A 55,988-nucleotide genomic window follows, 5' to 3' on the forward strand; every position below is an offset into this window, starting at 1 on the left:
CCCGGGGCGAGGGCCACGAACAGCAGCGCGGCGCAGGCGGCGGCCGTACCGCGCCGCAGCGGTGCGGAGTGGATCGGTCTGCTCACAGCGCGCTCCGTTCGTCGCGGCTGTTTCTCCCGAGGCCCAGGAGAACAGCGTGGCACGGCGGGGCCGGGCGGGCGCGCCGGGCGGGTTCACTCCTCGGTCGGCAGCCAGCAGCCGTGCAGGCCGAGCGGGACGCGTACGGGGATCCGGGCGCGGGCCACCGGCCCCGAGGCGGGATCCTCGGCGGGGATGACCAGGAACCAGCTCGACCCGTCGGTGCGGTCCGTGGCGAAGGTCAGCCAGTGACCGCGCTCCTCGGAGCCGGTCCCGGAGCCGGTCCCGGAATCGGTCCCGGAGCCCGGCTCGGGGGCGAAGACCGGCTCGCCGACGGACAGGTCCCCGGCCGCCCAGACCCGGGAGGTGCCTCGCTCGGCGTCGTACCAGCGCACGGCGTCGAACTCGCCGGGCAGCAGGTCCGTCCGCCCGGTTTCGGTGGCCAGCGCGGCGTACCGGTGCCGCCGCCCGATGCGCCGGTCGTCGACCCGCGGGAACTCCACGCGGGAGTCGTCCAGCGGGGTACGGGCCATCCGGCCGGCGGCCGGGTCGAGGCGCGCCCGTACCAGGCCGCCGCTGACGGGTTCGGCGTTCTCCTCGGGGCCGCCGACGGTGAGCCTGCTCCACTGCACGTAGTCGAGGACCACCGGGGCGTCGGCGCCCGGGCCGTCGTCGTACGCGTTCACGGTGTGCCAGGCCCAGAAGGCCTCGTCGGCCGCCCAGCGCACCGGTCCGCCGTCGCGCGGGATCAGGGCCACCCGGGTGCCGCGCTCGGGACGCCAGGCCAGGAACGAGCCGCCCGCCATGGCCGCGGCGAGGTCGAAGAAGGCCGGGGCGAGGACGAGGATCGCGTAGCGGCCGGTCAGGGCCATGTCGTGGATCATCATCGGCTCGTCCACCCCGTCGACGGGGGTCGGCCCGCGGCCGACCGTGCCGTCCCGGTCGATGACGGACCAGGTCAGGTAGGGCGGCTCCAGGCCGTAGCAGAAGACGACCATCTCGCCCGTGACCGGGTCGATCTTCGGGTGGGCGGTGATGCCGCGGGGCAGCGCCCCGCCGAAGTCCTCGCGGCCGAGCGTCGACAGTCCGGCGTCGATCCGGAAGGGACAGGCCGACTCGGCGAGGGCCAGCAGGCGGCCGGCGTGCCGGACGACATTGATGTCGGGCATGTCGCGGAAGGTGCCGGCGAGCTCCGGTCCCACCTGGTCGGCGTCCGGCACGATCATCGATTCGAGGCCGCCCCACAGGGCGCGGCCGGCCCGTTCCTCGGCCAGCAGAGCGGGGGTGCGTACGAAGCGGTTGCGGTAGCGGGCCCGCCCTCCGGAGATCCACACGCCGTGCAGCATGCCGTCGCCGTCGATGGGGTACAGGTACGAGCCGATCGGCGTGAACCGCGGATTGGGGCCGTTGCGCAGGTACAGGCCGTCCAGGGTGTCCGGCAGCTCGCCCGTGACCTCCAGGTCCGCGAAGTCGACTTCCTCGGACACGGGCGCGAAGGACCCCAGCAGGTGGGGAACTCGGGTGGGGTCGAAGCGGGGTGGCACGTACGTGTTCACGGGACCTCCCGGGTGCGCGCTCCTGCGTGGGCGCGCCGGCACGGCACCTTCCAGTGAAACGCGTGCCGGGTGAGGCCGCCAGGCGGCCCCGGTCGGCCCCGGCGGGCCCCGGCCGGCCTCAGGCGGAGGTGAAGAGCTCCCCGTCCGTGCCGTCGAGGACGAACCCGTTGTCGAGGCGGACGCGGACCGTCACGTGAGGCTTCCGCTCCTGGAAGGCGGTCCACGCCGGTTCCAGGGCGGCGACCTGCTCCTGGAGCTGCTTCCTGCTCCCTTCGGGCATCTGGTGTCCGAAGGAGTCGAGGAGCGACTTCAGGCGCTCGTACTCGCGGACGTCCTCGCCGCTCTGCGGCAGGTGTTCCTCCACCCGCTCGACGGTGCCCCCGGTGCCCGAGGCCAGGGCCAGGGAGCCGGCGACCGCGTCCCCCGCCGCCGTGAGCGAACCGGTCAGCGTGAGGTCGGCGGCCAGCTTCACCCGCAGGCCTTCGTTCAACGTCATCGATCCTTCGTCTCCCCGGTCGGTGCACGAGCCTATCGGTGACCCGCGCGCCGGGGCCGACCGGTACCGGCACCGCTCAGTACGAGAACGCCATCGGCCGGTCGTGGTCGTCGTGGTCGCCGCCGATCCGGGTGGGCGGGTCGAGTTCGTGCGGTGCCGGTTCGGCGGGGCCCGCCCGCACGGCCCGGACCATCAGGGTGATCTCGATCGCGGCGAGTACGGCGTACAGCGCGGTGTAGGCCGTGAGGGAGGCGATCACCTCGCCCTGGGAGACCTCGGGGGACACGGCGTCGGCCGTGCGCAGCAGCCCGTAGACCACCCACGGCTGACGGCCCATCTCGGTGAAGATCCAGCCCCAGGAGTTCGAGACGAGCGGGAAGGCCAGGGTCCACAGGGTCAGCCACCAGTACCAGGCGGCCGCTCTCGGGGGAAGCAGGCGGCCGCGGGTGAGGGCGAGGTGCGGCACCTCGTCCTCGGGGGTGCGCAGGGCGGGCCGGAGCAGGAAGCGGCGCCGCGTCAGCCACAGGCCGAGCAGGCCCAGGCCGAACGAGGCCATGCCGAAACCGATCATGAAGCGGAAGCCCCAGAAGGCGACGGGGATGTTCGGGAGGTAGTCGCCGGGGCCGTACCGCGCCTCCTCGGCGGCGGCGGTGTCGTTGATCCCGGGGACGTAGGCGGTGAAGTTGCCCTCCGCGAGGAAGGACAGCAGCCCGGGGATGGACCATTCGACGGTGTTGTGGCCTTCGGACACGTCACCGATGGCGAAGACGGAGAAGGGCGCGGAGGTCTGCCCCTCCCACAGGGCTTCGGCCGCGGCCATCTTCATCGGCTGCTGCCGGAACATGACCTTCGCCAGCGTGTCCCCGCTGAGGGCCACGAGCAGGCCGGAGACGGCCAGGGTGACCAGGCCCAGGCGCAGCGAGGCCCGCATCACGGGAACGTGCCCGCCGCGCCGCAGGTGGAACGCCGCCACGCCCGCCATGAGGGCCCCGCCGGTCAGGAACGCGGCGGCGAGGGTGTGGTAGACGACCACGAGCGTGGTCTCCTGCGTCAGCACGGCGAGGAAATCGGTGAGTTCGGCGCGTCCGGTCTCGGGCGAGACGGTGTAGCCGACGGGGTGCTGCATCCACGAGTTGGCGGCGAGGATGAACCAGGCGGAGAGCAGGGCCCCGACGGCCATGGCCCAGGCGCAGGCCAGGTGGATCCTCTTCGGCAGCTTGTCCCAGCCGAAGATCCACAGGCCGATGAAGGTCGATTCGAGGAAGAAGGCGATCAGCGCCTCGAAGGCCAGGGGCGCACCGAAGACGTCGCCGACGAACCGCGAGTACGTCGACCAGTTCATCCCGAACTGGAACTCCTGCACGATGCCCGTGACCACGCCCATCGCGACGTTGATCAGGAACAGTTTGCCCCAGAACGTGGTGGCCATCAGATACGGGCGCTTCCCGGTCCGCACCCACGCGGTCTGCAGGACGGCCACGAGCACGCCGAGGGAGATCGTCAGCGGCACGAAGAGGAAGTGGTAGACGGTGGTGATGCCGAACTGCCACCGGGCGATCGTGTCGGGCGCCAGAGCCAGGTCCCACGGCATCCTCGTCCTCCTCCGCGCTCGGCCGCTGCTCACTGGGGGGCCACTCTGCCCGGCGTACGGGCACACGGCCGGTCAGCGGCGGCCGACCCGCTCGGGGTTGCCCCGGACGGTCGTCAGGGGCGGTCGTCAGGGGCGGGCCGACAGATGGTCGGCGACGGCTTCGTGGGTCAGGTGGAGGCCCGCCCGCAGGACGGCGTCGTGCCGGGTGGGGTGGGCCGCGCGGTGGGCGAGGTCCAGGGCGCGGGCCCGGTCGAGGTCCACGGCCACCGCGGCGCGGTCCTCGTCGGCCCGCAGCGCCGCGTCCACGGTCCGGGCGGTGGCCCGGACCAGCGGGGCGAGGTCGCGCAGGGCGGCGTCGGGCGGGGCGGTGCCCGGCCCGGTCCCGGGAGGGCGGCCCGTGCCGTCGGTCCGGGCCCGCTCGCGGAGTTCCCGGGTGAAGTACTGGAGGGTGAGGGCGGTCCGGTCGGCGAGCCTCAGCCGCTCCTCCAGCCCGTCCGGCGGCCGTTTCGGCGTACGGAGGTACAGCCGGGGCAGCCGGGCGCGCCGAGCGGCCCGCTCGTAGGCCGCGAGGCCCTTCCGCGGCCGCAGCCACAACTCCGCGTCCTCGGGGAGCCCCTGGGCGGTGGGCGGTCCGCCCGCGCCGAGCCGGGCGGCGACCGTGCCCAGGAGGCCGCCCAGTTCGCCCCGGTAGGTGCCGAGGCCGGCCGCGGCCGACCGGTACGGGTCCGGCGGCCACAGCAGCGGCCCCAGCAGGACGACGGCGGCGATGCCGACGGCGCTCTCCACCAGGCGGGCCAGGGCGTATCCGGGGAGGGCGGTCGCGTAGATCACCAGCGCGCTGACCAGGACCTGCTGGTTGGGGGCGCCGCCCTGGTACATCAGGTACATGCCCGCGCAGCCGCAGGCCAGTACGGCGAGGAAGGACACGGACGCGGCCGCCGACACCGAGGTCGCCGAGGAGGCCGCGGGCGGCGGCAGCCAGTGCAGCACGAGCGTGGTCAGCGCCACGCCCACGACGACGCCCACGAGCCGGTCCCACCCCCGGCGCGGGGCGTCGTAGACGTCGTCGCGCAGGATCAGTACGGCCGGCAGGGCCGCCGGCAGCGGGACGGTGCTCGTGCCCCACCACAGGCACAGGAACCAGGGCACGGCGGCGCACACGGCCAGGCGGGCGGCGGACCGCAGCCGTGCGCGGGGCGGGGGGCCGTGCGCAACGGTGACCGAACCGGGCATGGCGGACATCGTAGGCCTGTACGGACGACGGCGGCGCCATCGACGGGACGGCCGGGCCCGCCTATGATTCCGACGCGCGCCACGCACTTCGAACATGCATACCCACAACGGGTGATGGCGGTCTCCGGGACCCGTACCGGGAGCACCGCTCCCGCCCGACGAGTTCGGAGGTTCCGTTGAGCACATCCACACGCACCCCGCGCAGACTGGCGGCGCTGGCCGTCGGCCTGACCGCCGTCCTGGCAGCGTCGGTCGGTCCGTCCGTCGCCGCGCCGCACAGCCCGGCCGGCCCGGCGGCGACGCGCACGGCGGCGGCCGCCGCCCCGTCCGTGGCCAACCCGGGCAACCAGGTGTCCCTCCAGTACGACTCCGCGTACCTGCCGATGACCGCCACCGGCGGCGCGGCCCCCTACACCTGGTCCGCGGTCAACCTGCCGACCGGTGCCTCGATCAATTCCTCGACCGGCCTGATCTCGGGCCTCCTGCGCGGCAGCGGCACCCGTACGGTGACCGTCACCGCCAGGGACACCACGGGTGCGACCGGCTCCACCACCTTCACCTGGCGCGTCATCCGCGACGCCTGTCCCCGCTGCTGACCCGGCGGCGCGGCGTCCGGCGCCCTGCGTCCGGCGTCCGGAGTCCGGCCCCCTCTCCCGATCGCGGGGAGGGGCGCCGGGCGCCGCACCTCGGGCAGGATGTGCGGATGGACCCGACGGAACCGGTAGCGAGGGCCCGGGCGCTGGCCGCCCCGGGCGGGCGGCGCGTGCTGGGCATCGCAGGGCCCCCGGGGGCCGGGAAGTCCACCCTGGCCGCCCGGATCGCGGACGCCCTCGGGCCGGAGCGGGCCGTCGTGGTCCCGATGGACGGCTTCCACCTCGCCCAGGCGGTGCTGGACCGCCTGGGCCGCGCCGACCGCAAGGGCGCCCCGGACACCTTCGACGCCGCGGGCTACGTCGCCCTGCTGCGCCGGCTGCGCGCACCGCACGGGCCCACGGTGTACGCGCCCGCATTCGACCGCTCCCTGGAGGAGCCGATCGCGGGCAGCATCCCCGTGCCCCCGGACGTGCCGCTGGTGATCACCGAGGGGAACTACCTGCTGCACGACGCGGGGGAGTGGACCTCGGTGCGCCCGCTGCTGGACGAGGCCTGGTACCTCGCCCCGGCCGAGGAACTGCGCCTGGAGCGGCTGATCGGCCGTCACGTACGGCACGGCAAGGACCCCGCGCACGCGCGCGAGTGGGTCGCCCGCTCGGACGAGGCCAACGCGCGCCTCGTCGCCCTCGGCCGCCACCGCGCCGACCTCGTCCTGGACGACCTCGTCCTCGGCGCGGGCTGACGGGGCCCGGCCGGGCGCGCCGTGCGCTCTCGTGCCAACACCCGTGCACGGTAAGGAAAGTCGACCGGCCGGAGCCTGCCTAGTTTCGGGGTGTGCCGGGCCGCGGGATCGCGGACGGCGATATTCCTTATTGTTCCGGGAGGACACCCCCCATGTTCGACATCAGCAAGGTCCACGCCGCCCCGAGCGCGGACCTGCTCACGCCCGACAACTCGGTCATGCTCTTCGTCGACCACCAGCCGCAGATGTTCTTCGGTACGGGCAGCGGTGACCGCGCCGCCATCATCAACAGCACGGTGGGCCTCGCGAAGGCGGCCAGGGCGTTCGACGTGCCGGTCGTGCTGACCACCGTCGCCGCCGAGTCCTTCTCCGGTCCGCTGCTGCCCCAGCTCGCCGACGTGTTCCCCGGGCACGAGGTCATCGACCGTACGTCGATGAACGCCTGGGAGGACGAGGCGCTCGTGGCGGCGGTCAAGGCCACCGGACGCAAGAAGATCATCCTGTCCGGCCTGTGGACCGAGGTCTGCCTGGTGCTGCCCGCCCTGTCCGCACTGGAGCAGGGCTACGAGGTCTACGTGGTCTCCGACGCCTCCGGAGGCGTCAGCCCGGCCGCCCACGAGCACGCCCTCCAGCGGATGCTGGCCGCCGGGGCCGTACCGGTGACCTGGGTACAGGTGCTGCTGGAGCTCCAGCGCGACTGGGCGCGCCAGGAGACGTACGGCGCGGTCATGGAGGTCGTCAAGGCCCACGCCGGCGCCTACGGCCTCGGCGTCGTCTACGCGCAGGCCGTCATCGGCGAGCACGCGGCCGGCTGACCCCTTTGGACACCGGCATCCTGATACTGCGTCTGCTCGTGGGCCTGCTCGTCGCGGCCCACGGGGTGCAGAAGATCAGCCGGCACCTGGGCGGCAACGGCCTCGACGGCGGCGCGCGCGAGTTCCGCGCCGACGGTTTCCGCGGCGGCGTCCTCACCGCCCTCGCGGCGGGCGGCGGCCAGATCGGATCGGGCCTCCTGCTGGCCGCCGGCCTGCTGACACCGCTCGCCGCGACCGGCGTCATCGGCGTCATGACCGTCGCCCTCACCGTGAAGTGGCCCGGCGGCCTCTGGGTGCAGAACGACGGCTACGAGTACCCCCTGGTGCTGATCGTCACCGCCGCCGCGCTCGCGGCCACCGGGCCCGGCGCCTTCTCCCTCGACGCGGCGCTCGGCCTCACCCCCTACCCGCTGTGGTGGATCGCCCCCGTACTCGCGGCGGGCGTCGGCAGCGGCCTGCTCACCCGGCTCGTCCTGCACCGCGCCCCGGCCGCCGACCACGGCTGAACCCCACGCCGCACGGACCGGGCCCGGCCGTCCGCGCACACCCCTGTGCGCCGGCCGGGCCCACCCGGCCCCACACCCACACCACCCGACACCTGCAGCACATCCGACAGAGGAGCACCACCCCATGCCGTACATCAAGGTCGCAGAAGGACCCACCGCCCCCGTCGAGCTCTACTACGAGGACCACGGCACCGGAGCGCCGGTCGTGCTGATCCACGGCTGGCCGCTGAGCGGGGCCTCCTGGGAGAAGCAGACCGCCGCCCTGCTCGCCGCCGGCCACCGGGTCGTCACCTATGACCGGCGCGGCTTCGGACGCTCCGACCAGCCCGCCGACGGCTACGACTACGACACCTTCGCCTCCGACCTGAACGAGGTCCTCACCGCGCTCGACCTGCGCGACGCCGTCCTCGTCGGCTTCTCCATGGGCAGCGGCGAAGTGACCCGCTACCTCGGCACCTACGGCAGCGGACGCATCGCCAAGGCCGTCATGATCGGTGTGGTGCCGCCCTTCCTGCTCAAGACGCAGGACAACCCCGGCGGGGTGGACGCCGGCGTCTTCAAGGGCATCGAGGACGCCATCACCGCCGACCGCTTCGCCTTCATGACCTCCTTCCTCGCCGACTTCTACAACGTCGACGTCCTCGGCGGCGAACGCATCAGCGAGGAGGCGGTCCGCGCCAGTTGGAACGTGGCCGTCGGCGCTTCCGCCAAGGGCACCCTCGACTGCGTCCAGGCCTGGCTCACCGACTTCCGCGCCGACCTGCCCCGCATCGACGTGCCCACGCTCATCATCCACGGCGACGCCGACCGTACCCTGCCCATCGACGCCACCGCCATCCCCCTGGCGAAGAGCATCACCGGCGCCCAGCTCACGGTCGTCCCCGGCGGTCCGCACGGCCTGACCTGGACCCACGCCGCCGAGGTCAACACCGCCCTGCTCGCCTTCCTCCGCTGAGCACGGCCACCCACCCCCGACACCCCCACCGAAGGAGAGCCCCCATGCCCGACGAGCCCGTACTCGAACCCGCCGCCCAGGCCTTCGCCCACGCCACCGCCCAGCCGCCGTACCTGTACCAGATCCCCGTCGCCGAAGGCCGGAAGGCCGTGGACGACGTCCAGAGCGGCGAGGGCGTCGCCCTGCCCGCCGTCGACGAGGAATGGACCACCGTCCAGGGCGGCCCCACCGGCGACGTCCGCACCCGGATCGTGCGCCCCCTCGGCGTCACCGGACCGCTGCCCGTCATCCTCTACCTGCACGGCGCGGGCTGGGTCTTCGGCAACGCCCACACCCACGACCGGCTGGTGCGCGAACTGGCCGTCGGCGCAAGGGCGGCCGTGGTCTTCCCCGAGTACGACCTGTCGCCCGAGGCCCGCTACCCGGTCGCCATCGAACAGAACTACACCGTCGCCCAGTGGGTGGCCCGCGAGGGACACCACAAGGACCTCGACGGCACCCGGATCGCCGTCGCCGGCGACTCGGTCGGCGGCAACATGAGCGCCGCCCTCACCCTCATGGCCAAGCAGCGCGGCGACGTGCGCTTCCTGCACCAGGTCCTCTTCTACCCGGTCACCGACGCGGCCTTCGACACCGACTCCTACGCGCAGTTCGCCGAGGGCTACTTCCTGCGCCGCGACGCCATGCGCTGGTTCTGGGACCAGTACACGACCGACGCGGCCGAGCGGGCACAGATCACCGCCTCCCCGCTGCGCGCCACCCTCGACCAGCTCACCGGACTGCCGCCCGCCCTGGTCATCACCGCCGAGGCCGACGTCCTGCGCGACGAGGGCGAGGCGTACGCCGCCCGGCTGCGCGCCGCCGGGGTCCCGGTGACGGCCCTGCGCGTCCTGGGCACCCTCCACGACTTCGTCATGCTGAACGCGCTGCGCGAGACGCGGGCCGCGTCGCTCGCCATCGGCCAGGCCGTCGAGACCCTGTGCGAGGCCCTGGTATGACGGCCCCCGCCGGTACGCCGGGCATGCCCGTGGCCGGTGTGGTCGCCGCCCGCCGCCCGGAGGATCCGGCGGCCGGGCGCCCGGCCGCCGACCTGCTCGTGCGCAACGCGAAGGTGTACACCGGGGACCCGGCCCGGCCCGAGGCCCGCGCCGTCGCGATCCGCGACGGCAGGGTCGTGGCCCTCGGCGACGACCACGACCTCGCCGGGCTCGTGGGCCCGGCGACCCGGGTGGTCGACGCCCTGGGCCGCCGGGTGGTCCCCGGACTGAACGACTCCCACCTGCACGTCATCCGGGGCGGCCTGAACTACGTGCTGGAGCTGCGCTGGGACGGCGTACGCAGCCTGCGCCACGCGCTGGCCATGCTGCGCGAGCAGGCCGGCCGCACCCCCAAGGGCCAGTGGATCCGGGTGGTCGGCGGCTGGACCGCCGAGCAGTTCGCCGAACGCCGGATGCCGACCGTGGCCGAGCTGAACGCCGCCGCGCCCGACACCCCCGTGTTCGTCCTGCACCTCTACCAGTCGGCGCTGATGAACCGGGCGGCCGTGCGGGCCGCCGGATTCACCCGCGAGACCCCCGACCCGCGCGGCGGGCAGATCGTCCGGGGCCACGACGGCGATCCCACCGGGATCCTCCTGGCGGCGCCGAGCGCCCTCGTCCTGTACTCCACCCTCGCCAAGGCCCCGACCCTGGACGCGGCCGACCGGCGGACCTCGACCCGGCACTTCCTGCGCGAGCTCAACCGCTTCGGGCTGACCTCGGCGGTCGACGCCGCCGGCGGCTTCCAGAACTTCCCCGACGACTACGCCACCGTCATCGACCTGGCCCGGTCGGGGGAGCTGTCGCTGCGCATCAGCTACCACCTGTTCCCGCAGACCGCCGGGCAGGAGCTCGCCGATCTGAAGCGCTGGACCGAGACCGTCAAGCCGGGGGACGGCGACGAATGGCTGCGCCTCGGCGGCGCCGGCGAGAACCTGACCTGGGCGGCCGCCGACTTCGAGAACTTCTCCGAGCCCCGCCCGGAGCTCGCCGAGGGGTACGAGACCGAGTTCGAGCAGGCCGTCCGGCTGCTGATGGAGAACGGCTGGGGCTTCCGGCTCCACGCCACCTACGACGAGACGATCCGCCGCGACCTGGCGGTGTTCGAGAAACTCGCCGCCGAAGGGCTCTTCCCGGGCGGGAACCGCTGGCTCTTCGACCACGCGGAGACCGTCTCCGCCGACAGCCTGGACCGCATCGCCGCCCTCGGCGGCGCCCTCTCCGTGCAGAACCGGATGTCCTTCCAGGGGACCGCCTTCCTGGAGCGCTACGGCGCCGGGGCCGCCTCTCAGGCCCCGCCCGTGCGCGCCATGCTCGACCGGGGCCTCACCGTCGCCGCCGGCACCGACGCCACGCGCGTGTCCTCGTACAACCCGTGGGTGAGCCTGCACTGGCTGGTGACCGGCCGCACCGTGGGCGGTACGCCGCTCCGCCCGGCCGGGACCTCCGTCGACCGGGAGACCGCGCTCGGCCTCTACACCCGGGGCGGCGCGCGGCTCACCGGCGAGGAGGACGTCAAGGGCGTGCTCCGGGAGGGCTGTTACGGCGACCTCGCGATCCTGTCGGAGGACTACTTCACCGTGCCCGAGGCCGCGATCCCCGGCATCGAGTCCGTGTGCACGGTCGTCGGCGGCCGCATCGTGTACGCGACCGCCGAGTACGAGGGCCTGGCCGCGCCCCTCCCGCCGGTCAGCCCGCAGTGGGCGCCGGTGGCCCGCTTCGGCGGATACCAGGCGGCGGGCGGCGGCGTGCGCCAGGCCGAGCTGATGGCCGAGGCCGTCGCCGAGTCCGAGCAGCACCGGCTGTGGCGGGCGGCGCGCGGATCCGCGCCGGGGACGCCACCGCAGCCCTTCACCGACCCGTGCTTCGCGCACTGACCCACGGAAGCAGGGGAACCCACCAGATGAGCACAGTCCCGGGCGACACCACTGCGGGCGGCCCGGACGGGGCGCCGCCCGGGCGCCGCCACGAACCGGACCTCCGGGCGATGACACGGATCAACCTGCACCCCATCGCCTCACCCATGCCCCTGGGCTTCTTCACGGTGGCGATCGCCTCCGTGATGACCGGCTGCCTGCAGCTCGGGGTCCTCGAGGCCGCCGACCGCCGGGCCGTCGCCCTGTGCGTACTGCCCGCCTTCGCCCTCCAACTCCTCGTGAGTTTCCTCGCGTTCGGCGCCCGGGACGTGATCGCGGCCACGCTCATGGGCACGTTCGCCGGAAGCTGGCTGGCATACGCCCTCGTGACGGGCACCGGCGCGGCCGGCGGTCACCGCGTGCTGGGCGTGTTCAACCTGACGCTGCTGTGCTTCGGGGCGCTGATGGCCCTCGTGACCCGGCCCAAGCGGGCGCTCTGGCTGGTCATCGTGGTCTCCCTGCCCCGCTGGGCGGCCACCGGCCTGGCCGGGCTGACCGGGGCCGAGTGGCTCGGACGGGCGGCGGGAGTCCTCGGCCTCCTGGTGGCCCTCGCCGCCACCTACGCCGCCTTCGCCCTGATGCTGGAGGACATGCGCGGCGAACAGGTGCTGCCCATCGGCCGCAGCGGCCCCGCCCACACCGCGGTCGAGGGGGACCTCGTCGTACAACTGCGGAACCTGGAACGCCAGGCGGGGGTACGGCGCACCCTGTGACCCGGTCACTCGCCCCGGGCGCCGCACTGCCACTCCCGGGGCGACATCCCGTAGGCGGCGCGGAACGCCCGGCTGAAGTGGGACGGGCTGGTGAACCCCCAGCGCTGGGCGACCGCGATCACCGACGGGGCGGCTCCCGTCCGCCGCGCCAGGTCGCGCCGGCACCGCGCCAGCCGCTCCTGCCGGATCCAGCGGCTCACCGTGGTCCCCTCCGGCTGGAAGAGCTTGTGCAGGTAGCGCACCGAGATGTGGTGCGCCGCCGCGATGCGCTCCGGCGAGAGGTCGGGGTCGGACAGGGACGTGAGGACGTACGCCTTGACGCGTGCCAGCATGCCGCGGGCCGTGTCCGAGGCGTACGGGTCCAGCCGCCCGCGCCGCTCGCGCACCAGCACGCCCAGCAGGTCCATGGCGGTCATGGCGAGCTGCTGACCCGTGTACGCGTCGAAGCCGGAAGGCCGTTCGGCCAGCCGCCTCAGGAAGCCCGCGACCAGCCCGGACGTCCCGCGGTCACCGCTGAAGACCGTGCCGGTGACCGCCCGCAGATCCGACTCCGGCACTCCCAGCCCGCTCTTGGGGACCCGGATCGCCGTGAAACGGAAGTGGTCCGGCTGCTCCCGCTCGTACGGGCGTCCGGCGTCCGAGCAGGTGAAGGTCCCGGGCTCCACCAGGGCCCGGCGGCCGTCCTGGGTCAGCCGCGCGGTACCGGTCTGCTGGAAGGTGACGGTGAGGAACTCCTCTCCGCCCCGGGAGATCAGCCGCCGGCTGCGCGACACGCTCTGCGGACCCGCCTGGACCGCGGATATCTGCAGCGGACCGAGACGTTCGCTGGCGATGCTCCCCACGGACGGCACGGGTTCGTGCAGGGTGACGTCGAGGGGGATGAACGTCTCCGACACCAGGTGGTACCAGTACTCCGCCCGTTCGTACGGGGACAGCAACGAGGTGGTGACGACGACGCTCATGGGAACTCCGAGGGGGGTGGGGCCTTTTCCTCCGCCCAGTCTCGGAACGACTGCCACCGCTGCCATCCGTCACATGACTTGCCCTGTCCTTCAGTCGCTCGACTCCGGCTCCACCACGTCCCGCAGCCGGCCGCGCGAGGTGACGCCCAGTACCGGGAAGGCCTGGTAGAGGTGGGTGCCGACGGTCCGCGGCGAGAGGAACAGGCGCTCGCCGATCTCGCGGTTGGTCAGGCCCTGGGCCGCCAGCCGGACGATCCGCTGACGCTGCGGCGTCAGCGTCCGGAACGCGCTGCGCGGGGCGGACGCGACGGCCACGCCGGCCGCGCGCAGCTCGGCGTGCGCCCGCTCGCTCCAGTGCACCGCCCCCAGCCCGTCGAAGATCTCCCGGGCCTTGATCAGGGCGGCGCGGGCCTCGGCGATCCGGCGCTGCCTGCGCAGCCACTCCCCGTACTCCAGCCAGGTCTGGGCATGTTCGAAGGGCCACCGGTGGCCGGCCGGGTCCGCCAGCGCGCTCTCGAAGAACGGACCGGCCTCGGCCGGATCGGCGAGCAGCGCCCGGGCCCGGTCCAGGATCTGCCGCAGCCGGACGGACCCCCCGTCCCCGACCACGGCGGTGACCCGCTCCAGAGCGGCCGAGGCCTCCTCGGCACGCCCGACGAGCACGGCGGCCGCCGCGTGGTCGGCCACGGCGTAGCACGACAGGTGGTAGTGGACGGGCGACCCCTCCCCGTCGAACAGGGCGCGCAAGTGCCGGAAGGCCGAGGCGTGGTCGCCGAGCGCCGTGGCGGCGAGACCCGCCGCCCGGCGGGCCCGGACGACGGCGCCGAGCACCCCGGCCGGCTCGGTGACGGCGAGGGCGGCCGTCGCGTGGCGTACCGCGAGCTCCGGCTCGCCGGTGAGCGCGCACAGGGTGGCCAGGACGGTCAGCGCCCGCGCGGAGCCGTGCGTGTGGACACCGTCCAGGAACCGGCCGGCGAGCCGTTCGACACCGAGCCGGGCGTCCGCCCAGCGGCCCCGGTCGAGATGGGCGAAGGCCAGATCGGCTGCGGTCATCCCCGCGTGGAAGGCGTCGGCGTCCTCCCACTGCGGGTTGGCCACCTCACGGAGCAGGCTCACCGCGGTCTCGGTCTCGTCGAGGATCAGGCAGAGCACGCCGAGCGTGTGGTTCTCGGTGGGCGCGCGGCCCGGCGCGGAGGTGACGGCGGGCAGGTGGGACCGGACCAGGTCCCCCTTGCCGAAGGGGTCCGTGACACCGGCGTCCCACAGGTGGAACGGATGCGGAGGCGTCGGATCCGTCAGGTCGCGGCCGGCCAGCAGTCGCAGCGCGCGCTCGCGCTGCACGGGGCTGCCCGAGTGGTAGGCGATCCCGGTGACGATCGTGGAACTGCCCTCGTCGAGCTGCGCCACGTCGGGCAGGGTGTCGGGGGCGATCAGGGCGAACGCCCGCTCCATCCGCATCATCAGCATCTCCGCCAGGGCGGTGAGCGCCGATATCCAGGGTGTCGCCGCCGGGTCCTCGTTGACCGAGGCGGCCTTCGCCGCGAGCTCCTCCGCCCGGTCGATGTCGCCGGTCAGGATGCCCGTGTACGCCGCCGTCGTCAGCAGCCGGGTCTGCTCGGCAGGAATGGAGTTCAGCTGCGCGGACCGTTCCAGACCGGCCAGGGCCTCGGCGAGGGCGCCGCGGGCGAACGCGCGCATGGCGGTGGCCTCCAGCGCGGCGGACACCGCCGCGTCCGGTTCCACCGTGGCGGCCGACAACTGCCAGGCCCGGCGGTCAGGATCGGCCCCGAGCGAGGCCGCCAGCGCCAGGTGGGTCCGCCGGCGCTCGGCGAACGGGGCGGCTCCGTAGATCGCGGAGCGGACCAGGGGATGCCGGAAGTCGATGCGGTCGCTGTGCAGCCGGACCAGCCCCGCCCGCTCCGCGGGCAGCCAGACGTCCATGTCCGTGCCCGGCGGCAGGGCGGCCAGCACCCCGGCCGGCCCGACGCCCTCGGCCGCCGCCGCGACCAGCAGCGCGGCCCGCGTCGCCGCGGGCAGCTCGTCCACCTGGGCGGCGAAGGCCCGCTCCAGCAGATCGGTGACCGGCAGATGGCCGGCCGAGTGGGGTCCCGCCGGGTGGAGCCCGGCCGTCCGGGGCCGGTCCGCCCGCAGCCCGTCCTCGCGGGCCGCCGAGCGCGAAAGCTCCACCAGGGCCAGCGGGTTGCCCGCGGCGGTGTCCAGCACCCGGCGCCGGGCTGCCCCCAGGGGCGGATCCGGCTGCGCGCCGATCAGCTCCTCGGCCTCGGCCGGCGACAGCGCGGGTACCACCAGTTCCGGGACCGACCGGTCCAGCCACTCCGGTCGGCAGGCACCGCGCGAGGCGACGAGCAGCCCGATCGGCTCGCCGGCGAGACGCCGGGCGAGGAACCCCAGGACCTGGCAGCTCCCGGGGTCGATCCACTGGGCGTCGTCGACGGCGAGCAGTACCCGTCCGGCCGAGGCGACGTGCGAGACCAGGGTCAGCACCGCCAGGCTCATCATCATGGGGTCGGGCGGAGTCGGGTCCTCGCCCAGGCCGAAAGCGGCCATCAGGGCGCCGCGCTGACGGACCGGCAGATCGTCGGCCCGGTCCAGCACGGGCAGCAGCAGCTGGTGCAGTCCGGCGAAGGCCAGCTCGGTCTCCGCCGCGTTGCCGCGGACCCGCAGCACCCGGGTCCCCGCCGCCAGGGCGTCGTCGGCGGTCATGTCCAGCAGCAGGGTCTTGCCGACCCCGGGCTCACCGAGCAGCAGCAGCGACGCGGTGGCCGCCTGCGGTGACAACGCGGCGGCGATGGTCGCCCGTTCTTCCTGACGCCCGATCAACACGATGGTTCCGAACCTTCTCAGCAGGAGGACATCCGCCGTTCGTACACAGGGGCGGACGGCACTCCGGCGAGCATAGTCGGGCCGCGCCATGGTTCTGACCGGGCGTAACGCACGTCACGGGCGCTCGCGGTCGCCCGCGGGCCTCAGGGGCCGCGCCAGATGTTGGCGAACGCCGCGTTCTCGATGGTCCGCCGCTGGCGTACGGCCTCCAGCTCCATCACCGCGTCGCTGACGACGGCCAGGACGGTCGTCACCGCCTCGTCCCCCGGGCGCGGTTCGGCCTCGGGCTCGACGTTGCCGATGCCCACGACCGAGGCGAGGGCGGCGAGGACGGGTTCGTCCTCCTCCTGGCGGCCCAGCGCCCGGCGGCGGGCGGGCGTGTCGGCCACCTCCATGCGGTCGCTCCCGAAGGGCAGCAGGCCGCGCCGTCCCCGCGTCAGCTCACCGGCCTCCTCCAGAGCGGTCTGGTACGCAGCGGACAGATCACGCCCACGGCGCCACAGCCAGTCGTCGACCCGCTCGTACGGCGTCCGGCGGGTGAGCGCCGCCGCGGCCTCGGCCAGCAGGGGGTCGTGCAGTTCCTGCTCCGCGCCGGGCACGATGCGGTCGCCGTCCAAAGCGGCGGCCTGCGCGTCGAGGAGGTCGATCAGCTCGGCTCCCGCGAGGGCGAGCGACAGGTCGCCCTGCCCGACGGTACGGTCCGGCGGCGGGTCCATGGCGATGATGAACAGGTCTTTCGCCGTGCTCATGAACGGCTCCCCTCGCAGTCGTCGGAAGGCGCGGATACCGGTGGGCCGGCCGGCCGGTGGGACCGGCTGATCACCTTCCCATGGTCGCACCAACGCCCGCGAAGGCCCGCTGGTTCCCGGATCCACCCGGGAGGCCTACTCCTCCAGCAGGGCCTGGCCGACGTAGCCGCCCGGCCGGACGCCGCCGGGGACCACGAACAGCGACGAGGCCTCGTGGACCAGGTACCGGCCGAGGGCGTCGCCGCGGGCCAGGCGCTGCTGGACGGGGACGAAGCCGGTGCGGGGGTCGGACTGCCAGGCGACGAAGAGCATCCCGGAGTCCGGTGTGCCGTCGGCGCGCAGGCCGTCGTAGTACGACCAGCCGCGGCGCAGCATCGTCGCGCCGCCGTTGGTGGCGGGTGCGGCCAGCCGGACGTGTGCGTTGTGCGCGATCACCGGGACGCCGTCCGGGCGGTTGGCCGCGAGGTCGGGGGCGGTGTGCTCGCCGCCGCCGGTGAGCGGGGAGCCATCGGCGGCGCGGCGTCCGACGGCCTGTTCCCGGTGCTCCAGGGGCAGGGTGTCCCAGTGGTCGAGGAGCATCCGGATCCGGCGGACCACCACGTACGAGCCGCCCGCCAGCCACGGCGGTGCATCCGGGGCGGTCACCAGGATCCGGTCGCGCGCGGCGGCATCGGCGGGGGAGGGGTTGGCGGTGCCGTCGAGCTGCCCCATCAGGTTGCGGTGCGTGGGCGCCGTGCGGCCGGGCACCGGCGCGGTGGTGAACCCGGACATCACCCAGCGGGTCTTCGCCTCGCCGTGCGCCAGGCGCTGGACGGTGCGCAGGGCGTGCAGGCCGACGAGCGGGTCGTCGGCGGCGATCTGGACGAACAGGTCGCCGCCGCCGCGGGCCGGGTCCAGCCGGTCGTCGGGGAAGGCGGGCAGGGGCGCGAGTGCCTCGGGGCGGGCCGCGGCCAGGTCCACCCGGTCGAAGAAGCTCGCGCCGAAACCGAAGGTGAGGGTGAGCGAGGCGGGCCCGGAGCCCAGCGCGACGCCGGTGTCGGCGGCCCGGGAACCCGGCGGACTGATCTCCTCGCCGACCGGTTCGCCGCGGGTGAGGCGCGCGGCGGCGGTGCTCCAGCGCAGCAGGAGCGCGGCGGCCCGGCCCCGGTCGGTCCGCGCCCCGAAATCGAAGGCGGCCAGGTGGGCGTGGGTCTGCCGGGGGTGGAGGATCCCGGCCTGCTGCGGGCCGTGGAAGGGGACCGTGGCGCGGGCGCCGTCGCCCGGCGCGGCCGGGGACTCGCGCACGGTGGCCGCGACGAGGGCGCCGCCGCCCGCCGCGGCCCCGAACCCGGCGGCGCCGAGCAGCGCACGCCGGGTCAGGGACCTGCGGCGGCCGGACGCTCCGGATGCCTCACTGGGCACCGTCGACCACCGGATCGACGGTGCCGACCCACAGCTGGTTCAGTTCGGAGACGTAGCGGCCGCCGCGGGTGTCCTGCGGGACGACCAGGCGCGGGCCGGCCGAATCCTCGAAGGCCGTCCCGTCCTCGGAAACGGCCAGCAGGATCTGCGACCTGGCGAATCCCGGATCGAGTTCGGCCCAGGCGAAGACCGCCCGGTAGTCGCCGCCTCCGGTGGCCGCGACCACACCGCGCAGCTGCCCGTTCTTCTTGCTCTGGTCGAAGCGCGGCTGGGCCGCCTTCAGCACCTCGTGCAGCAGCACGCCCCGATAGGTGTGCTTCTGGTCGCCCTTGGCGCTGGTGAACTCCACCGGGGCCTCGGCCTGCGGCAGCTTGCGCAGGTCGGCCAGGGTGATCGTGTAGGGCTTGTCGACCTCGCCCGCGATGCGTACCTCGCCCGGCTTGATCGGCACCAGGGAGGCCTTCGGGGATGCCGAAGCCGAAGCCGGCGCCGAAGAGGACGCGGCCGCCGCGTGCTTCGGGTCGTCGGCCGTGCCGCAGGAGCTGATCAGCAGGGCGGTGACGGCGGCGGCACACACGTGTGCCCCGTGGCGCGATGCCCGTCCCGCGTATCTGCGGCGGTCTGCTTCCTGCCTCATGCGGATCTCCTGATCAGCGACTGCCGCTCCTCCCCACGGTCGATACGTCGTGTGCGAACGCATCTGCAAGGAGAATCGGCATATGGAATGTAATTTGCCGCGTGAAAGATACCTGAGGACTGTCAAATGCCAACAGCATCGGAGAGGAATTCCGTATCGGGATCCATGCCGCCCTCGCTGCCTCATGTGGCATTGCACAAAGGAGGGTCGAGTCGGCCGTGCCGTTTGCGTCCCCACCTGATCGCACCACCGGGCCGGGGAGGGAACGCGGAGACCGATCCGCCCCTCTTGTCTGGTGCGCTACCCACTGGTAGCGCTCCGGACCCGGGTGTCCGGACGGGAACGGCACAGAGGGTTCGCTGATTCATGGGTCTGACGAGTGGCACGCTCATGGCGGGCGTCGCGGCGTGCACGGCGCTGCTGTTCGCCCTCACGGTATGGCTGTGGCCCCGGCTCGGGCGGCCGGGCGCCCGGCGGGTGCTGGGGCGCGTCGGGCTGCTCGTGCTCGTGCAGGTGTCGGTCCTCGCCACGGTCGGCGCCGCGGCCAACCGCACCTTCCTCCTCTACGACTCCTGGGCCGACCTCGCCGGTACGAAGCGGCACGCCCCGGCCGTCCCGGGCGGCGCCGCCGTGGAGGTGCTGGGCCGGCAGGCCCCGGAGGTGCCCGGCGGCCGGAACCCGCAGGTGGGCGGGGTGATCGAGAAGGTGACGATCCACGGCGAGCGGTCCCGTGCCGCCGCCGAGGCGTACGTGTACCTGCCGCCGGAGTACTTCGACAAGAGCGACGCGCAGCGCAGGTTCCCGGCGGCCGTCGTCCTCACGGGCTACCCGGGCATGGCCGAGAACCTCATCAAGAAGCTGCACTACCCGAGGCTGGCGTGGAGCCTGGCGAAGCAGAAGCGCATGCAGCCGATGATCCTGGTGATGATGCGGCCGACCATCGCCGCGCCCAACACCCAGTGCGTCGACGTACCCGGAGGACCGCAGAGCGAGGCCTTCTTCGGCGCGGACGTGGTCAGAGCGGTCTCCGGCGCCTATCGCGTGGGCACCTCGCCGCGCAGCTGGGGCATCATCGGTGACTCCACCGGGGGCTACTGCGCCCTGAAGATGACGGCGCAGCACCCGGAGGCCTACGCGGTGGGCGTGGGCCTGTCGGCGGAGTACCGGCCCGAGATCGACCAGGACTCCGGCGACCTGTTCAAGGGGAACAAGGACGAGGAGAAACGGTCCGACCTGCTCTGGCACCTGGACCACCAGCCGCAGGGGAACTCCTCGTTCCTGGTGACCTCCTCGCTACGGGGCGAGCCGAACTACGCCGAGACACAGGAGTTCATCCGCAAGGTGAAGGCACCCGCGCACGTCTCGTCGATCATCCTCGACAGCGGCGGCCACAGCTTCAACACCTGGCTGCGGGAGATCCCGCCGGCGCTCGTCTGGACGGGCGCGCGGCTCGCCGCCGAGTGAGCCGCGCGGGCGGGGGCGCGCGAGGCCGCCCTGCGGCGTCCGCCGGTGTCCGGCGGCGCCCCCGCGCCCCGGGTGAGCCGCGTCTCACCTGACCCCCGCCGCTTGTCTATGCAACGAGTTGCATAGAAAGATCGGGGCATGGCGCTCGACCACGCGATCCTCGTCTCCCTGCTGGAGAAGCCGGGCTCCGGCTATGAGCTGGCCCGCCGCTTCGACCGGTCCATCGGCTACTTCTGGACCGCCACCCACCAGCAGATCTACCGCGTCCTGGGGCGCATGGAGAGCAGCGGGCTGCTCGCCGTCCGCGAGGTCCCGCAGCAGGGCCGGCCGGACAAGAAGGAGTACTCCGTCGCCGGCCCCGGCCGCACCGCCCTCGCCGCGTGGCTGCACGAGCCGATCGAGCCCGAGAGCCTCCGCCACGACCTCGCCGTCAAGATCCGCGGCGCGGCCTTCGACGACCCGGCCGCGCTGATCCACGAGGTCGAGCGGCACCACCGGGCGCACAGCGACCGGCTGGCCCGCTATCTCGCCGGTGAACTGCGCGACTTCACCGGCCCGGACGCCCCCGCCCCGCTCGACGCCGGTCAGGAGCTCCAGTACGTCGTGCTGCGCGGCGGCATCGCGTTCGAGCGGATGACGATCGCCTGGCTCGACGACGTCCTCGCCACCCTCCACCGGCTCGGCGGGCCCCCGCCGACCGCCACCGCCTGAACCCCGTCGCGCCGCGGCGGCCGCCCGCGCCCCCGCCCCCCGCCGTGGCGGACCCCCGCCCCCACGCATTCGCCCGGCCTCCCCTCCTCCAACCCCTCGGAAGGTGAACCTCCATGGCAGACGCCCTGCTCTTCAACCCGCACACGTACGACCCGGCGCACTTCGACCCCGAGACCCGCAGGCTGCTGCGCGCCACGGTCGACTGGTTCGAGAGCCGCGGCAAGCGCCGGCTGATCGAGGACTACCGCTCCCGCGCCTGGCTCGCCGACTTCCTCGCCTTCTCCGCGAAGGAGGGCCTCTTCGCGGCCTTCCTGACCCCGGCCGCCGCGGCCGGTGAGGGGGAGTCCGACAAGCGCTGGGACACGGCACGGATCGCCGCCCTGAACGAGATCTTCGGCTTCTACGGCCTCGACTACTGGTACGCCTGGCAGGTCACCATCCTCGGCCTCGGTCCGGTCTGGCAGAGCGACAACGCCGACGCCCGCGCCCGCGCCGCGCAGCTCCTCGCCGAGGGCGAGGTGTTCGCCTTCGGCCTGTCCGAGAAGTCCCACGGCGCCGACATCTACTCCACCGACATGCTGCTGCGGCCCCACACCGACGAGGACGGTGGCGAGGGATTCCGGGCGAGCGGCTCCAAGTACTACATCGGCAACGGCAACGCCGCAGGCCTCGTCTCCGTCTTCGGCCGCCGCACCGACATAGAGGGCCCCGACGGCTACGTCTTCTTCGCCGCCGACAGCCGTCACCCGGCGTACCACCTGGTCAAGAACGTCGTCGACTCCTCCAAGTACGTCAGCGAGTTCCGCCTCGAGGACTACCCGGTCCGCGCCGAGGACGTCCTGCACACCGGCCGGGCCGCCTTCGACGCCGCCCTGAACACCGTCAACGTCGGCAAGTTCAACCTCTGCACCGCCTCCATCGGCATCTGCGAGCACGCGATGTACGAGGCCGTCACCCACGCGCACAACCGCGTCCTCTACGGCCGCCCCGTCACCGCCTTCCCGCACGTGCGCCGGGAGCTGGCCGACGCGTACGTCCGCCTGGTCGGGATGAAGCTCTTCAGCGACCGCGCCGTCGACTACTTCCGCTCCGCCGGCCCGGACGACCGCCGCTACCTCCTCTTCAACCCGATGACGAAGATGAAGGTGACCACGGAGGGCGAGAAGGTCATCGACCTGATGTGGGACGTCATCGCCGCCAAGGGCTTCGAGAAGGACAACTACTTCGCGCAGGCGGCCATCGAGATCCGCGGACTGCCCAAGCTGGAGGGCACGGTCCACGTCAACCTCGCCCTGATCCTCAAGTTCATGCGCAACCACCTGCTCAACCCGGCCGAGTACCCGGCCGTGCCGACCCGGCTCGACGCGGCCGACGACGCCTTCCTCTTCCAGCAGGGCCCGGCCCGGGGCCTGGGCTCCGTACGCTTCCACGACTGGCGGACCGCCTTCGACGCCTACGCAGACGTACCGAACGTGGCCCGTTTCCGCGAACAGGCCGACGCGCTCTGCACGTTCGTGGCCACCGTCGCCCCGGACGAGGAGCAGAGCCGCGACCTCGACTTCCTCCTCTCCGTGGGCCAGCTGTTCGCGCTGGTCGTGTACGGACAGCTGATCCTGGAGCAGGCCGGCCCGACGGACCTGGACGGGTCGGTGCTCGACGAGCTGTTCTCCGTCCTCGTACGCGACTTCTCCGGCCACGCGGTCGAGCTGTACGGCAAGGACTCCGCGACGGCGGCCCAGCAGGAATGGGCGCTGGGTGCGGTCCGCCGTCCGGTCGTCGACGAGGAGCGGGCGGCGCGCGTCTGGGCGCGCGTCGAGGCGCTGTCCGGCGCGTACGAGATGGCCCCGTAGGCAGAAACGGTCCCCGGGGGACCGGCACGGCCCGCCGCGGCCGGAGCCGGTCCCCCGCCCTCAGGCCTGCGCGGTGGGGCGCACGACGATGTCGCCCACGTCGACACCGGGCGGCTGCTCGACGGCGAAGGCGACGGCGCGGGCCACCGCGTCCGGCGACAGCGCGGTCTCCATCATCCGGTCGATCCGGGCCCGGGCCTGCGGTCCCATGCGCTCCGTGAAGTCCGTACGGACGGCCCCGGGCGACACGACGGTGACGCGCAGGCTGTCCCCGGCCTCCTGGCGCAGTCCCTCGGAGATCGTGCGGACGGCGTTCTTGGTGCCCGCGTACACCGACTGGAGCGGTACGACGCGCAGACCGGCGGTGGACACGATGTTGACGAAGTGTCCGGAGCCCCGCTCCCGGAAGTGGGGGAGCGCCGCGGCGATCCCGTAGAGGACGCCCTTGAGGTTGACGTCGATCATCTCCTCCCAGTCCTCGACGCGCAGTTCGTCGAGCGGGGAGATGAGTCCGACCCCGGCATTGCTGACGAGTACGTCGAGCCTGCCGTAACGCTCGCGCGCCAGGTCGACGAGGGAGGCCACGTCGCCGCGCCGCGTCACGTCCGTACGGATCCAGGCGGCGTCGCCGCCGGCCCGCTCGATCCGGGCGGCCAGCGCCTCCAGCCGCTGCGCGCGGCGGGCGCCGAGGACCACCTTCGCGCCCCGCTCGGCGAGCAGGAGGGCGGTCGCCTCGCCGATGCCGCTGCCGGCGCCGGTGATGGCGACGACCTTGCCTTCGATTCCCGACATACCGGGAGTCCCTTCGGAAGAGGAACGGGCAGGCCGAGGGCATGCCCTAGAGTGAAAGTGGAGGCGCCGCCACTTCGGTCAGGCTAAGTGGAGGCGCCTCCACTTAGCAAGCGAGGAGTGAGGGAGCCGCTGATGGCCACGGACGCAGGACGCCCGCTGAGGGCCGACGCGCAGCGCAACCGGGACAAGATCCTGGCCGCCGCGGTGCGCGTGTTCACCGAGCAGGGGCTGGAGGCGCACTTCGAGCGCATCGCCAAGGAGGCCGGTGTGGGCACCGGCACCCTCTACCGCAACTTCCCCACCCGGGAAGCCCTGATCGAGGCGGCCTACCGCAACGAGGTCGCCCGACTGTGCGACTCCGCCCCCACCCTCCTGGAGGCGCTGCCGCCGTACGAGGCCCTGCGCGCCTGGACGCGCCGCTTCATCGACTACGCCACCGCCAAGATGGGCATGGCCGACGCGATGCGCGCGGTCCTCGCGGCAGGGGCCAACCCCTACGCCGACAGCCGCCGGATGATCCAGGAAGCCCTCACGTCCCTCATGGACGCCTGCGCCGCCGCGGGCACGATCAGGTCCGACATCAGCTCGACCGACATGTTCGCCGCCCTCGCCGGCATCGCCCTCACCTCCGCCGGCCCCGACCAACGGGCCCAGGCCGAACGCCTCCTCGACCTCAACCTGGACGGACTGCGATTTCGTCCTGAGGTGGCCTAGAACCAGGTCGTCGGGGGCGTCCAGGAGCAGCGCCAGGTCCGGGTCCCGGGCCGCGACGGGGTGGGGGCGGTGTGCTCGTCGCGCGCGCCGGGACCGAAGGGGGAGTCCAGGAGATCGACGGTCGTCGACCCGCCCGGCGCCTCGGCGTCACAAGCGCACCCATTCCCGGAACGGGCCGGCGGCGCCGGGTGACACGTGTACCCGGGCGTGCTCGGGTACACCCTGCGTCTCGGCTACGCCGCACCCGCCGATCGCACGTGTCCACCGGTCGATGGACAGTCGGTCCATCAGTCGATTGTCCAGGTCCTCCCCTCCTGCTCCCTAGCCTTGGAGCGGAAGATCCGGGAGGGCAGCCAAGCGCCCCGTACTCATCGAAACGAGGGGTTGCTCCATGAGCCCGTTCCTGACCGCCTTGATCGCCAGCGGGGTGATCCTGATCATCATCCTGTCCACCGACCTGGGTACCCGCCAGATCACCAACATGCGGCTGCTGCGCTCGATCATCGCGATCGCGATCATAATCGCGCTCTTCGTCCATACGCTCCCCCTGGACGGAAACGACCCCTGGCTCCAACTGGCCGGTATCGGTGCCGGAATCATCTGCGGCCTGATCGCCGCGACGCTGCTGCCCGCCCACCGGGGCTCCGACGGTGACATCTACACCAGGGGCGGCATCGCCTACGCGATCGTCTGGACCCTGATATCCGCCTCCCGCGTACTGTTCGCCTACGGTTCCGAGCACTGGTTCACGCAGGATGTCATCCTGTTCAGCATCGAGAACAAGCTGAGCGGACAGGACGTCTACTCGAACGCCTTCGTGTTCATGGCCCTGGCCACCGTCCTCACGCGCACCGTTGTTCTCCTGGTCAAGCGCCGCCGGTTGCGCGGCACCCAGGCCTCGACGACCGACAGCTTCGCAGGCGCATAGAAGCGTTCTGCGGTCACGGGGGTTCCTCGGCCGCCGAGGTGGCCGTCCGCCGGCCTCGACCGCGAGGTCATCCGAAGGAAAGGCCCTGGGCCCATTGGACCTCGTCGAAGAGGGTGAGGGCCTGGGAGGGGTCCGGGCTCACGAGGCGGTCCAGGCCGGACAGCGTGATGTCCGCCCACCTGCCGGCCCGCGGCCACATCCGTTCGCGCCCGCCCCCAACGGGGGCATCAGGTGGGCGGCGTCCCCCAGTGGCGTCACCCCGGGGGCATGGGCCCAGGTGTGGGACGCCGGCAGAGCGGACAGCGGGCGGTGGGCGAAGTCCGTGCCGCGGCGGAGGAGTTCGAGGACGGGCGCGGCCCAGCCGTCGAACCGGGCCGGCAGGCTCGATCGCAGGCCCTCGTCGTCGTCCGGGGCCGGGCCCGCGCCCGGAACACGGGCGAACGCAAGGCCGCCGGGGCCGCTGCCGATCACGGCGATGCGTGGTCTCATGCCGGTACGACGCACGACCCCCGGCAGGTGCTCCCCGTCACCGAACTCGGCACACCCGCTGCGGGGTTCACCCCGCCCGGGCTGCCCGGCCCGGTCCCCCCGCCTCCCCGATCGGCCGGTCATCATCCTGCCGAGGGGCGGCGGAGGGCTCGGGCGAGTGCGTCAGGCGAGCGTGTCCGCCAGTAGCTTCGCCGTTCTGGCGATCAGCGTGTTGTCGCGCGGCGCCGTCGCCTCCGGCATGGTCGAGAGGATCGCCAGGACCAGGGGCGGGCGTCCCGGGGGCCAGGCGATGCCCACGTTGTTGTTGGTGCCGTACGAACCGGCGCCGGTCTTGTCCCCGACGGCCCAGTCCTTCGGCAGGCCGGCCCGCAGACGGTCGCCGCTGGTGGTGTTCGACAGCAGCCACCGGTTCAGCTGCTCCCGGTCCCCGGAGTCCAGGGCGTCGCCGAGCCCGAGGCGGGCGTACGTCCGTCCGATCGCGCGGGGGCTGGTCGTGTCCGTCACCCGCCACGGCTCGGCCGTGTTCAGCTCCGGTTCCCACCGGTCGAGCCGGGTCGTACGGTCGCCCAGCGAGCGGCAGAAGCGGGTGATCGCGGTGGGGCCGCCGAGCTCGCGCAGCAACAGGTTGGCGGCCGCGTTGTCGCTCTGGGCGATGGCTGCCGAGCAGAGTTCCGCCACGGTCAGGCCGCCCGCGATGTTTTCGGGCCGTTCCGTGACGGACCCACCGCCCGCGTCCTCGACGTCCTTGAGCGTGTAGTGGATCCGCTGGGCGAGGCGCGTGCCGTCGTGGTCGAGGTCCCGCAGCACGGCCGCGGCCGCGAGCGTCTTGAACACCGAGCACATGGGGAACGGTTCGTCGGCCCGGTGGACCACCGTCCGGCCGGTGGCGGTGTCCAGCGCGTACACCCCCAGCCGCGCCCCGTATTCGCGTTCCAGGGCGCGCAGCCCCGCCACGGGCGACGCGGCACGGGCCGTGCCCGCCGGCAGTGCGGCCGCCAGAGCCGCCCCCGCGCCCACGGTCAGCAGTGCGCGTCGGGACGTTGATGCGTCCGGGGTCCTCACGTCGGGTCCTCCTCTTCCTGGCCGGTCATATGCCCTGCAAGACGTCGAACGTGATCAATTCGGTTCCCGTTCATCGATCCACCGGCGAGGTGTACTGGTAGTACACCTCAGTGGTGTGTACCGTTAGTGCATGACTCCGCTCCCTCGATTCCATCGACTTCCGGCCGAGCGACAGGAGGCGATCCTCGCCGTCGCCCGCGGGCACTTCGCCCAGCACGGCCCGGCTTCCGCCTCGTACAACAAGATCATTGAGGCGGCGGGTTTCTCGAAGACCGCCGCCTACCAGTACTTCGACGGCCGGGAGGACCTCCTCGCCGCCGTCCTCGACGACGTGCTCGACCGTCTCCTCGGTGTGCTCGGGCCATGGACCCCGGCCCGCGGCGAGGCCGACTTCTGGGCCCGGCTCGAAGCCGGATCGCAGGCCCTTCTCGCCCACCTGCTCGCCCACCCGGACGACCTGGCCCTCGCCGACGCCGCCGTCGGACGGGCACGGGGCGGCGCCTGGCTCGGCTGGTTCGGGGCCCTGGTCGAGGACGGACAGCGCCTCGGATTCATCCGGACGGACGTGGACCAGGCCCTGCTGGCCGGCGCCACCGCGGCCGTGATGCGCGCGGCCGACGAATGGGCGCTGGGCGCACTGCGCGCGGCGCCGCCGACGGAGCGGGCGGCGCCGGGGGGCGAGCAGGTCTGGAGCCTGCTCCGCGGGCTCTGGAACGGCGGCGCGGCGGACGGGGGGACCGGGCGTGCGCACTGACCTGGAGATCGACTGGGAGATACCGCCCACCTCCCCGGGGCCGCTGGGCCGTCTGGAGCGGTTCATGGGGCCGGGCAAGTCCCGCTCCGAGTCGGCGGTGGAGATGCTCGGCGCGGGCGGGTGCGCGGTACTGCTCGCGGCCGGAGTGTGGTCGTCGGGCATCCACCGCGACTGGGACGGCCTCCAGTGGACCGTGGTCGTGCTGATCGGCCTCGATCTGCTCGGGGGGATCCTCACCAACGCGACGAACTCCGCCAAGCGCTGGTACCACCGCCAGGATCCCGGGGCCCGGCGCGCCCGCCTGCTCTTCGTCGGCGCGCACGTGCTCCACCTCGCCGCGATGGGCCTGCTGGTGCTCGGCGGGGACGGCGGCTGGACGCTGGGCAACGCCGCGCTGCTGCTCTGCGCCGCCGTGGTCGTGGAGTTCACGCCGGTCCACCTCAAGCGCCCGGCGGCCATGGCAGGTTACTCCGCGGCCGTGTTGGTCAACCTGTTCTGGCTGCCCGTGCCCGCCGCCCTCGCCTGGTTCGCACCGCTCTTCTTCCTGAAGCTCCTCGTGTGCCACCTCGTACCCGAGGCGCCGCTGGAACGGCGGCGCGATGTCTGACGCCGGCACGGGCCCCGGCCCGGACACGGGCGTCGGTGGCGGGCCCGGCCGGCCGGTCCGCGACGACGCCCCGCCGCCCGCGCGGTGCGCGCCCGTGCTCGCCGCGGCCTTCGTCCGGGAACCCGCCACGGCATGGATCACGGGCGGATCGGACCGCGTACGGCGGGCGTGGTTCGGCGCCACGCTGCGTACGCACGCCACGCTCCCCGGAGCCCGCCGCCACCTGCTGACCGACGGCGACGGACGGCCCGTCGCCGCCGCCGTCCTCACCCCGCCGGCCGCCGTCCCCTCGGGCGCGGCCCGGGTGGCCTGGGCCGCCCGCACCCTCGTGGGCTGCGGCCCGCGCGCCCTGGTGCGGACGCTGCGCTACCTGCACGCCGCCGAGGCCGGAACCCCGGCCGGGGCCTGGACCCTGGAGTTCATCGGCGTGGAGCCCGGGGCGGCGGGCCGGGGCACGGGAGGGCGGCTCCTCGCCCACCTGCTCGCCGCGACCCCCGCACCCGGCGGCGTCTTCCTCACCACCGCCGACGAGGCGAACGTCCGGCTCTACGAGCGCTTCGGCTTCACCACCCTGCGGCGCCTGACGGTGGGCCCGCTGGAGGTGGTGGCGATGTGGCGGCCGAACGCGCCCGCCGGACACGCGCCGGCAGAGGGGGGCGGCCTCACGGACTGACCGCGGCGCCGCTTTCCGGACGTATTCGTGAGCATGGCCGAATATCGTCAACAACCCCGGCAAACCACATGCGACACAAGATCACTGCATTGAGCTAACGCCAACGGTTTTCAGGCTCAAGACGGGTGTACCGGCGGTTACTGTTCCCCCGGATCTGGACGGATTCCCGGATATTCACCCCCTTTTTTCCTCGTTCCCAGGTGACGCGCGCGTCCGCCGATCACCACCCTTACGAAGGAGAGCTCGCCCGATGACCGTTGACACCAGCCCGGAAGCCCAGCTGGAGCCGCCGCGGCAGTCCAGCCTGAGCACGGCTGCTGCCCGCAACCTCGCCAGCACGACCAAGTCCGCCCCGCAGATGCAGGAGATCACCTCCCGCTGGCTGCTGCGGATGCTCCCCTGGGTGGAGACCAAGGGTGGCACCTACCGGGTCAACCGCCGGCTGACGTACACGGTGGGCGACGGCACCATCGAGTTCGTCCAGGACGGCGCGGACGTCCGGGTGATTCCGCGCGAGCTCGGCGAACTGGCCCTGCTGCGCGGCTTCGAGGACGACGAGGTGCTGACCGCGATCGCCGGCCGGTGCGTCCAGCGCGACTTCCGGGCCGGTGAGGTGATCGTCGAGCGCGGTACCCCCGCCGACCGGATCCACCTGATCGCCCACGGCCGGATCAGTCAGACCTCCGTCGGCAAGTACGGCGACGACGTCGCCGTCGCCGTACTCGCCGACGGCGACCGGTTCGGCGAGAACGCCCTGCTGGACGCGGACGCCACCTGGGACTACACGGCCACCGCCGAGACCCCCGGCATCCTGCTCACCCTCTCCCGCGGCGACTTCGCCTCCGTACTCGCCGCGGCGCCGCAACTCCAGGACCACATCAACCGGTTCAGCTCGCTCCCGCACCAGCGCCAGAACCGCCACGGCGAGGCCGAGATCGCGATGTCCGCCGGCCACACCGGCGAGGCGGACCTGCCCGGCGCCTTCGTCGACTACGAGCTCAAGCCCCGCGAATACGAACTCTCCATCGCGCAGACCGTGCTGCGGATCCACACCAGGGTCGCCGACCTCTACAACGGGCCGCACAACCAGACCGAGGAACAGCTCAGGCTCACCATCGAGGCGCTGCGCGAGCGCCAGGAGCACGAGCTGATCAACAACCGGGACTTCGGTCTGCTCCACAACGCCGCCTTCAAGCAGCGGATCCAGACCCATTCGGGCCCGCCGACCCCGGACGACCTCGACGAGCTGCTCTGCCGCCGCCGCGGCTCCAAGTTCTTCCTCGCCCACCCCCGGACGATCGCCGCGATCGGGCGCGAGTTCAACGCCCGCGGGCTCTACCCGGACCACGTCGACGTCGGCGGGCAGTCGGTCCCGGCCTGGCGCGGGGTCCCGATCCTGCCCTGCAACAAGATCCCGATCAGCAAGGAGAACACCAGCTCGGTCCTCGTCATGCGAACCGGCGAGGACAACCAGGGCGTCATCGGTCTGCGCCAGACCGGCCTGCCGGAGGAGTACGAGCCGGGCCTCTCGGTGCGCTTCATGGGGATCAACGAGCAGGCGATCATCTCCTACCTGGTCACCACCTACTTCTCCGCCGCCATCCTGGTGCCCGACGCGCTCGGTGTGCTGGAGAACGTGCAGATCGCCCGCAGGCGGGACTAAGAGGACCTGCCCGAGGGCCGTGACAGCCAGGAGCCCTGTCTGTCCTGGCCCGCCGAGCACGCCCGGGATCCGGGACAACCCACTTACCTCTCCAAGGAGTTACGGATGCCCGATCCTGGGCCTTCCCCTCTGCAGTCGAGCCTGCCCGCCGCCGTGGCGTCCTTCGGGGCCCACGTCCTCGCCAACGCCCTGGCCGTCGGCGTCGAACCCGCCGTCGGCGCAGGGCCCGTCGAGCCTCCGCCGCCGCCCGCGCCCGACCTGCCCCCCGTACCCGCCCTGCCGACGGGACCGCCCGTCCTGACACCCGTACCCGTACCCGACGAGGACGCCGCTGCGGCGGCCGCGGCGCAGCCGAGTGCCGCCCTCGAACGGATCCTGCGCGGGCCCAGCGGCCTGGGCACGGCGAGCCTGCACTGGGGCCGGAGCGACGCGCCCGCGGCCGCCGGGGCACCCGACGCGCCCGCGCCGACTGCGGGCAATCCGATCCCGGGCCTGTACTACCATCCGGTGCCGGAGCCCGATCCCGTGCGGGTGGAGGAGCTCAGCCGCCGGATCAAGGCCTGGGCGCTGGACGAGGTGTCGCTCTACCCGGAGGACTGGGAGGACCAGTTCGACGGTTTCTCCGTCGGGCGCTACATGGTCGCCTGCCATCCGGACGCCCCCAGCATCGAGCACCTGATGCTCGCCACCCGGCTGATGGTCGCCGAGAACGCGGTCGACGACTGCTACTGCGAGGACCACGGCGGCTCGCCGATCGGCCTCGGCGGGCGCCTGCTGCTCGCCCACACCGCCCTCGACCCGCTCCACACGACGAAGGAGTACGCGCCGCACTGGGAGGAGTCGCTCCTCTCGGACGCTCCCCGGCGTGCCTACCGCTCGGCCATGGAGTACTTCCTCCAGGCCGCCACCCCCTCGCAGGCCGACCGGTTCCGGCACGACATGGCCCGGCTGCACATGGGCTATCTCGCCGAGGGGGCCTGGGCGCAGACGGAGTACGTTCCCGAGGTGTGGGAGTACCTGGCGATGCGCCAGTTCAACAACTTCCGTCCCTGCCCCACCATCACCGACTCCGTCGGCGGCTACGAACTGCCGGCGGACCTCCACGCGCAGCCCGCCATGCAACGGGTGATCGCGCTTGCCGGGAACGCCACGACGATCGTCAACGATCTTTATTCCTACACCAAGGAACTGGCGAGCCCCGGAATGCACTTGAACCTGCCGGTGGTGATCGCCGAACGCGAGGGCCGCTCCGAACAGGACGCCTACCTGAAGGCCGTCGAGGTCCACAACGACCTGATGCGCGACTTCGAGGCCGCGGCCGCCGAGCTGGCCCTCGCCTGCCCCGTCCCGAGCGTGCAGCGCTTCCTGCGCGGGGTGGCCGTGTGGGTCGACGGCAACCACTACTGGCACCAGACCAACACCTATCGCTACAGCCTGCCCGATTTCTGGTAAAGATGGGAATTGTTCATGACTAGCATCGATCTCACCACTGCCGCTGGTACCTCCCCCGTGTTCATCCCCGGCCCCGCGACTCCCTATCAGGGGGACATCGCCCGTTACTGGGACCATGAGGCCAGGCCCGTGAACCTCCGTCTCGGCGACGTCGACGGCCTTTACCACCACCACTACGGCATCGGCGACATCGACCACGCCGCCCTCGGCGACACCGAGGACAGCGCATACGAGAAGAAGCTGATCGCCGAGCTCCACCGCCTGGAGTCGGCCCAGGCCGAACTCCTCCTTGAGCACCTCGGCCCCATCGGGCGCGACGACACCCTCCTCGACGCGGGTTGCGGCCGCGGCGGTTCGATGGTCATGGCCCACCAGCGCTTCGGATGCAAGGTCGAGGGCGTCACCCTGTCGGCTAAGCAGGCCGACTTCGCCAACCGGCGCGCCCAGGAGCTCGGCATCGAGGACCACGTCCGGGCCCGGGTCTGCAACATGCTCAGCACGCCGCTCGAGACCGGGCAGGCCTCGGGCTCGTGGAACAACGAGTCGAGCATGTACGTCGACCTGCACGACCTCTTCGCGGAGCACTCGCGCGTCCTCGAGGTCGGCGGCCGGTACGTGACCATCACCGGCTGCTGGAACCCGAAGTACGGCCAACCCTCGAAGTGGGTCTCCCAGATCAACGCGCACTTCGAGTGCAACATCCACTCCCGCCGGGAGTACCTGCGCGCGATGGCCGACAACCGCCTCGTACCGCAGGCCGTCATCGACCTGACCCCCGACACCCTGCCCTACTGGGAGCTGCGGGCCACGTCCTCCCTGGTCACCGGCATTGAGGAGGCGTTCATCGAGTCCTACAAGGACGGCTCCTTCCAGTACGTCCTGATCGCGGCCGATCGCGTCTGACCGCATCCGACCGCATCGCGCCGTGCCGCACGCGGGCCGTGGGGGCCGGGACCGTCGTCCGACGGACCCGGCCCCCACGGGGCGTACGGGCCCCGGTCAGTCCACGAGCACACCGGGGTTGAGGATGCCGCGCGGATCGAGGGCCCCCTTCGCGGCCCGCAGGGCGAGGGCGAAGGGCTCCGGGCGCTGGCGGTCGTAGCCCGGACGGTGGTCCCGGCCGACCGCGTGGTGGTGGGTGATGGTGGCCCGGTGGCGGTGCAGGACCTCGCCCGCGACGGCCTTGAGGTCGTCCCAGACGGCGACCTCCTCACCCGGCCGGCCGGCCGCGAGTACGGTGAAGTACGGTGCCGCGCCGTCCGGATACACGTGCGTCAGACGGCAGTTGACGGTCGCCGGGAACCCGGTGGCCTTGACCGCCGCCTCACCGACCTCCCGGCGCACCTCTTCGATCAGGCCGGGGATCCGGTCCCAGGTGGCCGCCGTCTCGAAGGTCTCCGCGACCGCGCCCATCCGGGCGAGGCCGTCGCGGAGATAGGGCATCCGCAGGAACGCCGAGCGCCAGGCGCGCACCGCCGCGTCACCGTCCGGGCCCGCCTCCCGGCCGCCGGCCCCGTCCGTCCCCTCGTACCGGCCACCGTGCGAGCGGGCCAGCGCGACGGCCCGTTCGAGCCGGGCGGCCACCGGTTCGTCCGCCGACTCGAAGCCGAGGACCAGTACGGAGCTGCCGTCGTGCGCCGCACCCGACAGCGCGGCCTCACCGGAGTCCAGCAGGCGGCAGTTGGCGGGGGAGAGGTCGGACTGCGCGAGCGCGCGCACGGCCCCGAGAGCACGCCGGAAGTCCGTGAAGGCGACCGCTGCGGACGCCTTGTGGACGGGGCGTTCCTGCAGGCGCACCCAGGCCTCGGTGATGACGCCGAGGGCCCCTTCGGAGCCCAGGAACAGCCGGTCGGGGGAGGGGCCCGCCCCCGAGGCGGGCAGCCGCCACGAGCCGCTGGTGCCGGCCGGGGTCACCACGCGCAGCGACTGGACGAAGTCGTCGATGTGCGTCCGGCCGGTGGCGTAGTGGCCTCCGGCCCGGGTGGCGAGCCAGCCGCCCAGCGTGGAGAACTCGAAGCTCTGCGGGAAGTGCCTCAGGGTGAGGCCGTGGGGCCGGAGCTGCTCCTCCAGGCTCGGCCCGAGCGTGCCGGCCTGGATGCGCGCCGCCCGGCCCTCGGTGTCGACCTCCAGGACGCGGTCCATGGCGGTCAGGTCCAGGGACAGGACGGCCCGGTGGGCGTCGCCGCGGTACTCGACGCCCCCGGACACCGAGGAGCCGCCGCCGTACGGGACGACGGCGACCTGCCGCTCACCGGCCCAGTCCAGCAGATCGGCCACGCCCCGGTCGTCCGTGGGGCGGGCGACGAGGTCGGGGATGCGCCCGGGGCGTCCGCGCAGGGCGCGCACCACGTCCCGGTAGGCCTTGCCCATGGCGTGCGCGGCGCGGTCCCCGGGATCGGTGCTGACCAGGTGGGCGAGGCTGTGCGGGGGTTCGACGGCCGGGCCCGCGACGGCCAGGTCGCGGACGAGGGGCACGGGGAGCGGGCGCCCGAGGGTGCCGGGGAGCAGGGCGCCGATCGCGGTGCATTCCGCGTCGTCGGGATGCGCGTCCGTCCAGCCCCAGCCCCACCAGGACCGGGTGCGGGCGGTGGGTCGAACGGGTCGTGAGGCGGTGCCGGCCATGGCGGCGCTCCAGGGGTCGAGGTAATTTACCTAGCGGTAAATTACCTACTGATAATATCTGCGCATGGCAACCCCCTCCTCGCATTCCTCGAAGGCCGGCACCAAGGGAGTCCCCCGACAGCACCGCCGTCGGCAGATGCTGGAGGCGGCCACGGAGGAGTTCGGCACGCACGGCTACGCGGCCGCCTCGCTCCCCGCCATCGCCGCGCGCGTGGGTGTCACCAAGACGCTGCTGCACCAGTACTTCGGCACCAAGGAAGAGCTGTACGTGGCCTGCCTGGTCCCGATCGGGGACCGGCTGCTGGACACCGTCCGCGCGGCGATGGGGGAGGGCGGGGCCGCCCCGCACACGCCGCTGCGCGTGCTCCAGAGCATCTTCACCGCCCTGGAGGGGCAGCGGGAGGCGTGGTTCGTGCTCTACGACACCACCTTGCCGCCCGGCGGTGAAGCCGCGCGCCGGGCCTCGGAGTACTGGGCGGCCATCGACCGGCTCGCGGCCGGCGGCACCGCGGAACTGCTGCGCGCGGCCGGATCCGACGATCCGCTGGACGCCGACGCGCTCAAGTACGTCTGGCGGGACCTGGTCGCCACCCTCGTCCGCTGGTGGGTCAAGCACCCGGAGCAGACGCCGGAGGCCATGACGCGGCGCTGCGCCCGCCTCTTCGCGGCCGCCGCCACCCTCACCCCGGACGAACGCCCCGGCTGACCGCGCCGCCCGCGCGGTCCCGCCCGGCGGCCGTTGTCGGTGCCCACCGCTACGGTCGGTCCATGAGAGCCACTGGAACGTTCACCGTCAAAGCGCTGAACGGCCGGGAGGGGTCCTTCGACTTCGTGCACTCGGCGACCACGTCCGGCAGCGACCGCACCGCGGAGTTCTTCACCGTCGTGCCCTCCAGCGGCACCGGCGCACTGGCGGGAATCACGGGTGCCGGGGGCATGGCGGTCGACGCGGACGGCACCCACCGGATCTGGTTCGACTACCGGCTCGGCTGAGCGGCCGGACCGCGGCCGGTCAGCTCCGCAGCGGGCGGTCGGTGCCGGTTCGACGGCCGTGCCGCCGCGGAAGGGCTCGAAGGCCGGCCCGAAGTTCCACCCGCCACCGGCACCCGCGGGTGCGGACGGAGGGGTCCGGCCGACGGATCCCGGCGGGTGGCTACCTGGTGCGTTCCTGCTCGGCCTCGGCCGCCTTCGCGGCCTTGAGCTTGCGCCACACCGTGCCCAGTGCCTCCAGGTCGCGCTCGTCGAGGAGCTCGGTGAAGACCGGGGCCAGGGCCTCGCGCCGGGTGGCGTCCGCCTCGGCGAACACCGTACGGCCCGCCTCGGTGAGGGAGACCTCCACCGACCGGGCGTCGCGTGCCGAGGGGGTACGGGTCACCAGGCCCCGGGTCTGCAGGGCGTCCACGACGCGGGAGACCTGGCTGCGGCTGAGCAGGGTGCTGTTGCCGAGTACGGAGGCGGGCACCGGCTCGGGGCTGGAGGCCAGCCACAGCATGACCTCGAACCAGGACACGGGGAGGTCGTGGGCCTTGACCAGGGCCCGGTCGACGCGATCGGTCATGACCGTCCCGGCCCACACCAGCCCGTAGAACGCGTAGTCGGCCGCCGGCTTCTCGGATTCGGTGAGCTTCTTCGGCATGTCGGCAGTCTAGAGCTTGCGTGCGCACGCACATAATTTTATAGTGTGTGTGCACGCACATAAATCCCCCTCTGTGAAAGGCCCCGCCATGTCGACCCCCTCCGCCTCCGCCGCGACCTCCGCCCGTACCGTCCTGATCACCGGCACCTCCTCCGGCATCGGCCTGGCCGCCGCGGTCGCCGCCGCCCGGGCCGGCTGGCGTACGGTCGCCACCCTGCGCGACACCGGCCGAGCCGACGCCCTGCGCAAGGCCGCCGCCGAAGCGGGCATCGAACTCGACATCCGACAGCTCGACGTCGTCGACGAGGCCTCCGTCGCCGCCGCCGTGGAGGGCGTCATCGCCGACTACGGCCGGCTGGACGCAGTCGTCAACAACGCCGGCGCCGGGCACGTGGGCACCCTGGAGCTCGAATCCGTCGCCGATGTCCGCGAGGTCATGGAGGTCAACTTCTTCGGCGTGCTGAACGTCTCCAAGGCCGCGCTGCCCCACCTGCGGGCCACCGGCGGCCGCCTGATCACGGTCACCAGCGTCGGCGGTGTCATCGGCCAGCCCTTCAACGAGGCCTACTGCGCGGCGAAGTTCGCGGTGGAGGGGTACATGGAGAGCCTGGCCCCGGTCGCGGGCGCCGTCGGTGTCGGCGTGTCCGTCATCGAGCCCGGCGCCGTGGCGACGGAGTTCGTGAACAACATCGGCCTCGACCTCGAAGCCCGGATCGCCGCGGCCGGCCCGTACTCCGACGCGCTGCGCCACTACGTCGAGCGCACGGTCGGCCAGTTCATGAACGGCGCGCAGACCCCGGCCGGCGCGGCCGAGTCCGTCATGGAGGCGCTCACCGCCGACCGGCCCGCCTTCCGTATCCAGACCTCGCAGTGGGCCCGCGACTTCACGGGCACCAAGCTGGCCGACCGGGACGGCTCGGCGGTCGTCGGCATGACCGGGACCTGGGTCGCCTGACCCGCCGCGAGCCGCCCGGCCGCGGGGGAGGAGTTCCCCGACCTGTGCGCCGCCCGGAACCGGGTCATGATGGCCGGAGACGGGCGAGCCCCGTGTGCGGTACCCGGACCGCACGCGGAGCCCGCCCGGGTCGGGAGGTGACTCGTGGACATGGACGAATCGCGCAGGGCCTGGTTCATGATCGGCATCGTCGTCGCCGTCATCCTCCTGGACCTCCTGGCCATCATCCTGATGAACACCCTCGGCTGATCCCCGGGCCGGGGCCCGGTCAGCCGTACATCGCCAGGCGGTACAGGGCCGCGAGCGCGCCGTCGATGGGATGGGGCTGCGGCCTGCCGGAGGGGTCGAGCCTGTTCCACCTCTGCATGTTCACCGCGACCGCCATCTGCCGCTCGCCGTCGGCACGGGTCATGGCCAACGCTCCGCCACCCCAGACCGTGCCGCCGTGCCCCCAGAAGGCCTCCTGGCCGGGCTCCTCCATCGGGTGCAGGCCGAGGCCGTAGTCGATCGTCCTTCCCTCCTGGGAGACGACCGGGACCGTGTGCTGCATCTGCGCCAGCGACGACGGGCTGACGATCTCTCCGGCCAGCAGCAGGCCGTAGAAGCGGTTGAGGTCCGCGACGGTCGATATCAGCGAGGCCGACGGCCCCACCCATGACATGTCGTAGACGCTGTAGTCCCGGGGCGGGTCGATCATGCCGAACCACGCCTCGTAGAGCAGCGAGTGCGGCCCCTCGACGTACGGTCCGGCGGGGAGTTCGGTGTCCCGGAGTCCGGCACGCTCGATGATGTTCCGGGTGATGTACCGCTCGGCCGTGGTGCCGGTCGCCTGTTCCAGGAGTTCGACGAGGAGCAGGTAGTTGGTGTTGGAGTAGACCCCCGGCCCGCCTTCCGGGGTGCCGACGGCGGGTGCGGTGACCCCCATCCCGATCAGTTCGGTGGGGTGGAACCGCGTGAACCGGTGGTCGTCCAGGCTCTGGGGGCCGGTGTCCGCGAGGGCGGGGAACGCCTTGAGGGAGGGGTAGGCGTACGGGAGGTACTCGGCGAGCCCGCTCGTGTGGTTGAGCAGCATGCGGACCGTGATCGCGTCACCGCGGTCTCCGGGGACCAGTTCCGGAAGGTATCGGCCGATCGGCGTGTCGAGGCCGATCCGACCGCTCTCGACCTGTTGCAGTACCGCGGCTGCGGTGAAGGTCTTGGTGATGCTGCCGACGCGGTGGCGCATGTCGGCGGTGACGGGGCGGCCGGTGGCGACATCGGCGACCCCGGCGGCACCGCGCCAGACCTGGTCACCGTCACGCACCTCGGCGAACAGGCCCGGCATTCCGGCGCGGTGGACGTCTTCGACGGCTGCGTCCAGCGCCGCGCAATCCAGTGGGTTCTTCACGTCATGCGTCCTTTCGCATTCCCCGGGGGTCGGCTCCGCATCGGCCGGCCGCCCCGGACAAGAGGGCACGAGTGGCATGCCGGCCCTCCCGGCATGCTCATGTCCTCATTATGCACGCGGTGCGTGCAACACCAAGTGCACAGATAGGATGAGGCCCGGCGAGAGGAGCGGAATGGCAGGCAGACGGCGTTGGTCGACCGAAGAGATCCTGGATGCGGCGGCTGAGCTGCTGCGCACGAGCGACGCGGATTCGTTCAGCGTGCGCAAGCTGGCGGCGGCCCTCGGGACCGATTCCTCCAGCCTCTACCGGCACTTCCGCAGCAAGACCGAACTGCTGCGTGCGGTCGCCGACCGGATCCTCCTGGCCGCGATGGACGGCTACCGCCCCGACGGCGACTGGAAGCAGCGCATCACCTCCCTGGCCCTGCGCGTACGGGAGGCCTTCGGACAGCAGCCCCAGCTCGCCGCGGTCTGGGGGCGCTACGCATCGAGCGGCACCGGTTCCCGGCTGGTCATGGAAGAGGTGCTGCAGGCCCTGCGCGCGTCCGGACTGCCCGACGAGGAGATCCCGTCGCGCTACCACCGGCTCGCGGTCCTCCTCGCCGCGCTGATCGCCTTCGAGGCCGGAGTCGGCACCGTCACCCCCGAAGAGCACGAACAGGGCATGGAGCTCTTCCGCGTGGCGGTTCTCGGCGCCGACCCCGAACGCTTCCCGGCCCTGGCCCACTTCGCCCGCGACGTCCGACCCCTCGGGGTGGAGCGCCGCGCCGCGTTCGAGGAGATCCTCGCCGCCCAACTCGCCCACATCGAGACCGCGATCCATCCGGCCGAGGGGGTGTAGGTTGCCGAGCGCGTCGTGGCTGCCGTATGACGCGGGTTCTCTCGTGCGCCTGGGGGCGGGCGGCGAGGCGGTGTCGGGGCTCGGCGGGCGAGGACTGCCCGTCGACTGCAATCGCATGTTCGTGCGGGACTCGGATCGGGAGCTGGAGCTCCGTGACCTTCCGCCGGGTCGGGCAGCGTTCCTCGGTGCGTTCGAGGACGGCGTCAACACGTACTGGCTGCTGATCGACAGCGGTGAAGTGTGGATGGTCCGCGGGCGTGAAGGCGATGGGGGCCGGCAGTACGGGCTGGTCAACTCCTCGGTCGCGGCTCTGCAGAGGATCCTCGGGCTCTGGGAGGCTTTCGCCCGCTCCGGACGGAGTGACTCCGACGACGACTACGGGGACTACGTCGAAGGAGTGATCGAACAGGCCCGGCAGAGCGATCCGGGCGTGTTCGAGGACGAGGAAGCCTGGTGGTCACGCGTATTCGAGGAAGTCGAGCTCGGCGTCCTGGTCCCGGAGGACGAGTAGGCGAGGATGCGGTGGTCGCGGGCGGAGCCGCCGCGCGGAGCGCCCTGAGCCGGTTGATGCTGCTCCCGACCCCTGTACGGCGCCGGCGGACCACTGCGCCGAACCTGGCGGGCCGACCGCACCCCGGTCTCTGGCCGCCGGGGCGAAGGGCCTGGCCCGCGAGCACCACGTCAGCCCGCGGCGCCGTCATTCCTGCGCGCGGCTGAGCCGGAGCCCGTCGAGGGACGCACGCGGGGGCGAAGCCGGATGACGCCGGCCTGCTCGGGCTCGGGCTCGGCCTGCGGACCGGTGGCCCCGACGGCGTCGTTCGCCCTGCGGTTCAGCTTCGACCCGAGGTCGCTCGGCTTGCTCTTGACGCGCGGTGCGGCCTTGGTGGCGGCGACGCCCAGGGCGGCGCCCGCGCCCACGAGGGCGACGGCCGCCGTGATCACGGCCGCCCTGGCCGGAAACAGGTCGGCGTGCGCGACCAACGCGTTGTCGTCATCCAGCGCGAGACCACGAAGGGCTCCCGGGGTACTCGACTCCGCGAAATGGGTCTCGGCAGGACGCTGCACGAACATCAGGTCCCATATCGTCCTGGGTGGCTCCTCATCCATGCGGCCACTCTAGAAGACCCGCGACGGCATATCTGATATTTCATCAAATTCCTTGCAGACAAGGCTTGTCCGCCTCCTTCGGTACGCAAGGAGCAGGGTCCGTCCGGACCCTTGCCGTGTCGCCGCGCTTCGCGAATGATGCTCGCTGCGTGTCGCTCGGCGGTGTGCCGCCGTGATGCGTCCACCCCCCTCGCACCCGGTCGGCCAGGAGGCCCGTTTTGCGGATGAACCGTCATATCCGGAGATCGATGGTGGTCATCGGTGCCGCCCTCGCGGTGGTCGTCGCCGTTCCCCAGGTGGCCTTCGCGGCGCCGCCCCCGGCGCTCCCCGGCAGTGCCGAAGCGATCGAGACGACCTATCAGCCCGCCTACGACTACGACACCGACGGCTGCTACCCGACGCCCGCCATCAGTGCGAGCGGGGTCCTCAACGGCGGACTCAAGCCCACCGGCGCCCTGAACGGCAGCTGCCGGGACGCCTCGGACCTCGCCAACACCAACGGCTACTCCCGCTGGAAGTGCAACAACGGCTGGTGCGCCGTCATCTACGCACTCTACTTCGAGAAGGACCAGGCCCTGCCCGGCATCGAGCTCGGCGGACACCGCCACGACTGGGAGCACGTGGTCGTGTGGATCCAGGGCAACGAGGCCAAGTACGTCGCGACCTCCGCCCACGGGGACTTCAACATCCACTCGCGCGACCAGATCCGCTGGGACGGCAACCACCCCAAGATCGTCTATCACAAGGACGGCATCGGCACGCACTGCTTCCGCGCCGCGAACAACAACGACGAGCCGCCCGAGAACCACCGCGGCACCTGGCAGTTCCCCACCCTCGTCGGCTGGTCGGGATACCCGGCGACCGTGCGGGACAAGCTCACCCAGGCCGATTTCGGCAGCGCGCACTTCGGTCTGAAGGACGGCTCCTTCGCCTCCCACCTGGCGGAGGCCAAGCCGGCGGGCATCCCCTTCGACCCCTACCAGTAACCCCCGGCACGCAGGGGGTACCGGCCCGCACCGCGCGGGACCGGTGCCCCCCGCGCCGTGTCATCGGCCCGCCCAGATCCTGCGGTACCCCTCGCGGTAGCCGGTCGGGTCCCAGGACGTCGCGCCGTCGCTGTTGTCGGCCGTGGCGATGTGCACGGGGGCCACGTAGCCGCTGGCCGGCCGGCCGGCGAAGGCGCGGTTGAACTCGTCGACGATCTGCCAGCCCTGCTGGTTCAGCGGCTCGGGCACGGTCGCGGCCTGGAACTGCTCGCTGTTGATCCGCTGGAAGGCGGAGGGGTCGCCGTCGCCCGCCCCGATGTTGAAGGGCGGCCCGGAGCCCGGCCTGCCCGCCGCGCGCAGGGCCGGGGCCGCGTCCGCGAAGTAGAGGTCGTTGATGGCGGCGGAGTACGTCCATTCGTCCTGGAAGCGGGAGAGCAGCGAGGAGACCGCCTGCGGGGTACGGTTCGCGGCGTCGGGGATGGGGATGTTCTCGTAGCTCAGGAGCCGTACGCCGGAACACGTGGCGAGCTCCTCGCGGATCAGCTCGGCCTTGTTCTTCGCGAACGGGATCGAGTCGTCGGTGAAGAGGACGACTCCGGCGTCACCCGCGGACCGGGCGATGATCCAGTCCGCGCTGATCCTCGCCACGTCCTCCACCTTGGTGGTGACGTTGGTGAACAGCTTCGGCCGCTCGCTCGGGCCGGGGGAGCCCACCGCGTGCCAGCCGATCACCGGGACGTGCGCCGCTTCGGCCCGCGCCATCTGCTGCGAGGTCAGCTGGGGATCGAAGCCGCCGATGACGATGCCCGAGGGCCGCAGGGTGATGGCCTGGCTGAGGGCCGCCTGGATCCCGGCCGGGGTGCCGTCCCCGTCGATCACCCGGACCTGCCAGCCGATCGCCTTCGCGGCCTCCTCGACGCCCTTCGCGACACCCGCGACACCGGGGTTGGTCATGGTCTGCGCCACGTAGACGATCGACTTGCCGGGGACCGCCGCGGGGCCGGTGGTGGGGCCGTGCCAGGCGGTGTCGGTGTGCTCGGCCTGCGCGACGGACGCCCTGGCGCTCGCGAGGGCGGTGGGGCACCCGGCGCCGGGCGGCGCGGCGCCGGTGGAGGGGCCGCCGCTCCCGCAGCCGGTGACCAGGGCGGCGGCCGCGGCGAGCAGGGCCGCGGCCTTGCGGATGTTCCTGCGGTGCGATGGCGAGTCCTTCGGGTACACGGTGCTCCTGACGCGGTGCGCGTACGGACGTTCCTAGGGGGTGCGCAGCCGGCGCCGGGCGGAGTAGCCGGCCAGGCCGACGGCGATGAGCAGGGTGGCCCCGTTGAACAGCGGCGTGGCCCAGAAGTCGGCGCCGAGCTGGCCGATGCCGGCGAGGCCGATGGCGAGGACCGCGACCGCCACGACGGTGCCGAGGGCGTTGACGCGGCCGGGTTTGATGGTCGTGGACCCGAGCAGGGCGCCGACGAACGCGGGCAGCAGGTAGTCCAGCCCGACGCTCGGATTGCCGGTCTGCTGCTGGGCGGCGAGGAGGACCCCGGCGATGCCGGTGACCAGGCCCGATCCGGCGAAGGCGTAGACGGAGTACCGGTGGCCGGGGATGCCGATGATGTCGGCGGTGCGCCGGCTGGAGCCGATGACGTACATGTACCGGCCGAGCGGCAGCCGTTCCAGGACCACCCAGAGCGCGGCGGCGAGGGCCAGGACGTAGTAGGCGGGCAGCGGCAGGCCGAGGAACCGGGAGTCGTAGAGGCCGGTGAAGGCGGTGGGCAGGCCGTCCGGGCCCGGGACGATCCGGGACCCGTCGGTGACCCAGCCGGTGACGGCGTACATCATGCTGCCGGTGCCGAGCGTGGCGATGAAGGAGTCGATCCGCACGTACTCGACGATGACGCCGTTGAGGACGCCGACCAGCGCCCCGCCGAGGACCACGGCGAGGCAGGCGAGCGGCCAGGGCCAGCCCGTGTCGACGATGAGCTGCAGCACCATGACATGGGCCAGGCCGAGGCCGTAGCCCATGGACAGGTCGAACTTGCCGGTGGCGATGGGGATGGTCGCACCGAGGGCCAGGATGGCCGGGATCGACTGGTTGGACAGGATCGAGGAGACGTTGTCCCGGGTGGGGAAGGTGTCCGGCAGGACGAGGGAGAAGACCAGGAAGAGCAGCACGGCGAGGATCAGCAGGCCGTAGGTGCCGAGGTGGTGACCCCGCAGGTGGTCCAGCGGGGACCGCGGTGAGGAGGAAGGGGTCATGGTCACCGGTCCGTCGTGGGGCCGGTGATCGCGGACATGGCCGAGGCGGTCCGGGTGAGTTCGGCGACCGTGAGGGCCGCGCCGCTCAGCTCCGTGCTCACGTTCCCGCGGACGAACACCAGGGCGCGATGGCACACGTCGGCGACCTCCTCGAAATCGGTGGAGATGAGCAGGACCGCCAGGCCCGAGGCCAGCGCGTCGTCGAGCAGCCGGTGGATGGTCGCCTTGGCCCCCACGTCCACACCGGCGGTCGGCTCCTCCAGGACGAGCAGGCGCAGGTGCCCCCGGAGCCACCGGCCGACCATGACCTTCTGCTGGTTGCCGCCGGACAGGGTGGCGATCGGCACCTCGCTGTCGCGGGGGTGCACCGAGAACCGGTCGATGAGGGCGGTGGCCCGCGCGCGCTCGCGGCGGGGGCTGATCCAGTGCACCGCCGGCGCCCCGGACGCGCGCGGGTTCGCCAGGAAGTTCTCCCGTACGGTCAGGTCGGCGGCGCAGCCCTCTTCCTGGCGGTTGGCCGCCACGAAGCCGACGCCGGAGTCGAGCGCGGAGTGGACCGTACGCGGGTGGTACGGGCGGCCGTCGAGCAGCACCTGCCCGCCGAGGACCGGCAGGGCGCCGGCGAGGGCGCGGCCCAGCTCCATGTGGCCCGCGCCGGTCAGGCCCACCATGCCGAGGATCTCACCGGCCCGCAGCTCCAGGTCCACCTCTCCGGTGGACGCGGTCCGCACCCTGTCGAGGCTCAGCAGGGGCGGGCCGGCGGCCGCGGGAGAGCCCGCCCGCCCGGTCGGCGCCCGTCCGGCCGGTGCGTGGCCGACGATCGCGTGCACCAGCCGGTCCGGGCTGTGACCGGCGAGCGGGCCCCGGTCGACCAGCCGCCCGTCCCGCAGGACGGCGAAGGTGTCGGCGACCCGGTATACCTCGTCGAGCCGGTGGGTGACGTAGAGGATGCCGTGGCCCCGGTCGCGCAGGGTGTGGAGTACGTCGAAGAGCCGCGCACAGTCGGCGGCGGGGAGGGTGGCGGTCGGCTCGTCGAGCACGATGAGCTCGGCCCGGGTGGCGAGGGCGCGGGCGATGGCGACGAGCGAGCGTTCGGCGGGGCCGAGGCGGGCGACCCGGGCGTCGGCGTCCAGGTGCCCGGCGACGATCCGCAGGGCCTCGTCGCAGCGCTGCCGGGCCCGCCGCCAGGAGATCAGTCCGAGGCGGCGTGGGTATCCGGTGCCCAGGGCGATGTTCTCGGCCACCGTCATCCAGGGGACGAGCCCGAGGTCCTGGTGGATGAAGGACATGTTGCGGGTCGCGGCGTGGCCGGCGAGGGGATGGCCGGCCACCGTGACCTCGCCCGTGTCGGCCCGGTGCACCCCGGCGAGCACCTTGATGAGCGTGGACTTTCCGGCTCCGTTGGGGCCGAGCAGGGCCAGGACGCTGCCGCGCCGGATGTCGAGGTCGACCGAGTCCAGCGCGAGCGTGCCGCCGAATCGTTTGCTCAGGCCGCGCACGCGGACGAGGGGTGCGGCACCGGACTGCGAGGGTGGGCTCGCCCAGGTGTCGGGAGCGTCATGCACGGACTTCTCCGGGGGTCGGCCTCCGAGTTCTTCCCGACGGTACGGGCACTCTACGGGGGCAAGTCGGTACATTCCCGGTATATCGAGGCGCTGTCTGACCCCATTGGCCGAACGGCCGGGGTCCGGGGGTCATGCCGCGGCCAGGGAGCACTCGGCCCAGATGACCTTGCCGTCGGTGGTGTAGCGGGTGCCCCAGGACTGGGCGAGCTGCGCGACGAGGAACAGGCCGCGGCCGCCCTCGTCGGTGGTGGCCGACAGGCGCATGCGCGGGGCGCTGCTGCTGGCGTCGTGCACCTCGCAGATCAGATTGCGGTCGTGGATGAGACGTACCCGGATGGGCGCGGTCCCGTACCGGACGGCGTTGGTGACCAGCTCGCTGAGCAGGAGTTCCGTGGCGAACGCGGACTCCTCCAGCCCCCACCGGTTCAGCTGGTTCACGGAAGCGGCGCGGACCTCGGAGACGAGGGCCGGGTCGGCGGCCAGCTCCCAGGTGGCGATCCGGTCCGCGGGGACGGCGTGGGTGCGGGCGACGAGGAGCGCGATGTCGTCGTCGGGGTGCTCGGGTGCCACGGCGTCGAGGACGGCCTGGCAGGTTTCCTCCGGGGCCCGGTCCGCGTGGGCCAGCGCCCGGTTCAGGGCGTCGAGGGCCACGTCGATGTCGCGGTGGCGGTCCTCGATGAGCCCGTCGGTGTACAGGACGAGCTGGCTGTGCTCAGGGAGCCGGATCTCGACCGACTCGAAGGGCAGCCCGCCGAGGCCGAGCGGGGGCCCGGCGGGCAGGTCGAGGAGGGACACCGTGCCGTCGGGGTCGACCAGTGCGGGCGGCGGATGGCCGGCCCGGGCCATCGTGCACAGCTGGGAGGTGGGGTCGTAGATGGCGTACAGGCAGGTGGCGCCCACGATGCCGGTGCTGCCGGAGCCGGGACCGTCCCCGCCCTCCTCCCGGTCCAGGCGCACCATCAGGTTGTCCAGGTGGGTGAGGAGCTCGTCGGGGGCCAGCTCCAGCTCGGCGAAGTTGCGGGCGGCGGTGCGCAGCCTGCCCATCGTGGCGGCGGCGTGCAGGCCGTGGCCGACGACGTCGCCGACGAGGAGGGCGACCCGCGTCCCGGACAGGGGGATGACGTCGAACCAGTCGCCGCCCACGCCCGACTCGGCGGGCAGATAGCGGTGGGCGACCTCGACGGCGCTCTGCTCGGGCAGGTCGCGGGGGAGCAGGCTGCGCTGCAGGGACAGGGCGAGGGTGTGTTCGCGGGTGTAGCGGCGGGCGTTGTCGATGCAGAGGGAGGCGCGGGCGGCGAGTTCCTGGGCCAGTGAACGGTCGTCGTCCCCGTACGGGGCCGGGTCCTGCGAGCGGTAGAAACTGGCGACGCCGAGGACGGCGCCACGGGCGAGCAGGGGGACCGTGATGAGGGAGTGGATGTTGTGGGCGAGGAGCCGTTCGGCGTGCTGGGGGTCCTGGGCGATCCAGCCGAAGGCCGCCCGCAGATCCTGTTCGAGTACCGGCTGCCGGGTGGCGATGCAGCGCATGTGGGGCGTGGTGGGCCGCAGGCTGATCTGCGCGCCGACCGGGTAGAAGGGGCAGTCCTCGCGGATGCCGTGGACCACCGTGCGCTGCATCTCGGTGGTGGGATGGGGGGACTCCTCCCCGAGCAGTACGGCCGTCGGCAGGTCGATCGTGACGAAATCGGCCAACCTCGGGACGGCCGTCTCGGCGAGCTCCCAGGCGGTGCGGCTCACGTCCAGCGTGGTGCCGATGCGGTTGCTGGCCTCGGCCAGCAACTCCAGGCGTCGGCGCGCCGCGACGGCGTACTTGCCCACCTCGGGCTCGCCCACCAGCACCAGCCCTCTGACCCGGCCCTGGTCAGGGCCGGTACGGGGGCGGAGCGCGGGCGGCGCCGCGCCGCCGGGGGTGGGGGCGGGGGAGTGCGGGTGGGTGGGGGCCGGGGCGTGCCGCTCCGTGTCCTCGGGGAGCAGTGCCTCGACGACGACCCCCTCCACCCCGGCGGCGCTCGTCACGGGGCGGCTGACCAGCGTGACCCACCGGCCGCGGGACAGGGGTACCTCGGCGGCGGCCCGCCGGTCCCCGGACATCAGCTCCGTGGCCTTCTCCTTCAGGGTCGCCTGGTCGCTCTGCTCCAGCTCGCTCTGGAGGAAGTCGACCATCGCGACGGGGTGCCCGTCGAGTCCGTGCTCGCTGCCCAGGGCCAGGTTCGCGGTGTCGAGGTAGGCCTGCAGCAGGCCGTGCTCGCGCACCGAGCTCTGATCCATCAGGCGCCGTTCGATGGCTTCGGCCGCCTTGCGCACCACGGGGATCAGCGCCGGGTCGGCCTCGGTGTAGGGGTAGCCGAGGCACAGGACGCCCTGGATGTGCCCGCTGAGCTGGTCGCGCAGGGGGATCGCGGTGCAGGCGCTCGACTGGGACCGCTCGGCGAAGTGCTCGGCGCCGTACACCTGGCACAGTCGCCGCTCCGCGAGGCTGAGGCCGATGCCGTTCGTCCCGGCGACCTGTTCGGCGAAGACGAACCCGGGGACGGTCTGGATCGGGGCGAGGCGGCGGAGCATGGACTTCTCGCCGAAGCGGCGCGCGAGCACCATGCCGTGGCCGTCGGCGAGGCAGATGTTCGTCTGGCTGCCCGCGAAGATGGCCTGGAGCCGGTCGAGCACGGGCTCGGCGGCGCGCAGCAGCGGACCGTCCAGGTCCACGTCCTCCTGGAAGGGGAGCTCGGACTGGTCCGGCGACAGCCCCAGCAGACGGCTGCGCTGCCACGAACTCAGGATCGGACTTCTCACGCTCCCCTCGACCGACTCGCCCTGCAGGAATCGGTCACGGAAGCGCACGGGGCCGATGCGGTCCCCGACGACCCCCATGTGCATCACGTCCCCTCACCGGAGCGCCCTCGATCACAGGATTTGAGTATATTCCTCACATTTCGGCGATGAGTAAGGGAGCGAAGTGATCAGCGGGCGCGGGCGTCACAGGATCGCGACCGGATTGACGGGTGAGCCCGTGCCGCCGGGGACGTTCAGCGGTGCCACGACGAGCAGGAAGGCGTAACGGCCCGCTTCGGCGCACGCGGCGGAGAGCGGTTCGAGGTCGAGGTTGTCCAGCAGCGGAACCCCCATCGCCGTGACGGCGAGCGCGTGGACGGGGGAGTGCAGCCCCTCGACCGGCGAAGGCCGTACGTCGCTGTCGCCGTCGCCGCCCAGCAGCGCGACGGCCCGCTCGGCCAGCAGCGGCAGGGCGTGCACGTGCCAGCCAGCGCTCGCCGCGTCGGGGTTCCAGGGGCCGAGCTCCCGGCGCCGGCGCAGGGACCCGGAGCGCAGCAGCACCGCGTCGCCCTCCCCGACGGTCACTCCGAGCGCCTCCTCCGCGGCGACGAGGTCCCGGGCGTGCACCGCACGGCCCGGTTCGAGCCATTCGACGCCGAGGACGGCGGGCAGGTCGACCAGGACACCCCGCGCGACCAGGGGGCCGAGCGCCGACACCGCTCCGAAGCGGGCACCCGCCGCACCGACGTGCTCGCGCGCCGCGCGCCCGTCGTACAGTTGCCCCCGGTAGGCGATGTGTGACAGCGCGTCGAGGTGCGTCACGGCCTTGCCGTGGTAGTCCGCGGCGAGGAAGTCCTTGTGGACGGACGGTTCCGGGGCCTGCACGTCGCCGAGGTCGGACATGTAGTGGAGCGCGGGCCTCGCGTTGTCCGGGCCGGGGCGGGTGTCCCACGGGCGTGCCATCGGGACGACCGTCCCGTCCCGGACGGTGGCGGTGGCCCTGCGCGCGTGTTCCGCCGTCACCCGGTTCCAGGCTCCGCGGTCGGCCGCCGCCCACCGGCCCCACGTACGGACCGCCGCGAACAGCGCGTCGAACTCCTGCCGGGAGACGGCGGGCCCGTTCGCCGGCCCGCCGACGGGGACGTCGCTCATGTCCCCAGTGTCCGGCGGTCCGCGTCCCGGCGCTGGCCGGGAGACGTTCTCCGCCGAAGGGGCCGCCGGTCGCCCGCGCTAGGGTGCGCACGTGAGCTTCCACGTCGTCATAGGTCATGGCCCCGCCGGCGCCGCCACCGCTCGGCTCCTCGCCGAACAGGGCCATACGGTAAAGGTCGTCACCCGATCGGGCCGAAGCCCGGAACCCGGCATCGAACACGTCGCACTGGACGCGTCGGACACCGAGCGGCTGACCGGCGTCGCGCGCGGCGCGGCGGCGATCCACAGCTGCGCCGCGCCGCCCTACCACCGCTGGGCGGCCGACTGGCCGCCGCTGGCCTCCTCGCTGTGCGCCGCGGCCGAGGCGACCGGGGCCGTACTGGTCATGCTGGGAAACCTCTACGGCTACGGCCCGGTGGACGGCCCCCTGACCGAGGACCTGCCGCTCGCCGCCACCGGCACCAAGGGCCGGGTCCGCGCCGCGGTCTGGGAGCAGGCGCGGAAACTGCACGAGCAGGGCCGGATCAGGGCGGTCGAGGTACGCGCCTCGGACTTCTTCGGACCCGGCGTCACCGAGGGCGGCCACCTCGCCGCCCGGGTCGTGCCGCCGCTGCTGCGCGGCAGGCCGGTCACCACGCTGGGGGACCCGGACGCCCCGCACAGCTGGACCTATCTCCCCGATGTCGCCCGGACGCTGGCCGAGGTCGCGAACGAGGAACGCGCCTGGGGACGCGCCTGGCACGTCCCGACCCAGCCGGCCCGGTCCGTACGGGAGATGGTCGGGCGGCTCTGCGCCCGGGCGGGAACAGGCCCGGTCCCCGTGCGCGGGCTCCCGTCCGCCGTGGTGGGCGTGGCAGCGCTCTTCTCCCCGCTGATCCGCGAACTGAAGGAGATCCGCTACCAGTTCGACCGTCCCTTCATCGTGAATTCGAGCGCCTACGAGGCGGCGTTCGCGGTACGGTCCACCCCCGTCGACGAGCAGGTCGAGGCGACCGTGGAATGGTGGCGCGGACGGCTCGCGGCCGGTGACCGACACGGGTGACGAGACAGGGATGGGCCACATGGAGGACCCCGGAAGGCCGCGGCGGGACGACATCGCCGTCGTGGGGATGGCGTGCCGGTTCCCGGGAGCACGCCATGTGAACCAGTACTGGCGGCTCCTGACGGCCCCGCAGCCACAGTTCGGAGCGGTCCCGGACTCGCGGTGGCGCACCGCGGCCTTCCGGAGCGACGACCTCAGGGACACCTCGTCGGCGTACACGGACACCATGGCGCTGCTGCCGGACGTGGGCCACTTCGACGCGGCCCACTACGGCATCCCGCCCCGGCGGGCCCGGGCCATGGACCCCCAGGCCCGGCTGCTGATCGACCTCGCCCGCGAGGCCATCCAGGACGCGGGATGGGAGGCCGACGGCTTCGACCGCGAGGAGACCTCGGTGATCACGGCGCTCACCGAGGGCGGCTACCGCGAACTCAGCACCATGCGGATCCGGATGCGCCAGCTGGCCGGCGGCGAGTTCGGGGCGCGGCTCACCCACCCCCGCCTGCCGGAGGCGGTCCGCGCCGTCGACGGACTCAACGGCACTTCCGTCGCCGGACTCCTGCTCAACATGGGCCCCAACACCATCAGCTCGGTCTTCGACCTGCACGGCGAGAGCTACGCACTGGACTCGGCCTGCTCGGGCGGCCTCATGGCCGTGGCCAACGCCGTGCACGCACTGCGCGCGGGGCGCTCCCGCATCGCCCTGGCGGGCGGCGCCCAACTGGTCCTCACCCCCGACCTGCTGGTCGGGCTGTGCCGGATCGGCGCCATCTCGCGCAGCGGCCGCTGCCTGCCCTTCGGCGCCGGGGCCGACGGCTTCGTCCTGGGCGAGGGCGCCGGAGTCCTGGTGCTGCGGCCCCTGAGCGACGCGCTCGCGGCGGGCGACCGGGTCTACGCCGTGATCCGCGGCGTGGGAACGGCCAACGACGGGACCGTGCAGGGCGGCATGCACCCCCGGGCGGCCGGTCAGCTCCGCGCCCTGCGCCGGGCCTACCGGGACGCGGGACTCGCCCCCGACGCGGTGGGCTACCTGGAGGCGCACGGCACCGGAACCACGGTCGGCGATCCCGTCGAGCTCGCTGTCCTGCGCGAACTGCGCGGTGAGCACGCCGAACCCGCCTACCTCGGCGCGGTGAAGGCGGTGGTCGGCCACTCGCTGAACTCCGCGGGGATCGCCGGGCTCATCAAGTCGGTCCTGGCCGTGCAGCGGGGCGTGATACCCTCGCAGCCGGAGTGCGAACCGGCCGATCGCGCCGGGCTCGACGCCGCTCGGCTGACCGTGGCGACGACCCCGGTGGCGTGGCCGGACCGCGCCGGTCCGCGCAGGGCGGGGGTGAGCGCCTTCGGCTTCGGCGGCACCGGCGTCCACCTGGTGGTGGAGGAGTGCACCACGGCGCCGCGATCCGGTCCGGCAGCACCCACGGCGCCGGACGGCGGACCGTACGTGCTGGCCCTCAGCGCGCGCGACCGGGACGGCCTGGCCCGCTACGCCCGGGAGCTCGCCGACACCCTCGCCGAGGACCGGCCCCCGCTGGCCGCGGTGGCGGACACCCTCGCCCGCCGCACCCCCCTCACGCAGCACCTCACGCTGGTGGCCCGGGACGCCGCCGACGCCCGCGCCCGGCTGACGGCGGTGGCCGCCGCCGTCGAGGCGGGCCGTACCGGGGAGCTCGGCGACCTCGCGGCCGCCTCCGGCGCCGTGTCCCGGCCGCCCGTGACGGTACGAACACCTCCCTGCACCCTGCCGCCGAGCCCGCTGGCCCCGCGCCGCCACTGGGTCGTGGACGAGACGGCGCGCGAGCTGCCGGATCCCGGCGAGGCGATACCCGCGACACCCGCGATACATGAGACACCCGCGACATCCGCGACACCCGCGACAGCCACGGCCGCCGCGGCAGCCGTGCCCGCCGCGTCCGCCGTCTCCCTCGTGCTCGAAGAGGTCTCGCGGACCGGTGTCTTCCCCCTCTCCGAGCTGGGCGGGCACCTGACCCTGGTGGCCGATCTCGGATTCGACTCCCTGATGCTGCAGGAGCTCGGAGTCAACATCGCCAAGCGGATACCGGGCTTCCGGTCCGAGGAGCTGTTCTCGCCCGGACTCACCGTCGACCGGCTGGTCGCACTGGCGGATCCGGACCCGGATCCGCACACCGGCCGGGACCGCAGGGCATGGGACGCAGGGACGGCCGTCATCGACGCGTTCCCCGAAGTCGGCGAGTTCGAGCAGCGCCTCGACGAGATCACCGGCAGCGGCGCGGCCAACCCGTACTTCCGGGTCCACGAGGGCAGCATCCGGGACACGACCGTCATCGGGGGCCGCACCCTGCTGTCCTTCGGGAGCTACAACTACCTCGGGCTCTCCGGCCATCCCGCCGTCGACGAGGCCGTGCACCGGGCGGTGGACCGGTACGGCACCTCGGTCTCCGCGAGCCGCGTCCTGTCCGGCGAACGGGACCTGACCGTACGGCTGGAGCGGGCGCTGGCGGACTTCCTCGGAGTCGGCGACTGCCTGACCCTGGTGAGCGGCCACGCCACCAACGTCACCGCGATCGGGCACCTCGTCGGCCCCGGAGACCTGGTGGTGCACGACGCGCTCGCCCACGACAGCATCCTCCAGGGCTGCGCCCTGTCCGGGGCGGCGCGACGCCCCTTCGCCCACAACGACATGGGGCAGCTGGAGCACATGCTGCGGCTCAACCGCCCCCGGTTCCGGCGGGTGCTGATCGCCGTCGAGGGCGCCTACAGCATGGACGGCGACCTCGTCGACCTGCCCGCCGCGGTCGAGCTGAAGAAGCGCTACGGCGCCCTGCTCATGGTCGACGAGGCCCACAGCATCGGCACGGTCGGCGAACGCGGCCGGGGAGTCGGCGAGTTCTTCGGCGTGGACCGGTCCGACGTGGACCTGTGGATGGGCACCCTCTCCAAGTCCTTGGCCAGCTGCGGCGGTTACCTCGGCGGCTCGGCCCGGACGGTGCGCTGGCTGCGCCACACGCTCCCCGGCTTCGTCTACAGCGTCGGCCTGACCCCGGCCAACGCGGCCGCGGCGCTGGCCGCCAGCGAGCTGCTGACCGAACAGCCGCAGCGGGTGCAAGCGCTCAGGCGGAACGCGGAGCTCTTCCTGCGGCTCGCCGCCGGAGCCGGTCTGGCGACGGGCACCAGCGGGGGCACGCCGATCGTGCCGTGCATCCTCGGCGACTCGGCGCGGACCCTGCGCGTCGCGGACGGCCTGTTCACCCGGGGCGTCGTCGCGGACCCGATCTTCCACCCCGCCGTGGAGGAGGGGCTGTCCAGGCTGCGGTTCTTCATCACGAGCGAACACCGCGAGGAGGACATCGGTCGGGCCGTGTCCGTCCTGGCCGAGGAGGTGGCGGCCGCCGGGCGGTAAGCCGTCCATCTCAGATCAGGGTGCGTTCGATGCGGCTGAGCGTGGCGCTCCTGGCGGGATCGCCGTCCTCGCCCGCCGTCGCGGCGGGGTCCGCCGACCGCTGCCGGCCGGCCGCGCCGATCCGCTGGGACAGGAGGTAGGCGATGATCTCCGCCTCCTGCTCCTGGACGTCGTCGTAGGTCGCGCGCAGGAGCATGTCGCGTACGAGCTGGGGGTCGAGGTTGGGGAAGAGGAGGCGCGCGGCCGCCTCGTCCAGCCCGCCCGCCCCGCGATGGCAGCAGATGATGTGGCCCAGCTCGTGCAAGATGATGTGCTCCTGATGCGCGCCGGTGGTGTTGGCGTCGTAGAAGATGAGGTCCTCGTCGCGAGCGGCCACCCACATGCCGCACGGATGCGACGAGGGCATCTGCATCGGGACCAGCGTGATCGGACGGTCGCGCACCTCACCGAGATGGCGGCACAGTTCGGCGACGTCGGCGGCCGCCGGCAGATCGAGATCGGCGATCCGCTGCGCGCCGGCCTTGCGGAGCTTCTTGAGCCGGCTGCGGCGCTCGTGGTCGGCCGCCCGCTCCTTGCGGGCGCCCCTCATCCCGGCTCGGAGGGGTCGGCGACCGGGGGCAGGCCCTGCATCTGCCGGTACTGGTCCATGATGGCCGTGATGGCCTGGAGGTTCTCCTTCTTCATCCCGGCCGCCCGCATCGCCACGGCGCGTACCCCGGACTGGCGCAGCGCCTCGATGGCGGCGAGCTCGCCGAGCACGGATTCGGCGACCTTGTCGTCGAAGAAGTAAGCGACCGAGACCCCGAAGAAACGGGCCAGGGCGGACAGCAGGTCGGGTGACGGGTTGGAGCGCTTCCCCGTGCGCAGCTGCGACAGGTACACACCCCCGACCTTGAGTTCGGGGTTGACCCGCTTCAGCTCGTCCGCGACCTCGGCGTTGGTCCAGTGCCTGCCCTTGGGGCGGACCGTTCGGAAGAGGTCGTCGAGGCGCGTCGCGAGCAGGGGGCGTTCCTCACTCCCGTTCTCGGAGTCGTTCTCGGTCCCGGTCACGGTGAACCATCCTCCCGTCGCCTGTCGTATAGCCCTCAGCTATTCGTCAGTTTCACAGATTAGCTGTCAGTTGACAATTGACCAGGACTCGGCGAACGTGGGGTCCAGCCGATAGCTGGCAGCTAACTTGCGCTCACGGGGGACGCACGTTGGTCGCCGGTGATATCGGACTGGCCCGGCCCTCGGGGGATGGGCCGGGCCAGTACGGGCGGGAGCAACCCGTCCGGCCGCCGCGAAAGCGGGGAAACGGGATACCCGCCCGGTTTGACGGGGGATGCAAACCGGGCGGGAGTTCTCAACTCGCCTTGTCGAGCTTACTGTAGGCAGCTGCCACTTGGGTGAGCCATGCCAGCTCTGCCGCGAAGTTGTTCGTATCACGGTCGTCGAAGTCGCCGGCGTCCTTGTTGTTCCGGGGCACCGTGTGGGTCAGTTTTGCCTGCAAGGCGCGCTTGATCTGTGCAGCTTCGGTGAAGGCCTGCCGCGATTCCGCGCTCACCTCCTTGGCCGGATCACGACCCCCGTCGGCGGTGCGGTCGATGTACGGACGCAAGTCCCGCCAGCCGTCCCGTATTTCGACGACCCTGCGGTGCAGGCGGTAGTCGAGGTCGGACACCGAGGCGCCGGGCGGCTCCAGCGCGATGTCCGGGGAGGACTCGTACAGGTCCCGCCAGAGCGGGTAGAGCGCCCGGTACGACCGGTAGGTGCGGGCCCACTCCAGGAGCCGGGTCGCCGCCGGACCCCAGGAGGAATTGGTCAGGCTGAGCGAGAGCATCACGATGCCCGCCGCGCTGAAGACCGACGCGGCCACCTTCCAGGCGCCGATGTCGACCCCGGCCGCCGCCGTCAGGATGTTGACCGTCCTGGCCAGGCAGTAGAGGAACAGGACCACCGCGGTGACCGAGAGCAGCCGCAGCGCCTGGCGCAGCGAGGCGTTGCCGGTCATCCGGGCGTACGGCCCGCACTGGAGGTAGATCGTGACGCACGGGATCGCCTGGGAGGCGATGAACGCCAGGAGATAGGTGAGCAGCAGCGGCTCGCTGGTGCCGTCGAAGTCCGAGGCGGGCCGGCCCGTGCCGTCGGCGAGGAAGAAGAGGGCCGTCAGCAGCACGTCGAGCGCGATACCGGTGATCACCCAGTAGCGGGTCCTGCGTACGGCGCCCTCGTCCGCGGCCGCCCACCGCAGAAGGATGATCTGCGCGCTGACGCAGAAGGCCACCGCCGACAGGTGCATGAGCAGGACGGCGAGGTTGGCCACCCCCA

Annotated in this window: 51 protein-coding genes and 1 pseudogene (2 of these 52 cut by a window edge); 27 read left to right on the forward strand and 25 right to left on the reverse strand. The window is 72.8% G+C overall.

All coding sequences use genetic code 11. From position 1 onward, the window contains the following. The 5 genes from dacB to ACXNSR_RS36245 form a co-directional block, all read right to left on the reverse strand. A protein-coding gene (gene dacB / locus ACXNSR_RS36225) for a D-alanyl-D-alanine carboxypeptidase/D-alanyl-D-alanine endopeptidase (RefSeq protein ID WP_458639568.1) crosses the window boundary here: on the reverse strand, window positions 1–86 show its 5' portion. 1,570 nt of this gene lie to the left of the window's left edge; the window shows 86 of its 1,656 coding nt (coding positions 1–86); its start codon is at window positions 84–86; its stop codon lies off the left edge, out of view. A gap of 87 nt (window positions 87–173) precedes the next feature. After that, window positions 174–1,622: a carotenoid oxygenase family protein gene (locus tag ACXNSR_RS36230; RefSeq protein ID WP_458643487.1), complete on the reverse strand. Its 1,449-nt coding sequence runs from the start codon at window positions 1,620–1,622 to the stop codon at window positions 174–176. Between the two features lie 130 nt (window positions 1,623–1,752). Next, complete coding sequence (locus ACXNSR_RS36235; protein ID WP_458639569.1) at window positions 1,753–2,130, reverse strand: hypothetical protein; 378 nt, start codon at window positions 2,128–2,130, stop codon at window positions 1,753–1,755. 76 nt (window positions 2,131–2,206) lie between these two features. After that, window positions 2,207–3,721 carry a cytochrome ubiquinol oxidase subunit I gene (locus tag ACXNSR_RS36240; protein ID WP_458639570.1) on the reverse strand — a complete coding sequence of 505 codons (1,515 nt, stop codon included), beginning with the start codon at window positions 3,719–3,721 and terminating at the stop codon, window positions 2,207–2,209. 126 nt (window positions 3,722–3,847) lie between these two features. Continuing rightward, window positions 3,848–4,954 carry an aromatic acid exporter family protein gene (locus tag ACXNSR_RS36245; RefSeq protein WP_458639571.1) on the reverse strand — a complete coding sequence of 369 codons (1,107 nt, stop codon included), beginning with the start codon at window positions 4,952–4,954 and terminating at the stop codon, window positions 3,848–3,850. A gap of 176 nt (window positions 4,955–5,130) precedes the next feature. Here ACXNSR_RS36245 and ACXNSR_RS36250 point away from each other — a divergent pair, with 176 nt between their 5' ends. The 8 genes from ACXNSR_RS36250 to ACXNSR_RS36285 all read left to right on the forward strand — a co-directional run bounded on the left by ACXNSR_RS36250 (window position 5,131) and on the right by ACXNSR_RS36285 (window position 12,232). Then, window positions 5,131–5,550 (forward strand): Ig domain-containing protein, encoded by a 420-nt coding sequence (locus ACXNSR_RS36250; protein WP_458639572.1) that lies wholly within the window; start codon window positions 5,131–5,133, stop codon window positions 5,548–5,550. Window positions 5,551–5,657: 107 nt separating this feature from the next. Continuing rightward, window positions 5,658–6,290 carry a nucleoside/nucleotide kinase family protein gene (locus ACXNSR_RS36255; protein WP_458639573.1) on the forward strand — a complete coding sequence of 211 codons (633 nt, stop codon included), beginning with the start codon at window positions 5,658–5,660 and terminating at the stop codon, window positions 6,288–6,290. Between the two features lie 152 nt (window positions 6,291–6,442). Continuing rightward, window positions 6,443–7,105, forward strand: a complete 663-nt coding sequence (locus tag ACXNSR_RS36260) for a hydrolase (protein WP_458639574.1) — start codon at window positions 6,443–6,445, stop codon at window positions 7,103–7,105. Window positions 7,106–7,110: 5 nt separating this feature from the next. After that, on the forward strand, window positions 7,111–7,611 hold the full coding sequence (locus ACXNSR_RS36265) for a DoxX family protein (RefSeq protein WP_458639575.1): 501 nt from the start codon (window positions 7,111–7,113) through the stop codon (window positions 7,609–7,611). A 124-nt stretch (window positions 7,612–7,735) separates the two neighbouring features. Then, on the forward strand, window positions 7,736–8,566 hold the full coding sequence (locus tag ACXNSR_RS36270; protein WP_458639576.1) for an alpha/beta fold hydrolase: 831 nt from the start codon (window positions 7,736–7,738) through the stop codon (window positions 8,564–8,566). A gap of 44 nt (window positions 8,567–8,610) precedes the next feature. After that, window positions 8,611–9,564: an alpha/beta hydrolase gene (locus ACXNSR_RS36275; RefSeq protein ID WP_458639577.1), complete on the forward strand. Its 954-nt coding sequence runs from the start codon at window positions 8,611–8,613 to the stop codon at window positions 9,562–9,564. Further along, complete coding sequence (locus ACXNSR_RS36280) at window positions 9,561–11,480, forward strand: amidohydrolase (RefSeq protein WP_458639578.1); 1,920 nt, start codon at window positions 9,561–9,563, stop codon at window positions 11,478–11,480. The genes ACXNSR_RS36275 and ACXNSR_RS36280 overlap by 4 nt, the downstream gene beginning before the upstream one ends. Before the next feature lie 26 nt (window positions 11,481–11,506). After that, window positions 11,507–12,232: a GPR1/FUN34/YaaH family transporter gene (locus tag ACXNSR_RS36285; protein WP_458639579.1), complete on the forward strand. Its 726-nt coding sequence runs from the start codon at window positions 11,507–11,509 to the stop codon at window positions 12,230–12,232. Window positions 12,233–12,237: 5 nt separating this feature from the next. Here the strand turns inward: ACXNSR_RS36285 and ACXNSR_RS36290 are convergent, their stop codons facing one another. From ACXNSR_RS36290 to ACXNSR_RS36310, 5 genes are all read right to left on the reverse strand, one after another. Continuing rightward, window positions 12,238–13,194, reverse strand: a complete 957-nt coding sequence (locus ACXNSR_RS36290; protein ID WP_458639580.1) for a helix-turn-helix domain-containing protein — start codon at window positions 13,192–13,194, stop codon at window positions 12,238–12,240. Window positions 13,195–13,284: 90 nt separating this feature from the next. Further along, window positions 13,285–16,038, reverse strand: a complete 2,754-nt coding sequence (locus ACXNSR_RS36295; RefSeq protein WP_458639581.1) for an ATP-binding protein — start codon at window positions 16,036–16,038, stop codon at window positions 13,285–13,287. Window positions 16,039–16,181: 143 nt separating this feature from the next. After that, entirely contained in the window at window positions 16,182–16,787 is a 606-nt protein-coding gene (locus tag ACXNSR_RS36300; protein ID WP_458639582.1) for a GOLPH3/VPS74 family protein, read from the reverse strand. Window positions 16,788–16,922: 135 nt separating this feature from the next. After that, window positions 16,923–18,188 carry an iron uptake transporter deferrochelatase/peroxidase subunit gene (efeB, locus tag ACXNSR_RS36305; RefSeq protein WP_458639583.1) on the reverse strand — a complete coding sequence of 422 codons (1,266 nt, stop codon included), beginning with the start codon at window positions 18,186–18,188 and terminating at the stop codon, window positions 16,923–16,925. Beyond that, window positions 18,178–18,825, reverse strand: a complete 648-nt coding sequence (locus ACXNSR_RS36310; RefSeq protein ID WP_458639584.1) for a molybdopterin-dependent oxidoreductase — start codon at window positions 18,823–18,825, stop codon at window positions 18,178–18,180. The genes efeB and ACXNSR_RS36310 overlap by 11 nt, the downstream gene beginning before the upstream one ends. Window positions 18,826–19,191: 366 nt before the next feature. On the opposite strand from ACXNSR_RS36310, the gene ACXNSR_RS36315 reads away from it, so the two are divergent. The 3 genes from ACXNSR_RS36315 to ACXNSR_RS36325 all read left to right on the forward strand — a co-directional run bounded on the left by ACXNSR_RS36315 (window position 19,192) and on the right by ACXNSR_RS36325 (window position 22,850). Further along, complete coding sequence (locus tag ACXNSR_RS36315; RefSeq protein WP_458639585.1) at window positions 19,192–20,289, forward strand: alpha/beta hydrolase; 1,098 nt, start codon at window positions 19,192–19,194, stop codon at window positions 20,287–20,289. A gap of 138 nt (window positions 20,290–20,427) precedes the next feature. Further along, on the forward strand, window positions 20,428–21,000 hold the full coding sequence (locus ACXNSR_RS36320; RefSeq protein ID WP_458639586.1) for a PadR family transcriptional regulator: 573 nt from the start codon (window positions 20,428–20,430) through the stop codon (window positions 20,998–21,000). Between the two features lie 113 nt (window positions 21,001–21,113). Then, window positions 21,114–22,850, forward strand: coding sequence for an acyl-CoA dehydrogenase family protein (locus ACXNSR_RS36325; protein ID WP_458639587.1), 1,737 nt, complete (start codon window positions 21,114–21,116; stop codon window positions 22,848–22,850). Between the two features lie 60 nt (window positions 22,851–22,910). Here the strand turns inward: ACXNSR_RS36325 and ACXNSR_RS36330 are convergent, their stop codons facing one another. Beyond that, entirely contained in the window at window positions 22,911–23,642 is a 732-nt protein-coding gene (locus tag ACXNSR_RS36330) for an SDR family oxidoreductase (RefSeq protein ID WP_458639588.1), read from the reverse strand. Between the two features lie 132 nt (window positions 23,643–23,774). Here ACXNSR_RS36330 and ACXNSR_RS36335 point away from each other — a divergent pair, with 132 nt between their 5' ends. Further along, window positions 23,775–24,356: a TetR/AcrR family transcriptional regulator gene (locus tag ACXNSR_RS36335; RefSeq protein ID WP_458639589.1), complete on the forward strand. Its 582-nt coding sequence runs from the start codon at window positions 23,775–23,777 to the stop codon at window positions 24,354–24,356. A 391-nt stretch (window positions 24,357–24,747) separates the two neighbouring features. Next, window positions 24,748–25,284, forward strand: coding sequence for a hypothetical protein (locus ACXNSR_RS36340; RefSeq protein WP_458639590.1), 537 nt, complete (start codon window positions 24,748–24,750; stop codon window positions 25,282–25,284). A gap of 67 nt (window positions 25,285–25,351) precedes the next feature. Here the strand turns inward: ACXNSR_RS36340 and ACXNSR_RS36345 are convergent. Continuing rightward, a pseudogene (locus ACXNSR_RS36345) lies at window positions 25,352–25,689 on the reverse strand (FAD-dependent monooxygenase); the annotation flags it as partial. Between the two features lie 246 nt (window positions 25,690–25,935). Then, on the reverse strand, window positions 25,936–26,835 hold the full coding sequence (bla, locus tag ACXNSR_RS36350) for a class A beta-lactamase (protein ID WP_458639591.1): 900 nt from the start codon (window positions 26,833–26,835) through the stop codon (window positions 25,936–25,938). A 130-nt stretch (window positions 26,836–26,965) separates the two neighbouring features. On the opposite strand from bla, the gene ACXNSR_RS36355 reads away from it, so the two are divergent. The 6 genes from ACXNSR_RS36355 to ACXNSR_RS36380 all read left to right on the forward strand — a co-directional run bounded on the left by ACXNSR_RS36355 (window position 26,966) and on the right by ACXNSR_RS36380 (window position 32,887). Further along, a complete protein-coding gene (locus ACXNSR_RS36355) occupies window positions 26,966–27,589 on the forward strand; it encodes a TetR/AcrR family transcriptional regulator (protein ID WP_458639592.1) in 624 nt (207 codons plus the stop codon). Next, entirely contained in the window at window positions 27,579–28,196 is a 618-nt protein-coding gene (locus ACXNSR_RS36360) for a hypothetical protein (protein ID WP_458639593.1), read from the forward strand. The genes ACXNSR_RS36355 and ACXNSR_RS36360 overlap by 11 nt, the downstream gene beginning before the upstream one ends. Beyond that, window positions 28,189–28,869 (forward strand): GNAT family N-acetyltransferase, encoded by a 681-nt coding sequence (locus ACXNSR_RS36365; RefSeq protein WP_458639594.1) that lies wholly within the window; start codon window positions 28,189–28,191, stop codon window positions 28,867–28,869. Before ACXNSR_RS36360 ends, ACXNSR_RS36365 begins: the two co-directional genes overlap by 8 nt. 250 nt (window positions 28,870–29,119) lie before the next feature. Next, entirely contained in the window at window positions 29,120–30,532 is a 1,413-nt protein-coding gene (locus tag ACXNSR_RS36370; protein WP_458639595.1) for a family 2B encapsulin nanocompartment shell protein, read from the forward strand. Between the two features lie 105 nt (window positions 30,533–30,637). Continuing rightward, window positions 30,638–31,984, forward strand: coding sequence for a family 2 encapsulin nanocompartment cargo protein terpene cyclase (locus ACXNSR_RS36375; RefSeq protein ID WP_458639596.1), 1,347 nt, complete (start codon window positions 30,638–30,640; stop codon window positions 31,982–31,984). Window positions 31,985–31,999: 15 nt separating this feature from the next. Then, window positions 32,000–32,887 carry a geranyl diphosphate 2-C-methyltransferase gene (locus ACXNSR_RS36380; protein ID WP_458639597.1) on the forward strand — a complete coding sequence of 296 codons (888 nt, stop codon included), beginning with the start codon at window positions 32,000–32,002 and terminating at the stop codon, window positions 32,885–32,887. A gap of 96 nt (window positions 32,888–32,983) precedes the next feature. Here the strand turns inward: ACXNSR_RS36380 and ACXNSR_RS36385 are convergent, their stop codons facing one another. Then, on the reverse strand, window positions 32,984–34,606 hold the full coding sequence (locus tag ACXNSR_RS36385; protein WP_458639598.1) for an FAD-binding oxidoreductase: 1,623 nt from the start codon (window positions 34,604–34,606) through the stop codon (window positions 32,984–32,986). Window positions 34,607–34,670: 64 nt separating this feature from the next. Here ACXNSR_RS36385 and ACXNSR_RS36390 point away from each other — a divergent pair, with 64 nt between their 5' ends. Both ACXNSR_RS36390 and ACXNSR_RS36395 read left to right on the forward strand, forming a co-directional pair. After that, window positions 34,671–35,312 carry a TetR/AcrR family transcriptional regulator gene (locus ACXNSR_RS36390; protein WP_458639599.1) on the forward strand — a complete coding sequence of 214 codons (642 nt, stop codon included), beginning with the start codon at window positions 34,671–34,673 and terminating at the stop codon, window positions 35,310–35,312. A 62-nt stretch (window positions 35,313–35,374) separates the two neighbouring features. Then, entirely contained in the window at window positions 35,375–35,599 is a 225-nt protein-coding gene (locus ACXNSR_RS36395; protein WP_458639600.1) for a DUF3224 domain-containing protein, read from the forward strand. Between the two features lie 160 nt (window positions 35,600–35,759). Here ACXNSR_RS36395 and ACXNSR_RS36400 read toward each other — a convergent pair whose 3' ends face one another. Next, a complete protein-coding gene (locus ACXNSR_RS36400) occupies window positions 35,760–36,242 on the reverse strand; it encodes a MarR family winged helix-turn-helix transcriptional regulator (RefSeq protein WP_458639601.1) in 483 nt (160 codons plus the stop codon). Window positions 36,243–36,330: 88 nt separating this feature from the next. Here ACXNSR_RS36400 and ACXNSR_RS36405 point away from each other — a divergent pair, with 88 nt between their 5' ends. Then, window positions 36,331–37,197 (forward strand): SDR family NAD(P)-dependent oxidoreductase, encoded by an 867-nt coding sequence (locus ACXNSR_RS36405; protein ID WP_458639602.1) that lies wholly within the window; start codon window positions 36,331–36,333, stop codon window positions 37,195–37,197. A 268-nt stretch (window positions 37,198–37,465) separates the two neighbouring features. Here ACXNSR_RS36405 and ACXNSR_RS36410 read toward each other — a convergent pair whose 3' ends face one another. Further along, complete coding sequence (locus ACXNSR_RS36410) at window positions 37,466–38,584, reverse strand: serine hydrolase domain-containing protein (RefSeq protein WP_458639603.1); 1,119 nt, start codon at window positions 38,582–38,584, stop codon at window positions 37,466–37,468. Window positions 38,585–38,756: 172 nt separating this feature from the next. Here ACXNSR_RS36410 and ACXNSR_RS36415 point away from each other — a divergent pair, with 172 nt between their 5' ends. Further along, window positions 38,757–39,425, forward strand: a complete 669-nt coding sequence (locus ACXNSR_RS36415; RefSeq protein WP_458639604.1) for a TetR/AcrR family transcriptional regulator — start codon at window positions 38,757–38,759, stop codon at window positions 39,423–39,425. Between the two features lies 1 nt (window position 39,426). Continuing rightward, on the forward strand, window positions 39,427–39,936 hold the full coding sequence (locus ACXNSR_RS36420) for an SUKH-4 family immunity protein (RefSeq protein WP_458639605.1): 510 nt from the start codon (window positions 39,427–39,429) through the stop codon (window positions 39,934–39,936). A gap of 170 nt (window positions 39,937–40,106) precedes the next feature. Here the strand turns inward: ACXNSR_RS36420 and ACXNSR_RS36425 are convergent, their stop codons facing one another. Continuing rightward, complete coding sequence (locus ACXNSR_RS36425; protein ID WP_458639606.1) at window positions 40,107–40,532, reverse strand: hypothetical protein; 426 nt, start codon at window positions 40,530–40,532, stop codon at window positions 40,107–40,109. A 224-nt stretch (window positions 40,533–40,756) separates the two neighbouring features. Here ACXNSR_RS36425 and ACXNSR_RS36430 point away from each other — a divergent pair, with 224 nt between their 5' ends. Then, window positions 40,757–41,518 (forward strand): NPP1 family protein, encoded by a 762-nt coding sequence (locus ACXNSR_RS36430; protein WP_458639607.1) that lies wholly within the window; start codon window positions 40,757–40,759, stop codon window positions 41,516–41,518. A 60-nt stretch (window positions 41,519–41,578) separates the two neighbouring features. Here ACXNSR_RS36430 and ACXNSR_RS36435 read toward each other — a convergent pair whose 3' ends face one another. The 5 genes from ACXNSR_RS36435 to ACXNSR_RS36455 all read right to left on the reverse strand — a co-directional run bounded on the left by ACXNSR_RS36435 (window position 41,579) and on the right by ACXNSR_RS36455 (window position 49,254). Further along, window positions 41,579–42,736, reverse strand: coding sequence for a substrate-binding domain-containing protein (locus tag ACXNSR_RS36435; RefSeq protein ID WP_458639608.1), 1,158 nt, complete (start codon window positions 42,734–42,736; stop codon window positions 41,579–41,581). Window positions 42,737–42,769: 33 nt separating this feature from the next. Then, window positions 42,770–43,768 carry an ABC transporter permease gene (locus tag ACXNSR_RS36440; RefSeq protein ID WP_458639609.1) on the reverse strand — a complete coding sequence of 333 codons (999 nt, stop codon included), beginning with the start codon at window positions 43,766–43,768 and terminating at the stop codon, window positions 42,770–42,772. A gap of 2 nt (window positions 43,769–43,770) precedes the next feature. Beyond that, window positions 43,771–45,333: a sugar ABC transporter ATP-binding protein gene (locus ACXNSR_RS36445; protein WP_458639610.1), complete on the reverse strand. Its 1,563-nt coding sequence runs from the start codon at window positions 45,331–45,333 to the stop codon at window positions 43,771–43,773. A gap of 129 nt (window positions 45,334–45,462) precedes the next feature. Then, complete coding sequence (locus ACXNSR_RS36450) at window positions 45,463–48,201, reverse strand: SpoIIE family protein phosphatase (protein WP_458643488.1); 2,739 nt, start codon at window positions 48,199–48,201, stop codon at window positions 45,463–45,465. A gap of 105 nt (window positions 48,202–48,306) precedes the next feature. Continuing rightward, the gene (locus ACXNSR_RS36455; protein ID WP_458639611.1) at window positions 48,307–49,254 is read right to left on the reverse strand and encodes a cyclase family protein; all 948 of its coding nucleotides are present in this window, start codon (window positions 49,252–49,254) and stop codon (window positions 48,307–48,309) included. A 91-nt stretch (window positions 49,255–49,345) separates the two neighbouring features. Between ACXNSR_RS36455 and ACXNSR_RS36460 the strand changes: the two genes are divergently transcribed. Together ACXNSR_RS36460 and ACXNSR_RS36465 are read left to right on the forward strand one after the other, a co-directional pair. Then, window positions 49,346–50,296 (forward strand): NAD-dependent epimerase/dehydratase family protein, encoded by a 951-nt coding sequence (locus ACXNSR_RS36460; protein ID WP_458639612.1) that lies wholly within the window; start codon window positions 49,346–49,348, stop codon window positions 50,294–50,296. 19 nt (window positions 50,297–50,315) lie between these two features. Then, window positions 50,316–53,678, forward strand: a complete 3,363-nt coding sequence (locus tag ACXNSR_RS36465) for an aminotransferase class I/II-fold pyridoxal phosphate-dependent enzyme (RefSeq protein ID WP_458639613.1) — start codon at window positions 50,316–50,318, stop codon at window positions 53,676–53,678. 10 nt (window positions 53,679–53,688) lie between these two features. Here the strand turns inward: ACXNSR_RS36465 and ACXNSR_RS36470 are convergent, their stop codons facing one another. The 3 genes from ACXNSR_RS36470 to ACXNSR_RS36480 all read right to left on the reverse strand — a co-directional run. Further along, complete coding sequence (locus ACXNSR_RS36470; RefSeq protein WP_458639614.1) at window positions 53,689–54,267, reverse strand: toxin; 579 nt, start codon at window positions 54,265–54,267, stop codon at window positions 53,689–53,691. Next, a complete protein-coding gene (locus tag ACXNSR_RS36475) occupies window positions 54,264–54,728 on the reverse strand; it encodes a helix-turn-helix domain-containing protein (RefSeq protein WP_458639615.1) in 465 nt (154 codons plus the stop codon). The genes ACXNSR_RS36470 and ACXNSR_RS36475 overlap by 4 nt, the downstream gene beginning before the upstream one ends. Window positions 54,729–55,023: 295 nt before the next feature. Continuing rightward, window positions 55,024–55,988 carry the 3' portion of an MAB_1171c family putative transporter gene (locus ACXNSR_RS36480; RefSeq protein ID WP_458639616.1) on the reverse strand. 187 nt of this gene lie beyond the right edge of the window, so 965 of the gene's 1,152 nt are visible here — the last part of the coding sequence; its start codon lies beyond the right edge, outside the window; it ends in the stop codon at window positions 55,024–55,026.

The organism is Streptomyces sp. NC-S4, from assembly GCF_054353315.1.

Excerpts from the sequence above, each read along its gene's own strand:
- ACXNSR_RS36235 (WP_458639569.1), bottom strand. The coding sequence starts at position 2,130 with ATGACGTTGAACGAAGGCCTGCGGGTGAAGCTGGCCGCCGACCTCACG.
- ACXNSR_RS36240 (WP_458639570.1), bottom strand. The coding sequence starts at position 3,721 with ATGCCGTGGGACCTGGCTCTGGCGCCCGACACGATCGCCCGGTGGCAG.
- ACXNSR_RS36245 (WP_458639571.1), bottom strand. The coding sequence starts at position 4,954 with ATGCCCGGTTCGGTCACCGTTGCGCACGGCCCCCCGCCCCGCGCACGG.
- ACXNSR_RS36255 (WP_458639573.1), top strand. The coding sequence starts at position 5,658 with ATGGACCCGACGGAACCGGTAGCGAGGGCCCGGGCGCTGGCCGCCCCG.
- ACXNSR_RS36260 (WP_458639574.1), top strand. The coding sequence starts at position 6,443 with ATGTTCGACATCAGCAAGGTCCACGCCGCCCCGAGCGCGGACCTGCTC.
- ACXNSR_RS36270 (WP_458639576.1), top strand. The coding sequence starts at position 7,736 with ATGCCGTACATCAAGGTCGCAGAAGGACCCACCGCCCCCGTCGAGCTC.
- ACXNSR_RS36275 (WP_458639577.1), top strand. The coding sequence starts at position 8,611 with ATGCCCGACGAGCCCGTACTCGAACCCGCCGCCCAGGCCTTCGCCCAC.
- ACXNSR_RS36280 (WP_458639578.1), top strand. The coding sequence starts at position 9,561 with ATGACGGCCCCCGCCGGTACGCCGGGCATGCCCGTGGCCGGTGTGGTC.
- ACXNSR_RS36285 (WP_458639579.1), top strand. The coding sequence starts at position 11,507 with ATGAGCACAGTCCCGGGCGACACCACTGCGGGCGGCCCGGACGGGGCG.
- ACXNSR_RS36290 (WP_458639580.1), bottom strand. The coding sequence starts at position 13,194 with ATGAGCGTCGTCGTCACCACCTCGTTGCTGTCCCCGTACGAACGGGCG.
- ACXNSR_RS36300 (WP_458639582.1), bottom strand. The coding sequence starts at position 16,787 with ATGAGCACGGCGAAAGACCTGTTCATCATCGCCATGGACCCGCCGCCG.
- ACXNSR_RS36310 (WP_458639584.1), bottom strand. The coding sequence starts at position 18,825 with ATGAGGCAGGAAGCAGACCGCCGCAGATACGCGGGACGGGCATCGCGC.
- ACXNSR_RS36315 (WP_458639585.1), top strand. The coding sequence starts at position 19,192 with ATGGGTCTGACGAGTGGCACGCTCATGGCGGGCGTCGCGGCGTGCACG.
- ACXNSR_RS36320 (WP_458639586.1), top strand. The coding sequence starts at position 20,428 with ATGGCGCTCGACCACGCGATCCTCGTCTCCCTGCTGGAGAAGCCGGGC.
- ACXNSR_RS36325 (WP_458639587.1), top strand. The coding sequence starts at position 21,114 with ATGGCAGACGCCCTGCTCTTCAACCCGCACACGTACGACCCGGCGCAC.
- ACXNSR_RS36330 (WP_458639588.1), bottom strand. The coding sequence starts at position 23,642 with ATGTCGGGAATCGAAGGCAAGGTCGTCGCCATCACCGGCGCCGGCAGC.
- ACXNSR_RS36335 (WP_458639589.1), top strand. The coding sequence starts at position 23,775 with ATGGCCACGGACGCAGGACGCCCGCTGAGGGCCGACGCGCAGCGCAAC.
- ACXNSR_RS36340 (WP_458639590.1), top strand. The coding sequence starts at position 24,748 with ATGAGCCCGTTCCTGACCGCCTTGATCGCCAGCGGGGTGATCCTGATC.
- ACXNSR_RS36355 (WP_458639592.1), top strand. The coding sequence starts at position 26,966 with ATGACTCCGCTCCCTCGATTCCATCGACTTCCGGCCGAGCGACAGGAG.
- ACXNSR_RS36365 (WP_458639594.1), top strand. The coding sequence starts at position 28,189 with ATGTCTGACGCCGGCACGGGCCCCGGCCCGGACACGGGCGTCGGTGGC.
- ACXNSR_RS36370 (WP_458639595.1), top strand. The coding sequence starts at position 29,120 with ATGACCGTTGACACCAGCCCGGAAGCCCAGCTGGAGCCGCCGCGGCAG.
- ACXNSR_RS36375 (WP_458639596.1), top strand. The coding sequence starts at position 30,638 with ATGCCCGATCCTGGGCCTTCCCCTCTGCAGTCGAGCCTGCCCGCCGCC.
- ACXNSR_RS36380 (WP_458639597.1), top strand. The coding sequence starts at position 32,000 with ATGACTAGCATCGATCTCACCACTGCCGCTGGTACCTCCCCCGTGTTC.
- ACXNSR_RS36385 (WP_458639598.1), bottom strand. The coding sequence starts at position 34,606 with ATGGCCGGCACCGCCTCACGACCCGTTCGACCCACCGCCCGCACCCGG.
- ACXNSR_RS36390 (WP_458639599.1), top strand. The coding sequence starts at position 34,671 with ATGGCAACCCCCTCCTCGCATTCCTCGAAGGCCGGCACCAAGGGAGTC.
- ACXNSR_RS36395 (WP_458639600.1), top strand. The coding sequence starts at position 35,375 with ATGAGAGCCACTGGAACGTTCACCGTCAAAGCGCTGAACGGCCGGGAG.
- ACXNSR_RS36400 (WP_458639601.1), bottom strand. The coding sequence starts at position 36,242 with ATGCCGAAGAAGCTCACCGAATCCGAGAAGCCGGCGGCCGACTACGCG.
- ACXNSR_RS36405 (WP_458639602.1), top strand. The coding sequence starts at position 36,331 with ATGTCGACCCCCTCCGCCTCCGCCGCGACCTCCGCCCGTACCGTCCTG.
- ACXNSR_RS36415 (WP_458639604.1), top strand. The coding sequence starts at position 38,757 with ATGGCAGGCAGACGGCGTTGGTCGACCGAAGAGATCCTGGATGCGGCG.
- ACXNSR_RS36425 (WP_458639606.1), bottom strand. The coding sequence starts at position 40,532 with ATGGATGAGGAGCCACCCAGGACGATATGGGACCTGATGTTCGTGCAG.
- ACXNSR_RS36430 (WP_458639607.1), top strand. The coding sequence starts at position 40,757 with ATGAACCGTCATATCCGGAGATCGATGGTGGTCATCGGTGCCGCCCTC.
- ACXNSR_RS36440 (WP_458639609.1), bottom strand. The coding sequence starts at position 43,768 with ATGACCCCTTCCTCCTCACCGCGGTCCCCGCTGGACCACCTGCGGGGT.
- ACXNSR_RS36450 (WP_458643488.1), bottom strand. The coding sequence starts at position 48,201 with ATGGGGGTCGTCGGGGACCGCATCGGCCCCGTGCGCTTCCGTGACCGA.
- ACXNSR_RS36455 (WP_458639611.1), bottom strand. The coding sequence starts at position 49,254 with ATGAGCGACGTCCCCGTCGGCGGGCCGGCGAACGGGCCCGCCGTCTCC.
- ACXNSR_RS36465 (WP_458639613.1), top strand. The coding sequence starts at position 50,316 with ATGGAGGACCCCGGAAGGCCGCGGCGGGACGACATCGCCGTCGTGGGG.
- ACXNSR_RS36470 (WP_458639614.1), bottom strand. The coding sequence starts at position 54,267 with ATGAGGGGCGCCCGCAAGGAGCGGGCGGCCGACCACGAGCGCCGCAGC.